Annotated in this window: 57 protein-coding genes and 1 riboswitch (2 of these 58 only partly in view); of the genes, 21 read left to right on the plus strand and 36 right to left on the minus strand. The window is 60.0% G+C overall.

Annotation, left to right across the window (positions count from 1 at the left end; all coding sequences use genetic code 11):
* On the minus strand, window positions 1-1,726 hold the 5' portion of the coding sequence (locus PSJ8397_RS04040) for a PHA/PHB synthase family protein (RefSeq protein ID WP_085863241.1). Its footprint begins 68 nt before the window's first position; only the first 1,726 of its 1,794 coding nucleotides appear in the window; its start codon is at window positions 1,724-1,726; its stop codon lies off the left edge, out of view.
* 159 nt (window positions 1,727-1,885) lie between these two features.
* Here PSJ8397_RS04040 and phaZ point away from each other — a divergent pair, with 159 nt between their 5' ends.
* A complete protein-coding gene (gene phaZ / locus PSJ8397_RS04045; protein WP_085863242.1) occupies window positions 1,886-3,193 on the plus strand; it encodes a polyhydroxyalkanoate depolymerase in 1,308 nt (435 codons plus the stop codon).
* Window positions 3,194-3,318: 125 nt separating this feature from the next.
* Here the strand turns inward: phaZ and PSJ8397_RS04050 are convergent, their stop codons facing one another.
* From PSJ8397_RS04050 to PSJ8397_RS04065, 4 genes are all read right to left on the minus strand, one after another.
* Window positions 3,319-4,029: an alpha/beta fold hydrolase gene (locus tag PSJ8397_RS04050; protein ID WP_085863243.1), complete on the minus strand. Its 711-nt coding sequence runs from the start codon at window positions 4,027-4,029 to the stop codon at window positions 3,319-3,321.
* 101 nt (window positions 4,030-4,130) lie between these two features.
* Entirely contained in the window at window positions 4,131-5,009 is an 879-nt protein-coding gene (locus PSJ8397_RS04055) for an alpha/beta hydrolase (RefSeq protein WP_085863244.1), read from the minus strand.
* Window positions 4,999-6,342 (minus strand): MFS transporter, encoded by a 1,344-nt coding sequence (locus tag PSJ8397_RS04060; RefSeq protein WP_085863245.1) that lies wholly within the window; start codon window positions 6,340-6,342, stop codon window positions 4,999-5,001. Before PSJ8397_RS04060 ends, PSJ8397_RS04055 begins: the two co-directional genes overlap by 11 nt.
* A gap of 154 nt (window positions 6,343-6,496) precedes the next feature.
* Complete coding sequence (locus PSJ8397_RS04065) at window positions 6,497-7,243, minus strand: alpha/beta fold hydrolase (RefSeq protein ID WP_085863246.1); 747 nt, start codon at window positions 7,241-7,243, stop codon at window positions 6,497-6,499.
* 338 nt (window positions 7,244-7,581) lie between these two features.
* Here PSJ8397_RS04065 and thrS point away from each other — a divergent pair, with 338 nt between their 5' ends.
* From thrS to PSJ8397_RS04090, 5 genes are all read left to right on the plus strand, one after another.
* Window positions 7,582-9,531, plus strand: a complete 1,950-nt coding sequence (gene thrS / locus PSJ8397_RS04070) for a threonine--tRNA ligase (protein WP_085863247.1) — start codon at window positions 7,582-7,584, stop codon at window positions 9,529-9,531.
* Window positions 9,532-9,750: 219 nt separating this feature from the next.
* A complete protein-coding gene (locus PSJ8397_RS04075) occupies window positions 9,751-10,053 on the plus strand; it encodes a BufA1 family periplasmic bufferin-type metallophore (protein WP_085863248.1) in 303 nt (100 codons plus the stop codon).
* 73 nt (window positions 10,054-10,126) lie between these two features.
* Window positions 10,127-10,975 (plus strand): MNIO family bufferin maturase, encoded by an 849-nt coding sequence (gene bufB / locus PSJ8397_RS04080; RefSeq protein ID WP_085863249.1) that lies wholly within the window; start codon window positions 10,127-10,129, stop codon window positions 10,973-10,975.
* Entirely contained in the window at window positions 10,972-11,712 is a 741-nt protein-coding gene (locus PSJ8397_RS04085; RefSeq protein WP_085863250.1) for an HvfC/BufC N-terminal domain-containing protein, read from the plus strand. Before bufB ends, PSJ8397_RS04085 begins: the two co-directional genes overlap by 4 nt.
* 10 nt (window positions 11,713-11,722) lie before the next feature.
* The gene (locus PSJ8397_RS04090; RefSeq protein ID WP_085863251.1) at window positions 11,723-12,262 is read left to right on the plus strand and encodes a DoxX family protein; all 540 of its coding nucleotides are present in this window, start codon (window positions 11,723-11,725) and stop codon (window positions 12,260-12,262) included.
* Here PSJ8397_RS04090 and PSJ8397_RS04095 read toward each other — a convergent pair.
* Together PSJ8397_RS04095 and PSJ8397_RS04100 are read right to left on the minus strand one after the other, a co-directional pair.
* A complete protein-coding gene (locus PSJ8397_RS04095) occupies window positions 12,259-12,621 on the minus strand; it encodes a hypothetical protein (protein ID WP_085863252.1) in 363 nt (120 codons plus the stop codon). The genes PSJ8397_RS04090 and PSJ8397_RS04095 overlap by 4 nt on opposite strands.
* On the minus strand, window positions 12,621-12,974 hold the full coding sequence (locus tag PSJ8397_RS04100) for an arsenate reductase family protein (protein WP_407691735.1): 354 nt from the start codon (window positions 12,972-12,974) through the stop codon (window positions 12,621-12,623). Before PSJ8397_RS04100 ends, PSJ8397_RS04095 begins: the two co-directional genes overlap by 1 nt.
* Before the next feature lie 134 nt (window positions 12,975-13,108).
* On the opposite strand from PSJ8397_RS04100, the gene PSJ8397_RS04105 reads away from it, so the two are divergent.
* On the plus strand, window positions 13,109-13,315 hold the full coding sequence (locus PSJ8397_RS04105; protein ID WP_085863253.1) for a cold-shock protein: 207 nt from the start codon (window positions 13,109-13,111) through the stop codon (window positions 13,313-13,315).
* 180 nt (window positions 13,316-13,495) lie between these two features.
* Here the strand turns inward: PSJ8397_RS04105 and PSJ8397_RS04110 are convergent, their stop codons facing one another.
* Together PSJ8397_RS04110 and thyX are read right to left on the minus strand one after the other, a co-directional pair.
* Entirely contained in the window at window positions 13,496-14,614 is a 1,119-nt protein-coding gene (locus PSJ8397_RS04110) for a RelA/SpoT domain-containing protein (protein ID WP_085863254.1), read from the minus strand.
* Window positions 14,611-15,519, minus strand: a complete 909-nt coding sequence (gene thyX / locus PSJ8397_RS04115) for an FAD-dependent thymidylate synthase (RefSeq protein ID WP_085863255.1) — start codon at window positions 15,517-15,519, stop codon at window positions 14,611-14,613. Before thyX ends, PSJ8397_RS04110 begins: the two co-directional genes overlap by 4 nt.
* Window positions 15,520-15,708: 189 nt before the next feature.
* Here thyX and PSJ8397_RS04120 point away from each other — a divergent pair, with 189 nt between their 5' ends.
* From PSJ8397_RS04120 to PSJ8397_RS04140, 5 genes are all read left to right on the plus strand, one after another.
* Window positions 15,709-16,896 (plus strand): hypothetical protein, encoded by a 1,188-nt coding sequence (locus PSJ8397_RS04120; RefSeq protein WP_143515334.1) that lies wholly within the window; start codon window positions 15,709-15,711, stop codon window positions 16,894-16,896.
* Window positions 16,896-18,290, plus strand: a complete 1,395-nt coding sequence (locus tag PSJ8397_RS04125) for a tetratricopeptide repeat protein (protein ID WP_085863257.1) — start codon at window positions 16,896-16,898, stop codon at window positions 18,288-18,290. Before PSJ8397_RS04120 ends, PSJ8397_RS04125 begins: the two co-directional genes overlap by 1 nt.
* Window positions 18,291-18,352: 62 nt before the next feature.
* Window positions 18,353-18,787, plus strand: coding sequence for a VOC family protein (locus PSJ8397_RS04130; RefSeq protein WP_085863258.1), 435 nt, complete (start codon window positions 18,353-18,355; stop codon window positions 18,785-18,787).
* 41 nt (window positions 18,788-18,828) lie between these two features.
* Complete coding sequence (locus PSJ8397_RS04135) at window positions 18,829-19,515, plus strand: DUF1194 domain-containing protein (protein ID WP_235000565.1); 687 nt, start codon at window positions 18,829-18,831, stop codon at window positions 19,513-19,515.
* The gene (locus tag PSJ8397_RS04140) at window positions 19,512-20,258 is read left to right on the plus strand and encodes a DUF1194 domain-containing protein (RefSeq protein WP_235000566.1); all 747 of its coding nucleotides are present in this window, start codon (window positions 19,512-19,514) and stop codon (window positions 20,256-20,258) included. Before PSJ8397_RS04135 ends, PSJ8397_RS04140 begins: the two co-directional genes overlap by 4 nt.
* Here the strand turns inward: PSJ8397_RS04140 and PSJ8397_RS04145 are convergent.
* From PSJ8397_RS04145 to PSJ8397_RS04155, 3 genes are all read right to left on the minus strand, one after another.
* Window positions 20,252-20,767, minus strand: a complete 516-nt coding sequence (locus PSJ8397_RS04145) for a MarR family winged helix-turn-helix transcriptional regulator (protein ID WP_085863496.1) — start codon at window positions 20,765-20,767, stop codon at window positions 20,252-20,254. The two genes, PSJ8397_RS04140 and PSJ8397_RS04145, sit on opposite strands and share 7 nt — an antisense overlap.
* Before the next feature lie 100 nt (window positions 20,768-20,867).
* Window positions 20,868-21,140: a succinate dehydrogenase assembly factor 2 gene (locus tag PSJ8397_RS04150; RefSeq protein WP_085863260.1), complete on the minus strand. Its 273-nt coding sequence runs from the start codon at window positions 21,138-21,140 to the stop codon at window positions 20,868-20,870.
* Window positions 21,137-21,529 carry a helix-turn-helix domain-containing protein gene (locus PSJ8397_RS04155; protein ID WP_085863497.1) on the minus strand — a complete coding sequence of 131 codons (393 nt, stop codon included), beginning with the start codon at window positions 21,527-21,529 and terminating at the stop codon, window positions 21,137-21,139. The genes PSJ8397_RS04150 and PSJ8397_RS04155 overlap by 4 nt, the downstream gene beginning before the upstream one ends.
* A gap of 85 nt (window positions 21,530-21,614) precedes the next feature.
* Between PSJ8397_RS04155 and PSJ8397_RS04160 the strand changes: the two genes are divergently transcribed.
* A complete protein-coding gene (locus tag PSJ8397_RS04160; RefSeq protein ID WP_085863261.1) occupies window positions 21,615-22,817 on the plus strand; it encodes a pyridoxal phosphate-dependent aminotransferase in 1,203 nt (400 codons plus the stop codon).
* Between the two features lie 75 nt (window positions 22,818-22,892).
* On the plus strand, window positions 22,893-23,303 hold the full coding sequence (locus PSJ8397_RS04165; RefSeq protein WP_085863262.1) for a hypothetical protein: 411 nt from the start codon (window positions 22,893-22,895) through the stop codon (window positions 23,301-23,303).
* Window positions 23,304-23,406: 103 nt separating this feature from the next.
* Here PSJ8397_RS04165 and PSJ8397_RS04170 read toward each other — a convergent pair whose 3' ends face one another.
* The 5 genes from PSJ8397_RS04170 to PSJ8397_RS04190 all read right to left on the minus strand — a co-directional run bounded on the left by PSJ8397_RS04170 (window position 23,407) and on the right by PSJ8397_RS04190 (window position 27,740).
* Window positions 23,407-24,750 carry an MATE family efflux transporter gene (locus PSJ8397_RS04170; RefSeq protein WP_085863263.1) on the minus strand — a complete coding sequence of 448 codons (1,344 nt, stop codon included), beginning with the start codon at window positions 24,748-24,750 and terminating at the stop codon, window positions 23,407-23,409.
* Between the two features lie 77 nt (window positions 24,751-24,827).
* Window positions 24,828-25,970, minus strand: coding sequence for an aminotransferase class V-fold PLP-dependent enzyme (locus PSJ8397_RS04175; RefSeq protein WP_085863264.1), 1,143 nt, complete (start codon window positions 25,968-25,970; stop codon window positions 24,828-24,830).
* A 97-nt stretch (window positions 25,971-26,067) separates the two neighbouring features.
* A complete protein-coding gene (locus tag PSJ8397_RS04180) occupies window positions 26,068-26,799 on the minus strand; it encodes a GGDEF domain-containing protein (protein WP_159453087.1) in 732 nt (243 codons plus the stop codon).
* Between the two features lie 36 nt (window positions 26,800-26,835).
* Window positions 26,836-27,273, minus strand: a complete 438-nt coding sequence (locus PSJ8397_RS04185; protein WP_085863498.1) for an Lrp/AsnC family transcriptional regulator — start codon at window positions 27,271-27,273, stop codon at window positions 26,836-26,838.
* Window positions 27,274-27,284: 11 nt separating this feature from the next.
* Entirely contained in the window at window positions 27,285-27,740 is a 456-nt protein-coding gene (locus PSJ8397_RS04190) for an Lrp/AsnC family transcriptional regulator (protein WP_085863266.1), read from the minus strand.
* Window positions 27,741-27,874: 134 nt separating this feature from the next.
* Here PSJ8397_RS04190 and ilvC point away from each other — a divergent pair, with 134 nt between their 5' ends.
* Window positions 27,875-28,897: a ketol-acid reductoisomerase gene (ilvC, locus tag PSJ8397_RS04195; RefSeq protein WP_085863267.1), complete on the plus strand. Its 1,023-nt coding sequence runs from the start codon at window positions 27,875-27,877 to the stop codon at window positions 28,895-28,897.
* Window positions 28,898-28,989: 92 nt separating this feature from the next.
* Here the strand turns inward: ilvC and PSJ8397_RS16790 are convergent, their stop codons facing one another.
* Window positions 28,990-29,163 carry a protein BatD gene (locus PSJ8397_RS16790; RefSeq protein WP_143515335.1) on the minus strand — a complete coding sequence of 58 codons (174 nt, stop codon included), beginning with the start codon at window positions 29,161-29,163 and terminating at the stop codon, window positions 28,990-28,992.
* Window positions 29,164-29,242: 79 nt separating this feature from the next.
* On the opposite strand from PSJ8397_RS16790, the gene PSJ8397_RS04200 reads away from it, so the two are divergent.
* The gene (locus tag PSJ8397_RS04200; protein WP_085863268.1) at window positions 29,243-30,148 is read left to right on the plus strand and encodes a DMT family transporter; all 906 of its coding nucleotides are present in this window, start codon (window positions 29,243-29,245) and stop codon (window positions 30,146-30,148) included.
* On the opposite strand, the gene glmM is transcribed toward PSJ8397_RS04200, so the two are convergent.
* From glmM to PSJ8397_RS04240, 8 genes are all read right to left on the minus strand, one after another.
* Window positions 30,145-31,497, minus strand: a complete 1,353-nt coding sequence (gene glmM, locus PSJ8397_RS04205; protein ID WP_085863269.1) for a phosphoglucosamine mutase — start codon at window positions 31,495-31,497, stop codon at window positions 30,145-30,147. The genes PSJ8397_RS04200 and glmM overlap by 4 nt on opposite strands.
* 10 nt (window positions 31,498-31,507) lie before the next feature.
* Window positions 31,508-32,503, minus strand: a complete 996-nt coding sequence (folP, locus tag PSJ8397_RS04210; RefSeq protein WP_085863270.1) for a dihydropteroate synthase — start codon at window positions 32,501-32,503, stop codon at window positions 31,508-31,510.
* The gene (locus PSJ8397_RS04215; RefSeq protein ID WP_085863271.1) at window positions 32,500-33,420 is read right to left on the minus strand and encodes a dihydroneopterin aldolase; all 921 of its coding nucleotides are present in this window, start codon (window positions 33,418-33,420) and stop codon (window positions 32,500-32,502) included. Before PSJ8397_RS04215 ends, folP begins: the two co-directional genes overlap by 4 nt.
* 96 nt (window positions 33,421-33,516) lie before the next feature.
* A complete protein-coding gene (locus PSJ8397_RS04220) occupies window positions 33,517-34,179 on the minus strand; it encodes a cell wall hydrolase (RefSeq protein ID WP_235000567.1) in 663 nt (220 codons plus the stop codon).
* A 193-nt stretch (window positions 34,180-34,372) separates the two neighbouring features.
* The gene (locus PSJ8397_RS04225) at window positions 34,373-36,922 is read right to left on the minus strand and encodes a putative PEP-binding protein (RefSeq protein WP_085863272.1); all 2,550 of its coding nucleotides are present in this window, start codon (window positions 36,920-36,922) and stop codon (window positions 34,373-34,375) included.
* A gap of 68 nt (window positions 36,923-36,990) precedes the next feature.
* The gene (gene glyS / locus PSJ8397_RS04230; RefSeq protein WP_085863273.1) at window positions 36,991-39,024 is read right to left on the minus strand and encodes a glycine--tRNA ligase subunit beta; all 2,034 of its coding nucleotides are present in this window, start codon (window positions 39,022-39,024) and stop codon (window positions 36,991-36,993) included.
* A 3-nt stretch (window positions 39,025-39,027) separates the two neighbouring features.
* Window positions 39,028-39,594 (minus strand): DUF6446 family protein, encoded by a 567-nt coding sequence (locus PSJ8397_RS04235; RefSeq protein ID WP_085863274.1) that lies wholly within the window; start codon window positions 39,592-39,594, stop codon window positions 39,028-39,030.
* Window positions 39,591-40,508 carry a glycine--tRNA ligase subunit alpha gene (locus PSJ8397_RS04240; RefSeq protein ID WP_085863275.1) on the minus strand — a complete coding sequence of 306 codons (918 nt, stop codon included), beginning with the start codon at window positions 40,506-40,508 and terminating at the stop codon, window positions 39,591-39,593. Before PSJ8397_RS04240 ends, PSJ8397_RS04235 begins: the two co-directional genes overlap by 4 nt.
* Window positions 40,509-40,715: 207 nt before the next feature.
* Between PSJ8397_RS04240 and PSJ8397_RS04245 the strand changes: the two genes are divergently transcribed.
* Entirely contained in the window at window positions 40,716-42,470 is a 1,755-nt protein-coding gene (locus tag PSJ8397_RS04245) for a serine protease (protein WP_085863276.1), read from the plus strand.
* Here PSJ8397_RS04245 and PSJ8397_RS04250 read toward each other — a convergent pair.
* Both PSJ8397_RS04250 and PSJ8397_RS04255 read right to left on the minus strand, forming a co-directional pair.
* Window positions 42,467-44,038, minus strand: coding sequence for a thiamine pyrophosphate-binding protein (locus PSJ8397_RS04250; RefSeq protein WP_235000568.1), 1,572 nt, complete (start codon window positions 44,036-44,038; stop codon window positions 42,467-42,469). The genes PSJ8397_RS04245 and PSJ8397_RS04250 overlap by 4 nt on opposite strands.
* 44 nt (window positions 44,039-44,082) lie before the next feature.
* Window positions 44,083-45,534 carry a TrkH family potassium uptake protein gene (locus tag PSJ8397_RS04255; RefSeq protein ID WP_085863277.1) on the minus strand — a complete coding sequence of 484 codons (1,452 nt, stop codon included), beginning with the start codon at window positions 45,532-45,534 and terminating at the stop codon, window positions 44,083-44,085.
* 142 nt (window positions 45,535-45,676) lie between these two features.
* Between PSJ8397_RS04255 and rpiB the strand changes: the two genes are divergently transcribed.
* Window positions 45,677-46,108 carry a ribose 5-phosphate isomerase B gene (rpiB, locus tag PSJ8397_RS04260; protein ID WP_085863278.1) on the plus strand — a complete coding sequence of 144 codons (432 nt, stop codon included), beginning with the start codon at window positions 45,677-45,679 and terminating at the stop codon, window positions 46,106-46,108.
* Window positions 46,109-46,152: 44 nt separating this feature from the next.
* On the opposite strand, the gene PSJ8397_RS04265 is transcribed toward rpiB, so the two are convergent.
* The 4 genes from PSJ8397_RS04265 to PSJ8397_RS04280 form a co-directional block, all read right to left on the minus strand.
* Window positions 46,153-46,746, minus strand: coding sequence for a DUF4274 domain-containing protein (locus PSJ8397_RS04265; RefSeq protein ID WP_143515336.1), 594 nt, complete (start codon window positions 46,744-46,746; stop codon window positions 46,153-46,155).
* Between the two features lie 66 nt (window positions 46,747-46,812).
* Window positions 46,813-47,916 carry a GTP cyclohydrolase FolE2 gene (gene folE2, locus PSJ8397_RS04270; RefSeq protein WP_200811286.1) on the minus strand — a complete coding sequence of 368 codons (1,104 nt, stop codon included), beginning with the start codon at window positions 47,914-47,916 and terminating at the stop codon, window positions 46,813-46,815.
* A 207-nt stretch (window positions 47,917-48,123) separates the two neighbouring features.
* Complete coding sequence (locus PSJ8397_RS04275) at window positions 48,124-48,591, minus strand: GNAT family N-acetyltransferase (RefSeq protein WP_085863281.1); 468 nt, start codon at window positions 48,589-48,591, stop codon at window positions 48,124-48,126.
* Entirely contained in the window at window positions 48,591-49,799 is a 1,209-nt protein-coding gene (locus tag PSJ8397_RS04280; protein WP_085863282.1) for an aminotransferase class V-fold PLP-dependent enzyme, read from the minus strand. The genes PSJ8397_RS04275 and PSJ8397_RS04280 overlap by 1 nt, the downstream gene beginning before the upstream one ends.
* A 46-nt stretch (window positions 49,800-49,845) precedes the next feature.
* A riboswitch (SAM riboswitch) is annotated at window positions 49,846-49,923 on the minus strand.
* A gap of 84 nt (window positions 49,924-50,007) precedes the next feature.
* Here PSJ8397_RS04280 and PSJ8397_RS04285 point away from each other — a divergent pair.
* Window positions 50,008-50,718, plus strand: a complete 711-nt coding sequence (locus PSJ8397_RS04285) for a glutathione S-transferase N-terminal domain-containing protein (RefSeq protein ID WP_085863283.1) — start codon at window positions 50,008-50,010, stop codon at window positions 50,716-50,718.
* 55 nt (window positions 50,719-50,773) lie between these two features.
* Window positions 50,774-51,058, plus strand: coding sequence for a PilZ domain-containing protein (locus PSJ8397_RS04290; RefSeq protein WP_085863284.1), 285 nt, complete (start codon window positions 50,774-50,776; stop codon window positions 51,056-51,058).
* Here PSJ8397_RS04290 and PSJ8397_RS04295 read toward each other — a convergent pair.
* The 4 genes from PSJ8397_RS04295 to ftsY are packed head-to-tail and all read right to left on the minus strand — an operon-like array spanning window position 51,055 to window position 54,973.
* Window positions 51,055-51,684, minus strand: coding sequence for an inner membrane-spanning protein YciB (locus PSJ8397_RS04295; protein ID WP_085863285.1), 630 nt, complete (start codon window positions 51,682-51,684; stop codon window positions 51,055-51,057). The two genes, PSJ8397_RS04290 and PSJ8397_RS04295, sit on opposite strands and share 4 nt — an antisense overlap.
* Before the next feature lie 9 nt (window positions 51,685-51,693).
* A complete protein-coding gene (locus PSJ8397_RS04300) occupies window positions 51,694-52,596 on the minus strand; it encodes a DMT family transporter (RefSeq protein ID WP_085863286.1) in 903 nt (300 codons plus the stop codon).
* Window positions 52,593-53,507, minus strand: a complete 915-nt coding sequence (locus PSJ8397_RS04305) for a hypothetical protein (protein ID WP_143515337.1) — start codon at window positions 53,505-53,507, stop codon at window positions 52,593-52,595. Before PSJ8397_RS04305 ends, PSJ8397_RS04300 begins: the two co-directional genes overlap by 4 nt.
* Window positions 53,504-54,973, minus strand: a complete 1,470-nt coding sequence (gene ftsY / locus PSJ8397_RS04310) for a signal recognition particle-docking protein FtsY (protein ID WP_085863288.1) — start codon at window positions 54,971-54,973, stop codon at window positions 53,504-53,506. Before ftsY ends, PSJ8397_RS04305 begins: the two co-directional genes overlap by 4 nt.
* 154 nt (window positions 54,974-55,127) lie before the next feature.
* On the opposite strand from ftsY, the gene PSJ8397_RS04315 reads away from it, so the two are divergent.
* Window positions 55,128-56,056: the 5' portion of an alkane 1-monooxygenase gene (locus PSJ8397_RS04315; protein ID WP_085863289.1), read on the plus strand. 109 nt of this gene lie beyond the right edge of the window; only the first 929 of its 1,038 coding nucleotides appear in the window; its start codon is at window positions 55,128-55,130; the stop codon falls past the right edge of the window.

Raw genomic sequence — 56,056 nt, forward strand, 5'->3', positions numbered from 1 at the left:
GCGCGGGCACCATCTTACCGGATTTGCTAGACAGCCATTTGTCCCACATCGGCCACCATGACCCCTCATGCGCCTGCGCGCTGGCCTGCCAGTCCTCTGGGCTCAAGCTCAGATCATCGTTTGTCCAGTGGCCGTACTTGTTCTTGGCAGGCGGGTTCACGATGCCCGCAATATGCCCGGAACCAGACAGAATAAACGTCTTGTCCTTGGACCCCATCTTTTGCACGCCGCGGTAGGATGATTTCCACGCCGCAATGTGATCGGTTTCACAGGCAATGGCGCACAAGGGCACCTCAACATCGCCGATCTGTGCCAGACAACCCGCCACATCAAACCCGTCCCCGCTGGCAAAACGATCGTCCTGACACAGCCCCCGCAGGTATTCGACCGCCATTTTCGCAGGCAGGTTCGTGCCATCCCCGTTCCAATACAGCAAATCAAACGCCGGTGGGGCCTCGCCCATCATGTAGCTGCGAATGGCAGGTTGATAGATCAGGTCGTTGGATCGCAGATAGGAGAACGTCCGGCTCATGTAGAAACTGTCCAGATAGCCGTCGCGGGTGACCTCTGCCTCGATCCCGTCGACAAAATCTTCCTCCAGGAACACGCCAACCTCCCCTCGGTCGGAAAAGTCCGTCAGCGTCGTAAAGAACGTGGCCGAGTTCACATCATCCAGACCGCGCTGTTTCATCACCGACAACGTCAAAGACAGCGTGGTGCCTGCAATACAGTAGCCCACCGCGTTCACTTTCTTGACGTCGCAAATCTCTTTCACGGTGCTGATCGCGGTCAGATACCCATCCTCGACATAATCAGACATGCCGATGTCGCGATACGTCGCATCCGCATTGACCCAAGACACCACGAACAAAGTGTACCCCTGATCGACGAGCCATTTGATCAGCGAATTCTGAGCCTTCAGGTCGAGGATATAGAACTTGTTGATCCAGGGCGGAAAAATGATCAGCGGTGTCGCATGCACCTTTTCAGTGCTCGGCGCATACTGGATCAGCTCAAACATATGGTTGCGAAAAACGACCTCTCCCGGGGTTGTCGCCAAATTCTCCCCCACGGTGAAGGCGTCTTTATCGGCCAGTGAGACGACCAATTCACCGTCGTTCGCCTCAAGATCGGCGATCATGTTTTCCAGCCCTTTGACAAGGCTTTCGCCCTCGGTCTCAACCGCTTTCGTCAAAGCATCGGGGTTTGTGGCCAAAAAATTGCTGGGCGACAGCATGTCGACAATCTGGTGGCTAAAATATTCCAACCGTCGTTTGTCCGCAGGCTCCAGCCCCTCAATGCCACCCAATGCGCGATCCACGGCCTGCGCGTTCAGCATGTACTGCTGTTTAAGGTAGTTGAAATAGGGATGCGTCTGCCACAACGGGTTCTTAAATCGCTTGTCTGTGGGCGTGGGGTCCTGTGGTGCGGACAAATTGCCCTGCGCCAAGGCCTGTTGCGCGTCAACAAAATGTTGCAACGTGGCGCCCCAATAGCCCACCTGCTGCTCAATCAGCTTGGAGGGGTTTTGCATCATATCCTGCCAATAGGCCGCCCCCGCCTTGGCATAAAGATCAGGGCTGGGCCCTTGCAAATCTTGTGGCACAGATCGTTTCGACGACATCACCGTCATCAACCGCTGGGTCAAGTCTTGGATGCGTTCCATGTTCTGTTCCAGCGCAGGCAGGGCCGCCTGTTCAGCATTTGTTGTGGTTTTGTCGGTCATATCTAAGGTTGCCCTGTAAGGATTCGGGTGTATTGTGCAGTTGCAGCATTGCATTCGTGTGTACAACACTACCGCAAAATGATCACTGCGACCAATGCGTGTGGAACGAGGCCGCTATGTGGCCTGCCCATACCGCCCAATAAATGCGAGGCATACCAGATGCGATACATGGCGACATACGACCTGATGGAGACGCTGCGCAACACCAATGAATGGCTGGGCGCCACCGCCCGCGCCATGGCCTCCTACCCCGCGGTGGCCATGTGGCCCAATCCCGCAATGGAAATGATGCGCGCCTGGGGTGAGGTGACCGAACGCAGCTTTGCCCGCATGGTCGCAAAACCCGATTGGCACATCGACAGCCTGACGGCGGAGGACGGCAAGGACCACCTGGTCACCACCCGCAAGGTCATCGAAAAACCGTTCGGCGATCTGATCCACTTCCGCGTGGCCAGCCGCCACGACCGCCCACGCAAGGTGCTGTTGGTCGCACCGATGTCGGGTCATTACGCGACGCTGCTGCGCAAAACTGTGGTCTCTCTGCTGCCCGATTGCGAAGTCTACATCACCGATTGGCACAACGCCCGCGATATCCCCGTCAGCGCCGGTAAATTCGACGTCGAGGATTACACCCTCTATCTCGCGGAATTCATGCGCGAACTGGGCCCAGACACCCACGTGATCGCCGTATGCCAGCCGGTGCCGCTGACCCTCGCGGCGACGGCCTATCTGGCGGACGATGCGCCAGAGGCGCAACCGCGGTCTCTTACCCTCATCGGCGGCCCCGTGGATCCAGACGCCGCCCCGACAGAGGTCACGGATTTCGGCCACTCCGTCACCATGGGCCAACTGGAAGAAACGATGATCCAACGGGTGGGATTCAAATATGACGGCGTGGGCCGCATGGTCTATCCCGGCCTGTTACAGCTCGCCTCCTTTATTTCCATGAATGGCGAAACCCACGCCAAAGCCTTCCAGAACCAGATCATGGCCGTCGCCAAAGGCGAAGCGACCGAGCACAACAAACACAACATCTTCTACGACGAATACCTCGCCGTGATGGACATGACAGCGGAATTCTACCTCTCTACTGTGGAACGGGTGTTCAAAAACCGCGAAATTGCCCGCAACGAATTCACCATTGAAGGTCGCAAAGTCGATTTCGGGAAAATCACCAATGTGGCGGTGAAAATCGTCGAAGGCGAACAGGACGACATCTCAGCCCCCGGTCAATGTCTGGCCGCCCTTGATCTTCTCACCGGATTGGATGACAGCAAAAAGGCGGCTCACCTTGAACCGGGTGCCGGACACTACGGCATCTTCGCTGGCAAAAGCTGGCGCAACAACATCCGTCCGCTGGTTCTGGATTTCATCGACGCCAACGCCTCGGGCCCAGCAACGTCCAAAGGCCCCGCCACGGTCGCAAAAGCCAAAAAACCCGCCAACAAGAACCGCAAAGCCGGCTAGAACCACGGCCGGCCCTCCCGGCGCGCGGCCTTGGTTTCTTTGGGTCAAAAATACCTAAAACACGCCCCTACAAACAAATCCTTCATCTGCGGCGACGTTGATCTAAAATTCCGGAATTTTAGATCCTACCGCAAAACCAAAGGCTGACGCATCCAGTCAAACAGGGCCTCGGTGACACCTTCAGGCTCTTCCAGCATCGTCATGTGTCCCGTGTTTTCCAAGACCGACAGCTTGGCATAGGGGATCAATTCAGCCACGAACTCTTGCCGTTTCAGCGGCACCACCTGATCTTCGGCCCCTGCCAAAATCAACACAGGCTGCGTGATCTTGCGCAGTGTCGCCTGCTGATCGCGACGCCGCTGCATGGCCCGTTCCTGGCGGGCATAGATGTCCGGCCCAAGGGACAATGCCATTTCCTGCAAATCCGTCATCGCCTGCGCACGGCGCGGCCCTTGGCCCACATATCGGGGCAAAAGATCGGCCTCCAACAGCTGCTCAAACCGGCCTGCTTTGGCACCGATCATCCGTGGCTCACGATCGGCGGCCTCTTGCGGGGTGTCCATCAGCGCATTGGTGCCCAACAGCGCCAAGCGGATCACGCGATCGGGCGCCCGCCGGGCCAGCTCCAGCGCGATACAGCCGCCCATCCCGTGCCCGCACAGTGCGAATTTCGACGGCAAGCTCGACAACAGACCAGAGGCGATCTCCTCCAACCGGTCGCCGGTACACACCGGCGCCACCGTCACCGGCCTCTCATAGCTCATCACCGTCAGTTGCGTCGTCCAGACCCGTGCGTCGCACATCAGACCTGGCAATAAAACAAGGGGTTCAACCATGGTGGCCTTTGTCAGAAATTTTAAATTGCCTGCAGGTTGGATTGTTCATGGCTGGCCCGCAGACGCAACCCTCTTTTGCCCTGACCGCGGATCAAAAAAGATCAGTCGAGCGTACGCGCCCAGCGCAAAATCCGCTCCGCCAGCGGGCTGGTCTGTTCGGGGCTGAACACGTCGCCCGCCATCACATGCCCCATTGCATCGTCATTGCGCCCTTTGACGAGGATATCTTGTGTCACCGACCCGCCCCACCTGCGCATCACGGATTTCGTGCGCGCTGCACTCACGACCTCATCTTCTTCGCAAAAGGCGAAATATGCAGGGGCCGTGATCGCATCCACAGGGGCCGCAACCGCCGCGCGCACCGCATCGGCCATCGTATAGACCGCTTGGATGTCGTATTTCACCGTCCACAAGGCCGCATGGTCGGGCGACACCGGCTCGAACGACCGCTCCCGTCCAGCCACCAGAAAGCCCCACCGCCGGATGCCCGGCAGCTGCAACACCCACTGCACAAGCCCATGCGCCAGCCCGAAGTTGGGGGAGATATGGACAACCCCCGCCACGTCCTCCGCCCGACCCTGCGTGGCCAAATACTGCGTGATCAAAGTGCAGCCCGTGGAACAGCCCATGAGGATGATCTGCTGTCCCAGCGCACGGCCAATGGCCACCGCTTCGGCCACGTCTGCCTCCCAGTCAGGCAAGCGCGCGCGCCCCATCGCAGCGCCGTCCTGCCCATGCCCCGTCAGGCGCGCAAAATAGAGGTTCGCGCCCAGCCCTTCGGCCACCAGATCGGGCAAAGGCCGCACCTCTGCCCCCGTGGCCGAAAACCCATGGACATAAACAATGGCCAAAGGCGTCCGCGCGGCCCCATCGGCCCAGACCACTTGTTTTTCGCATCTAGGTCGCACACCACCTTCCGCGTGTTCGCGCGTCTGCAACCAGCCGTCCAGAGCCTCAAGCGGGGGCAGATCAAGCGCCATGCAACACCCTCCGCGCAACAGGCTGATAAACCGCAATCAGCAAAATCGCAGAGACCGCCAGGATGCCCGCGGGCACCAACGTCACCGCCCAATGCAACGCATCAATTGCCTGTGCGGTCTGCTCCACCCGGCCTTGCGTTGTCTCAACCCAGCCATTGGCGTTCAGGATCAAGCCCAGCACCAATGGGGCCACCGCATTGGCCGCCTTCTGACCGAACAGCCAAATCGCGGAAAACGCACCTTCAATCGCCTCACCGGTCTGTGCACGCGTCACATCCATCAGGTCCGGATAGATTGCCCACGGGATCTGCTGATAGGATCCGTTCGTCATCCCCGCCAGCACAAACATGCCTGCAACGATGGTCACATTCACCGATGGCAGCACGGCGTATAGCCCGTACAAAAGCGCGACATATGCCATCAGCCCCACAAACAGCGCCCCCACCTTGCCCAGTCGGGCAGAGGCAAAGACCCAGCCCGCCTGGCTCAAAATTGACCCCACGGTAAAGGCGGCAAACATCAGGCTCAGCACGGTCAAGGCCGCAGCGGCCCCCGACAACGGCGTGTCGCCCGTGTCAGCGACCAGATAGATCGCCGCAAATGGCAAACCGGCCGTGATCAGCGCGATGGCCAAAGTCATCACACCATAAAGCACCGCCAAAAGAACAAACGCGCGGTTTGACACAACCAGCGACAGCATCCGTACCGGGCTTATCGAAGACGGTGTATCAATGCGCGGCGCACGCCGTGTGGCAAAGACCGACAACCAGATCGCCCCTACGATCAGCGGGCTCACGGTCAAGGCCGCCACGCTGTACCCAGACCCCGCCGCGATGCCAGGGATCAACGCGCCGCCCACCAGAATACCGACACTGGCAAACCCCATGCGCCACGCAGTCATGGCGGATCTCTCCTTGGGGTCCTGCGTCACCTCTCCGGCCATGGCCCCATAGGGAATGGCCACCATGGTAAAGCCCAAAGTGGCAATCATGAAAAAGCCCAAGACCCAAGGCAGGGCTGCGACGCCCACCAGACCCTCGGGCGTGGAAAACAGCCCCACCATACCCGCGACAAGCACCACAGCACCGGCCACCATCCACGGAGCACGCCGTCCCCAGCGGGTTTTCGTTCGGTCGCTCAAATACCCCACAAGGGGGTCCGTGATCATGTCGAAAATCAAAACCGCCGTTGTGGCAAATCCCGCCACGTCCACCGGCACGCCCAAAACGGACGTCAGATAGGCAAACACCAACAGCTGTTTGACCACCACAAAGACGACCACACCCATATCGGCCAGGCCCCAGCCCGCCTTTTGTCCCAAAGATAACGCCATCACCCGCTCCTCCCAAAGCTTTGACAGCACTCTAGGCACCTTCGGCCTGTAGGTCATAGCGAAACGTCAGGTCACGCCCAAAACTGCATCGATGTTCAACGCAGACAAAGGCGCGCCGCACTCACAAGCAACGCCCATGTGCCCGCGCCCGACATCACCTGTCCGCCGCGGCCAACACCTCTGCCAAAGCCTGTTCAATCACCGGCAGGCAGTCGGGTGCAGAAAACGAATGATCCGCCCCCTTCACCAACGTCAGCCGCGCGTCCTCACACCTTAGATGCTCCAACAACCGCGTGCCCCAGGCAACCGGCACCGACGTGTCCGCTGTTCCCTGCACAAGGCGCACAGCACATGGCACCTCCAACGGGTCGCGCAGGACCAACCTGTCCCGCCCGTCCTCAATCAGGCGCTTGGTAATAATGTAAGGCTCGCCATAGTCTGACGGCAGTGCAACACGCCCTTCGCGCATCAACTTGGCGCGCATCACCTCGTCAAATCCGGCCCAAAACCCGTCTTCGGTGAAATCAGGCGCCGCCGCAATACCCACCAGCCCTGCGACCTTGTCGGGCATCGCCCGCGCCACCAGCAGCGAAATCCACCCGCCCATGGACGAGCCAACCAAAACAACCGACCCTTTGATCAGCCCGATGATCGCACAGGCGTCTTCAAACCAATCGCCAATGCAACCGTCAGTAAATTCACCGCCACTGACCCCGTGACCGGAATAGTCGAACCGAATGAAAGCGCGCCCCTGCCCGCGCGCCCATTCTTCCAGAAACAGCGCCTTTGTGCCTTCCATGTCGGACTTGAAACCGCCCAGAAACACCACCGTTGGCCCCGTACCATCTGTGTGGTGATAGGCAATCTCGCGCCCCTGCTCGGTCACCATGCGTTGTTCCATGTCATATCTCCTCGCTCAATTCCCCGCACCCTAGCCCGCAGCCGCTTGGGCGTCTAACCCCCTGAGGCCGGTTTGCGGATCTCCACCGATTCATCCGGCATTAAGATTAACGCCCCCAAAAGACAGACACACCGCCCCCGCTTCTTTGGGTCAAAAATACCTAAATCCAACAGCCGCCACACCGCACTGCGAGATCAGGTTCGACACCACAGCCCAAAGCCCTATACAGCCCCGCATTTTACGCCCTTGACGCAGTGCCCCCCCTCGGCCAAAAGACGCCCCACACATACCCGCAACCGGGCGCTTGGTGGGCGCCAAACCGACGAGGAGCCAACACTATGGCCGACCAAATCTCCCTTACATTTCCTGACGGCAACGCGCGCGATTATGACGCCGGCGTCACCCCCGCTGAGGTCGCCGCCTCCATCGCCACCTCGCTGGCCAAAAAGGCCATTTCGGCCACGGTGAATGGCCAACACTGGGATCTGCAATGGCCGATTGAGGCCGACGCCCAGATTGCCATCAACACCATGAAAGATGAGGCGCCAGCGCTTGAACTGATCCGCCACGACCTAGCCCACATCATGGCCCGTGCGGTGCAGGACATATGGCCCGACACCCAGGTCACCATTGGCCCCGTGATCGACAACGGCTGGTACTACGACTTCGACCGCCAGGATCCCTTCACCCCCGAAGACCTCGGTTTGATCGAAAAAAAGATGAAAGAGATCATCAACAAACGCGACGCCGTCCGCACCGAAGTCTGGGATCGTCAGGTCGCTATCGACTACTACAAAGACCGTGGTGAGCCTTATAAGGTCGAATTGATCGACGCCATTCCGGGCAACGAACCCTTGCGCATGTATTGGCACGGGGACTGGCAAGACCTGTGCCGTGGTCCGCACCTGCAAAATACGGGGCAAGTGCCCGGCGACAGCTGGAAACTGATGTCCGTCGCGGGCGCATATTGGCGCGGTGACAGTGACCGCGCCATGCTGCAACGCATCTATGGCGTGGCCTTCCAGAATAAGGAAAAGCTGCGCGAATACCTGAACTTCCTGGAAGAGGCCGAAAAACGCGACCACCGCAAACTGGGCCGCGAGATGGACCTCTACCACATGCAGGAAGAGGCCCCGGGCCAAGTCTTCTGGCACCCCAACGGCTGGATGATCTACACCCAACTGCAAGACTACATGCGCCGCAAGCAACGCGCCGGTGGCTATGTTGAGGTGAACACCCCCCAGGTCGTGGACCGCAAATTGTGGGAGGCCTCGGGCCACTGGGAAAAATACCAGGAAAACATGTTCATCGTCGAAGTGGACGAAGAACACGCCCGTGAAAAGGCTGTGAACGCGCTCAAGCCCATGAACTGCCCCTGTCACGTGCAGGTCTACAATCAAGGCCTGAAATCCTACCGTGACCTGCCGCTGCGCATGGCGGAATTCGGGTCCTGCAACCGCTACGAACCCTCTGGCGCGCTGCATGGCATCATGCGCGTGCGCGGCTTTACCCAAGACGACGGCCACATCTTTTGCACCGAAGAACAAATCGAATCCGAGACGGCGGAATTCATCCGGTTCCTGTCGGAGGTCTACAAAGACCTCGGGTTTGAGAACTTCAGCGTCAAATTCTCCGACCGGCCCGACACCCGCGCCGGATCGGATGAGGTGTGGGACAAAGCCGAGGCCGCCCTGCTGTCCGCCACCCGTGCGGCCGGAATTGAACCCGAACTGAACCCGGGCGAAGGCGCGTTCTATGGCCCCAAACTGGAATTCGTGCTGACCGACGCCATCGGCCGTGACTGGCAATGCGGCACGCATCAGGTGGATTTCGTTCTGCCCGAACGTCTGGACGCAACCTATATTGGCGCGGACGGCGAAAAGCACCGTCCGGTCATGTTACACCGCGCCACCCTTGGCAGTTTTGAGCGTTTCATCGGTATCCTGATCGAAGAACACGCGGGCAAGCTGCCGTTCTGGCTGGCGCCCCGTCAGGTTGTCGTGGCCTCCATCATCTCGGACGCGGATGATTACGTGCATGAGGTCGTTGCCGCCCTTCAGGCTGCAGGCGTGCGCGCCGAGGCCGACATCCGCAACGAAAAGATCAACTACAAGGTCCGCGAACATTCACTGGGCAAAGTTCCCATTATTCTGGCCTGTGGTGGCCGCGAGGTCGAAGAGCGCACCGTGTCCGTGCGCCGTCTTGGCGAAAAGCAAACCTCTGTAACAGGTCTGTCGGCCATCGTGGATGAGCTGTCAAAATCGGCCACGCCACCCGATCTTTTGTAACAAACCAGCCTTTTGAAATGTTACAGGCCCGCGCTGCGCAGAATGATGCCGCCGCGCGGGCCTTGTTTTTATGGGATGTTTACCAGAACCCGCTTAACTGGACCTAACAGCGCCGTGAAACACGACCCCGTGAATGGCTTGTTAAAGAATGATCAGCCTAATGTAGGTCAGTCGCCAAGTACGGCGCGTTTACTGCAACTGAATAACGGGAACTCACCAATGTCCAAGACAACCACCACCCTCGCCCTTGCTGCATCCGTCGCCACAGCCATCGCTGGTCTGAGCACAACAGCACACGCCCAATCCAACGAGAAATGCTACGGCGTCTCGCTTGCTGGCGAAAACGACTGCGCCGCAGGCCCAGGCACAACCTGTGCAGGGACATCCACCGTGGACTATCAGGGCAACGCCTGGACATTCGTTCCAGCCGGCACCTGTGAAACAACGTCCATCACCGACGCCGCCGACGGTGTTGATCGCATGGGTTCCCTGGAAGAGCTGGACCGCGACATCCCGGCATAAGCCACACCCTTCGTGTTTGTGACAAAAAGCGCCCATCCTGATAGGGTGGGCGCACCCCATAAGGACCTGCCCGATGTTTGACGCAACCAGACCCAACCTTCCCCACCGTCCGGGCGTCGGATACAAGGCGCAGCATTTCAACGATATCATGGCCGATGCGGGCCCTGTGGGCTGGCTGGAAATTCACGCCGAGAATTACATGGGAATGGGCGGACGACCCCTGGCCCAGCTACGGCATCTGTCTGAAAAGTTTCCTTTTTCTGTCCATGGCGTCGGCCTCAGCATCGGCGGCGAAGGCCCGCTGGACGCCGACCATTTGGCACGGCTGAAGCATCTGTGCGACTGGCTGAACCCCGCCAGCTTTTCCGAACATCTGGCGTGGTCGACCCATGACAGCGCCTTTTTGAACGATCTTTTGCCCCTGCCCTACACCCAAGCAACCGTCAAACGCGTGGCCGACCACATCGATCAGGTCCAATCCACGTTGGGCCGTCAGATGTTGCTGGAAAATCCGTCCAGCTATCTGGCGTTTGAAGCCTCCGACATGTCCGAAACCGACTTTCTGGCCGAGGTCGTCGCCCGCACCGGCTGTGGCTTGCTTCTCGACGTGAACAACGTCTTCGTATCGGCGACAAACTTGGGCTATTCCCCGCAAGGCTATATCGACGCCTACCCCCTTGATCATGTTGGTGAAATCCATCTTGGCGGCCACGATGAGGACGAGGATGAGACCGGTGCCCCGCTGCTGATCGACAGCCACGGCGCCGAAGTTGTTGATCCTGTCTGGGCGCTGCTTGACTATACCTTGGCCAAGACCGGACCAAAGCCGCTGCTGATCGAATGGGACACGGATGTCCCCGAATGGTCTGTGCTGGCCGATGAAGCCAAACGCGCCGACGCCGCATTGAACGTAGTGGCATGACCAGCCCGCAAACAGACTTTCGCGCGGCCCTGCTTGACCCGCAGGCGCCCCCTCCGCCCGGTGTTGAAAACCCTGACGGCACCCCCGCAACCAAACGTTTTGATGTCTATCGCAACAACGTGGCCGTCAGCCTGACCGATGCGTTGGAGGCCGCCTTTCCGGTCGTCCACAAACTCGTAGGGACAGATTTTTTTCGCGCCATGGCAGGGGTTTACCTGCGCGCGCATCCGCCCACTTCACCGCTGATGATGTTTTACGGCACCCAGATGCCGGAGTTTCTAGCGGCCTTTGGCCCCGCACAATCGGTGCCTTATTTGCCCGATGTCGCTCGGTTGGAACTGGCCCTGCGCCACAGCTATCACGCCGCCGACGCAGCCCCCGTTGCCCCCGATGCGCTCGGTCAGCTGCCGCCCGACACGCTGCCCCATGTCACCTTTGCCTTTGCGCCTGCTGTGCAGATCGTGCCGTCAGACCACCCCCTGCGGGACATCTGGTGGTCCAACACCCACGATCCGATCCCTCAGATCGTTCAAACCTCGCAGCCCACCCTTATCACCCGTCCGGACTTCGACCCCGTGGTCGATGCCCTGACACCCCCCCAAGCCGCCGTAACCCGCGCCCTGATGCAAGCGGAGCCCTTGGGCGATGCCTTGCGCCATGGCGGGGCCGCATTTGACCTTGGCCCCCTTTTGGGGCTGCTGTTGGCGCGCGGGGCCATAACCTCCCTCAAGACCTGAAAGAAGACCCATGATTGCCCTTTATGACCGCACAGCTCACGCCCTTGACCGGTCCGCCGACACGATCCTGCCCACGCTGGGCCGCTTTGTTTTTGCAGCCACCCTGTTGATTTATTTCTGGAACTCCGCAGGCACCAAATGGGGCGGCACGCCGTTCACCCCCGACATTGGCGGCTACGCCCAGATCTTTCCAAAAGTGATGGAGGCCGTGGGCTATGACATCAGCCAGATGTCCATCTTCCACTGGGCCGTCGTCGTGGCAGGCACCTTGGCCGAATACATCCTGCCCCTGTTGATCGTGATTGGCCTGTTTACACGCCTCTCAGCCCTCGGAATGATCGGCTTCGTCGTTGTGCAATCGCTGACGGATCTTTACGGCCACGGCGGGATTGAACATGCCGAAACCGTTGGCGCGTGGTTCGACAACCTGTCGAATGGTGCGATCTTGGATCAACGGGCGTTCTGGGTGTTCTTGCTCGTGGCCCTTGTGCTCAAAGGGGCCGGGCCACTGTCCGTAGACCGTCTGCTGGCCGGGCGCCGCGCCAGCTAGAAATGCGCCTTGTCCTCGTCGGGGCGGCCCGCAGCGACCGCCAACAGCCCCCCGACCCCAGCAAAGCCAATGGGGAACATCGTGGCCACGTTGAACCCAAAGGCCGCATAAAAGGCAGCCGCCCCCAAAAGCATTGCGATCCCGCCCCACAGCGCGCGGGATTTTGCCATGGCGCCGCCCGCTATGCACAACAGCGGCGCGATAAAGCTGGCAAATTGCACAAACGCCGGATTGTCGAACAACGACAGATCTGCCTCAGGCACGCGGTTGGAAAACTCCACCGCGGCAAAGCCAAACAAGCCCACGAAAATGCCGATCAACCCGCCGATCAGCCCCAAAACACCCGCAGCGTTGCGCATTATTTGACCTCCAACGCGGTCTGAACCTCAGCCGTCCAGCCCTGATGCCAGACCCCATTGTCCTCAATCACAGGGCGTTTCAACAATGTGGGGTGCTTTTTCAACAACGTGTCCAGATCCAGAGATTGTTCCACCTCGCTCAGGCCCCGCCACGTGGTGGACCGCTTGTTGATCACCGCCTCTCCAAAGGCCGCGACCATCGCCGCGCGGTCGGCGTCGCTCACGCCATCGGCGCGCACGTCGATGACCTCAACCTCTCGGTCCGCCAATGCTTTCAGCGCTTTGCGACAGGTATCGCATGTTTTTAAACCAAAGAACCGCATGGTTGCCTCCCGATTAATCGTTGCGTGCATGGGGCGGCGATCACCCAAATGTGCGCGCTTTTGTCATTTGCCTTTTGCACAGTTGCCCTAAGGTTAAGGACAGTACCGGCGTCAGATGTCATGTGACCCCCCTGCCGCCAAAGATCAAGTGAAGGAGACGGATCATGCCAAAGGGCACCGTGAAGTGGTTCAACACAACCAAAGGCTACGGCTTTATTGCACCGGAGGACGGCGGGTCGGACATTTTCGTCCATATCTCAGCTGTAGAACAATCGGGCATGACAGGCCTGGCCGATGACCAACCCGTGGAATTTGACCTGATCGAAGGCCGCGACGGGCGCAAAATGGCCGGAAACCTGAAAGCCGTCTAAGGCACGTTCACGCCGCAGCGTGATCCCGAGACCGTCCCAAAATCTCACGCACCTGCTGAGGCGTCAGCGGGTACAAGGGGTTGTGGGCCGGTTTTTGTGTTTGTGGTGTCATGCGGGGAGTATGCGCATGGGAGTGTGGCAGGATTAGGGGAAAGGTTTGGCGGGGTTCCCCTGAGTCAATCAACGGCGTTTGGTTCGATAGTCTCTTAACCAGCTAAAGTCATCCGCTGAAGAACTTTTCTTCACGCCAACTTCGTATCCTTCACCTTGGACACAGCTTTGCAGAATTTCCGCGAATTCATTAACGTCCATGAAATAATTTGGATAGGCGGCACGCAGATTATCCACTTTGTCCACCGCCACCAGAACAGACGTGATTTCCCCGTCTATTTTTCCGCTTTCATGCTCAAACTTAGTTCCAGAAGAAAGACTCCCGAACGTCTTAATACTTACACTGTTTTGCGTAGCATCATATTGCAACAGATAGAACGGACGACTGGTTTTCGGAATAAACTCCTCGGACATTTTAAAAGTTTGATTATACTTCTTGAGAATATCAACTGCATTTAATTTTGAGTTGAGCGATTTTAGCTCCTCCCATCGTTGAGATTGATCTTCCGATGTTCCTCTTACCTTTGGCGATCCCTCAATATGAGCAACTTCCGAACCCATAAGGGAAAAGAGCCGCAACCAATCTGCGCACCCAAAACCGCCCTTCAAATCTTCTCCGCGAATAAGCCCAACCGCCTCAACTGTTGTTGCCCAAGCATGTTGCAACTGGGTTCTGGCTTGAATTTCGACCTTCATTCCAGAATACTCACCTAGTCGATCGTCGTCCGGTTTGAATTTCATGATCAGATGATGGCCGCGATAACCGCTGACTCTAGGGGCCAGTACATAGTCAGTATGTTTAAAGTCGTGTCTAGACTCTTCGTCATGGTACCTTTGGACTAACCGCGATAGCGCACTCATATCGGGCACGATGGCTCTACAGCCGGCGAGATCTTGGATTTGCGTAAGCTTTAAGTCATTTCGCTCGTCGGATAGTTTCTTTCGAATTGATGCCATCCGTTTCAGCCGCGCAGCAGTCACGGCACGGGCACGCGCGCGCCGCGAAAGACCAATGAGTTCGGCACGAACCTGCTTCAAGGGTAAAGAATGTGCATCTCGCCACCGGTATGCGTGATCAAATGCTAGCGTGGCTTCCGCTATTCCGTCAGAAGTGGCAGGAATTTTTGATCCGAGCAGTTTTCCAGCCAAATTGACGTCTCGGCGCTCGACACCAATCAATTGCCTCACCCCTTCAACACTCCCTCAAACTCCCGCCATTCCCCTTTGCTCATCCCTGACGTCTCCTGCGTCACCTCTTCGCCCTTCAGCATCTTGCGGATGCAGTCCAACTGGCGAGCGCTTAAATTCGCGCCGCCCATGCGGTAATCCTCAAATGCCCCAAAAGCAGCGGGGACCCAGTCTTTGACCATTTCGCAGATCGCGTCGGCGTAGACCCTGATTTCGTACTGGGCGTGGCTGTCCGCGCGCAGGCGCAGGAAGTGGAACAGGTTGTGCAGATCCACCTTCCAGTACCACTGAGTATAAATGTTGGCGGGCAGGTTCATGCGGGCCAGTTCACGGGCGAGGCCCTGCTGCCCCTCATCGGAAATCATCTCTTCATAATGATCATAGGCGCGGCCTGCGTCGTCCTTCAAATAGCGCAGTACGCGCTCGGCCTCTTCGCCCGTCAGCGTCTCCCCCCGACCCTGATTGTTCACGACGGACTGCGCGGCCAGATCTTCGGCGCGGGGGATATAGAATTCACGGTCGAGGATCGAATACCGGGCGGAGTATTCGTTGACGTTGGCGGTGCGGTGGCGGATCCACTGGCGGGCCACGAAGACGGGCAGTTTGACGTGCAACTTGATCTCGCACATCTCAAACGGGGTGGAGTGCCAATGGCGCATCAAATACCGGATCAGACCCGCATCGTTTTGCACCGATTTGGTCCCCTTGCCGTAGCTGACGCGCGCGGCCTGACAGATGGCGGCATCATCGCCCATGTAGTCGATGACGCGGACGAACCCGTGGTCCAGCACCTCACGCGCTTTATACAAATGCGCCTCCATCCCCTCGGACACGGCGCGCAGGGTCTGCCGGGGCTGGGCGCGAAGGGCGTCGATTTCGGCCTGTTGGTCGGGGGTAATGGGCATGGGGCTGTCCTCTGGCGGGGTGGGTGATTCTTGAATGTGGATTAGCGACCACTATATCTGCGCCGCCCCTGCGGTAAAACCGCCATATCAGGTGTGGATAAGCCAAAGCTGCGCGTTGACTTGCCGCGTGCAAATGGCGACTATAGCGGCAACGACGTGAAGACACGCATCCACACGGGACACATCACCATGAGCAGAACGTTCGCCATCGTTGCAGCCACCTTTGCCCTTGCCGCATGTGACGGGGCCAACCCGTTTCAGGCCGAACTTCCGGACGGGACAACCGAAGAGCTGGCCGAAGGTGACCCCAATACGGATGTGAACAACCTGTTTGCTTTTGACAGGCAAGCAAGCCTGACGCTGAATTCCGTTGAATATGACGAAGAGAACGACGAACTGGTCCTCAATAACCTTCCGTTCGATGGCCCCGACGGCCGCTATGACTTCTTTGAAACCCTGCCGAATGGCACCCGTGTCTACGCAAGCCGGCAAACGCCGACCACCGGCCAAATCCAGCACTTTGCGGTGTTCATCCGGACCGACTACTTCGAGGCGACGTCCGCCTCCGGCCGCGATTGGATCGATTTTGGCAATGCCGGTGCAAACATCAACCGCAGCGATTTCAACCTGCCGGGGACGACGGGCGAATACATCTACCGCGGCACTTACGCGGCCACACGAACATTCTCCGAACGGTCCGGCATTGAGATTGTGTACGGCGATGTCGAAATCCTTCTCGATGAATTGGATTTTGACCCCTCTGGCGACTTGCAGGGCGATATCGTCGGCACGGTCTTCAACCGCGAACGTGCGGGCGACGCAGGGGCGCGCGGCCTTGGAGATTTGCCCAATATCGTTCTGGCCGAAGTCAGCTTTGACACCGAAACCGGCACGTGGAGCGACGGGACAGCCTCGACCTTCCTGCCAGACGGCAACGTCCGGTCGCAGGGTGTCCATGAGGGCCTGATTGGCGGGCCGAACGGGGAAGAAATCGGGGGCTATTCCATCATCACCGGCACGGCAGATATCCAGACCGTGCAATACCAGGTGGTGCGCTACCAGATTGTCACCGAAACGCCCGTGATTGATTTCACAACCGGCCTGCCTGCTGTTGATCCAATCACAGGCGATCCGCTCGTCACACAGGTGATCACGCAGGGCGTCTCCAGCGGCCTTGATACTGTGGAAATCGAAGTTTTGCAGAACCAGATCAACGCCGGTCTGAATGTGGTGGATTTCCTGCCCGCAACGGGCGTGCCAGCTGGCGTTGACATCATCAGCGATGAAGTACTCGAGTTTGATCTGGCGACAGAATATGACGCCCGTGAGATTGGCGTCTTTGTCGGTGATATTGTTCCGGAACCCGTCCTGCCATAATGCGGATCCCTGCGCTTGGCCTTTTGACCTTGATTGTCGGGCTGTATGACGCAGCCCCGACCATTGCACAGGTCGACACCACCGCGCCCGTCCGCATTGCCGCATCAGACGGCCCCGATTTTGCGAGGCGATTGTTGCGCGCGGGGGAGGCAGAGGCCGCGCGCCAAGTGGTTCTGGCGCTTTTACAGGCCACGCCCGATGCATCTTCCGTTCATCTGCTCCATGCCCAAACTTTGATGGCGCTTGGCCGCACGGGCGATGCCCGCGATGCCGGGCGCACGGCATGGCGGACAGCCGCATCCGGGCGAGACCGGTTTTCGGCAGCGTTTACGATGGCGGATATTCTCGCCGCCGACGAGGCCTACACGCGCTCCCAGCTGTGGTTGCGGCGCGCTTTGCAGGCCGCACCCGATGATCGCCGTCGGTCCCTGGCTGTCTCCGCCTTTCGCCGCGTCCGACAGGAAAATCCCCTTGCGGTGGAATTGACCTTCGGCGCGGCCCCGTCGAACAACGTCAATTCCGGCAATTCAAACGAAGCGATCACCTTCGCCTATTTGCCCGGCTTTCTGGGCGAGATTGAATGGCTGGTCCCGCCAGATCAACGCCCACTGTCAGGCATTGAACTCAGCCTGCAAACGAATATCAGATACCGCATCGCCCAGACCGAAACCTCCCGCACAGCGTTGGAGTTCGGGGCCTACGGGCGCTCCTATTTCATGTCCGATGAAGCCCGCGACACGGCACCAGACGTCACCGGCGAAAGCCTGTCTTATGTCCAAGTGTCTTTCGGCATCCTGCATCAGTGGACACCCGCATCCACGGGTCAGCCCTTCTCCGCCAATCTGACGTATAGCCACGATTGGGCGGGGGGGCATCCGTTGCGTCAGGATTTGGCCGCCACCTTCGGCGCGCAGCATCACTTTTCCCCCGACACACGGTTGTCGGTGTCGACCACAGCGCGCTTTACGGACAGGCTGGGCAGCAGTGATGATGTGTTCACCGCCTCCCTGCGCGGGCTTTGGTCCACTGAATTCGAAAATGACGACAGCCTCGGCCTCACCGCACAATATGCCGTCGCGGCCTCGTCTTCGACGGATCTGTCCTATGACGCGCTGACCCTTGGGATCAGCTATGATTTTGGCGAGATCGGTGCCGGTCTTGACCTGAAATCCAGCTGGACAGAACAATGGCGGACCTATGAAACCTCCGTTTTCGATCCTGCCGGCCGAGACGACAAAATCAGCACCGTCCGTTTGGATATCGGGCTTCAGGATGTGGAATTTTACGGGTTTGAACCCGTCATGAATGTCACTGGGCGTCGCACGGATTCATCCGTGCCGCGGTTTGACACCGAAGGTGTGCAGCTTGGGTTTGATCTGCGTTCCAGCTTTTGATCACTGGTCAGGCCTGCGCCGCGCCCTACCCTTCTTTTCAGCACCAAATAAGGAACCACACCATGCCTCTCGAATATTTGCACACCATGGTCCGCGTCAAAGACCTTGATGCGTCGATCGCGTTTTACAAACTGCTTGGGATGGTCGAACGCCGCCGCAATGAAAGCGAAGGCGGACGCTTCACGCTCGTGTTCATGTGCCCGCCCGATCAGCAGGACGGCCACAACGATGTTGAGTTGACGTACAACTGGGACGGCGATGACGGCCTGCCGTCCGACAGCCGCCATTTTGGCCACCTCGCCTACACTTGCGACAATATTTACGACTTGTGTCAGCACCTTATGGACAATGGCGTCACCATCAACCGCCCCCCCCGCGACGGTCACATGGCGTTTGTACGCAGCCCCGACAACATCTCGATCGAGTTGTTGCAGAAAGGCGATGCCCTGCCCGCACAAGAACCTTGGGCCAGCATGGAGAACACCGGCCATTGGTAAGGGCCACCCGTCTTGCGTTCTGCGTCGCGGTAGGTTTGACGGTGGCAGCGACGCCCGCGCAGGCCTGCCGATTGGCGCTGGTCCTGGCGATGGATGTGTCCAATTCCGTGGATGCGGATGAGGACGCCCTGCAACGCCAGGGCCTGGCGACGGCGCTGATCGCCCCTGCGGTGCGCGATGCGTTTTTGGCATCGGATCAACCGGTTGCCCTGACGGTCTATGAATGGTCCGGGCGGCACCATCAACGTATGATGCTGGATTGGACGATGATCGACAGTGAGGTCGCGCTGCAGGCAGCCGCCCAGAAAGTCGCCACAACCCCTCGTTTTTATTACGAGTTTCCGACAGCGATCGGCTATGCCTTGGGCCATGCGGCGTCCTTATTGGACACCGCCCCCGTCTGTGATGCCCAAACGATCGACGTGTCAGGTGACGGGGTGAACAACGATGGCTTCAGCGCGCATGAGGCCGTTGCCGTGTTCGGATTGGACGATGTGACGATCAACGGCTTGGTGATTGACGTGCCGGAAGACGCGATCTTGCGTCAGGGGCAACTCGATCTGGTGTCCTATTATGCGCAAAACGTGATTTCAGGGCCCGGTGCGTTCATCGAAGTCGCCGCCGGATTTGAGGATTTTGCCCGCGCGATGGAGATGAAGCTGATCCGTGAATTGGGCGTGATTATGGTGGGCCAAGCCGCGCCTGCTGAGGCGGCGGTCAAGCAATGATGCTTCGGCGGTGTGCCCGCGCGATAGGTGCGGCAAGCCTCATTTTCGCTTTGGCCACCCCAAGTGCGGCCCAAGATCTGTGCCGTCAAGCATTAGCACTGGGGCTGGATGTCTCTGGTTCCGTCGATGCGCGGGAATACCGATTGCAGCTCGATGGGCTGGCCGCAGCACTTGGAGACACGGATGTGCGCGCAGCCCTTTTATCGACGCCTGACATCCCCGTGCGTCTTGCCGTTTACGAATGGGCAGAACCCCGCGAAGAACGACTGATCCTCGGCTGGACGGCCATCAAATCCGAAGCAGACCTTGCCCGCGTTCAGACGACATTGCGGGCAACCCTCCGATCGGACATGGGGGCCAGCACCGGGATTGGGTCAGCGCTGCGCACCGGCTTTAATCTTTTGGCGCAACAAGATCGCTGTTTCACCCGCACCCTCGACATTTCCGGCGACGGCAAAGGCAACACCGGTCAACGGCCGCAAGATGTCGCCAACATGCCGCCAGACGTCACCGTTAATGGGCTTGTCATCGGGGTGGACGAATCGGTTTCGGCGGACAATCGCAACCTGCAAATCGGGGAGCTGACGGCCTACTACGCTGCTTTCGTCATCCGCGGACCTGACGCCTTTGTTGAAACCGCCCTTGGCTTTGACGATTTCGAAGACGCCATGCGCCGCAAGCTGTTGCGGGAATTGCGTGTCATGGTCATCGGCAGGGTCCTTGATCCGCAAACCGATCAATAGATGTAGCGGATCTGATCGGTCCAATAGCGTTCCACACGACGCAGCGCAGTGGCAATTTCATCAAGGCCATTCATATCCAACACGCCCTTTTCCTGAAGACCATTGGCATGGCCTAAGAACAAATCCGACACCACGTCGCGCACCGCACGCCCTTTTTCGGTAAGGCGGACGCGCACGGATCGGCGGTCAATTTCACATCGCTGGTGGTGCATATACCCCATCTCAACCAATTTTTTCAGGTTGTACGACACGTTGCTGCCCTGATAATAACCGCGCGTCTTAAGCTCCCCCGCGGTGACCTCATTGTCGCCAATGTTGAACAACAACAGGGCCTGAACCGCGTTGATTTCCAGCACGCCGACCCGTTCAAATTCGTCTTTGATCACATCAAGCAACAACCGATGCAGCCGTTCCACCAGGGTTAGCGCATCGAGGTACACCGACATATATTCATGTTTCGTCGCAGAGGGTGCACCCCCTTGAACATCGGGCAGCGAATGTAGGCTCATATCGATCTCCGTCACAATTCCTTGGGGGCGAAGTGCCACGCAAAGCGCAAACATTCCGTTAAATCATGAGAAAATTCGACGTGAAAACCGCAGGTTAGGGTTAAGGTTTCGTTACCCCGACCGCGCCCGCACGGATTTTGTCCATCACTGTGACATAGATCTCCGGCTCCGCCGTCTGGCCGCTAACCCATTGATATAGATCGTGATCATTCTCCGACAGCAGCGCGTCATACAGGTCAAGTTCCGCCTCGGACATGGTGGCCAGATGGGCGGTCGCAAAATCGGTCAGTATCAGATCCATCTCCTTGATCCCGCGCCGAATAGACCGCATGTGCAGCCGCTTTCGCTTCGTTTCGATCGTCTCGTCGTTCATTTGCCCAGCGCCTTCAGCCGTTTTTCCAACAAGGCCAGCCGTTCGTTGGCCTGCCCAATCTGGGCCCGCACGACCCGCAAATCGGACAGCACCGCCGTGACGTCCGGTGCCTCCTGCCCAGCCTCTTCTGGCGCCTCAAGCCCCTCCCCCTCGCCGCTCAAAAGCCAGCCCAAGGACACGCCGAGGATACCGCCCAGCATGCTCAACCGGTTGGCGCGCGGCTCGCTCAAATCGTCTTCCCAGTTGCGCAACGTGCCTGCTTTGACACCCAACCGCTGCGCGAGCGCCTTCTGGCTCAGCCCTGCCGCAGACCGGGCCGCCGCCAAACGATCCCCAAAGGTGGCCGTGTCCTCGCTGAACCAATCGGCGTCATCAAACGTCTTGTCCATCATCTTTGCCCTTTCGACATAGGTTGCCACAGGTGTGCCCGCCCCATATGACAGGATCAAACGCAGCTTACCACCAGAGGCCCCCATGTCCTTTCTCTCCGCGACACTGAACCGCGTAAAGCCGTCCCCCACCATCGCGATGAGCACAAAGGCAGGTGAGTTGAAGGCCGCAGGCCAGGACGTCATCAGCCTCAGTGCGGGGGAGCCGGATTTCGACACGCCGCAAAACATCAAAGACGCCGCTGTGGCCGCTATCGCCGCCGGCAAAACCAAATACACAGCACCTGATGGGATTATTGAGCTGAAAGAGGCGATTTGCGCAAAATTCAAGCGCGACAATGATCTGGCCTATACCCCCGCCCAGATCAGCGTCGGCACAGGGGGCAAACAGATCCTCTATAACGCGCTGATGGCGACCCTGAACGAAGGCGATGAGGTCGTGATCCCTGCCCCCTATTGGGTCAGCTACCCCGACATGGTCCTGCTCGCCGGCGGCACGCCCGTGGTGGCCGAGGCGTCGATCCAGACGGGGTTCAAACTCACCCCCGATCAGCTCGAAGCCGCGATCACGGACAAAACCAAATGGCTGATCTTCAACTCGCCGTCCAACCCAACCGGGGCGGGCTATTCGTGGGAGGAACTCAAGGCGCTGACCGATGTGCTGATGCGCCACCCCCATGTGTGGATCATGTCGGACGATATGTACGAACATCTGACCTTTGGTGATTTTGAATTCTGTTCACCGGCGCAGGTCGAACCGGCCCTGTATGACCGCACCTTGACCGTCAATGGTGTCTCCAAAGCCTACGCCATGACAGGCTGGCGCATCGGCTACGCGGGCGGCCCGACAGAGCTGATCTCCGCTATGCGCAAGGTGCAAAGTCAGTCCACGTCGAACCCCTGTTCGATCAGCCAGTGGGCCGCAGTTGAGGCGCTGAACGGCACGCAAGACTACATCGAAGACAACAAAGCTCTGTTTCAGCGCCGCCGCGATCTGGTTGTCGGCCTGCTGAATGACGCGCAAGGGATCGCCTGCCCCACGCCGGATGGCGCCTTCTATGTTTACCCCTCCATTGCGGACTGCATCGGCAAAACCTCCGCGCAAGGCACCAAGATCACCGATGATGAAGCCTTCGCCACAGCCCTGCTTGAGGAAACCGGCATCGCCGTTGTCTTCGGCGCCGCCTTCGGCATGTCGCCCAACTTCCGCATCAGCTACGCCACCTCCGACGCGGAATTGACCGATGCCTGCACACGCATTCAGCAGTTTTGCGCCGGCTTGACCTAAACACTGGCTTGGCCCTTCGCGGCCTGCTAGCCTCCCCCCAAACCAACCGACCCGACCAAGGACAAAAGCAAGGCCATGGGCGCTGATCTTCCAGACTATTACTTCCGCGTCCGCGAAAACGGGGCTGCGGTGTTCCGTGTGGACACCGAAAATCGCCAGCGTCGGATTGAAATGGACCAGATCGCGATCATCAACATCAAAAACGGGGAGGTCAAACCCCACGGGGATCGCTCCCTCTCTGATGCCGATCTGGCCGAGATCGAAACCTGGATGTCAAACCGCATGGCGCTGCTGGCCCAACGGGACATCGACGATATCCACCGTGCGGTGGATTATCTCAACATTACAACGCAATGGGTGCAGTCGAAGGCAACCGATGACCAACTTGAAGACGTCACCGATGCGCTTTTGTTGGCCATGCACGATCTGCGGTCTTTGCTGGTGCGCAAAAAGGCCGATCGGCTTTTGAAAGACGCCGCCGAATAGGTGCGCGCATCTGTCTTTGTTTCAAAAATATCCCGGGTGAGGCGCGTTTCGCGCCGAGGGCGGAGCCCTCAAAAAACACCCCGCTGGGCCACCAGCCCCTTTGTCACACGTGATCCCGTCCCCAAAACCGCGCGCTGAGCAGCACAGCCGCAACCCCAAGACCCACGGTCAGGCCCAGCCATAGCCCTTGCGCGCCCCACCCCAGGGGAAACGCCATTACATAGCTGGCAGGGATGCCGATCACCCAATAGCTCAGACAGGCCAGCCACATGGGCACGCGCGTGTCCTGCACCCCGCGCAGAACAGACAAGGCGACGATCTGCGCGGCGTCCACAAACTGGAACAAGGCAGACAGCATCAACAACACCACACCCAGCGCCAAAACCGCGTCGCGGGCCGGGTCCGTTGGGTCAATAAACCACCCCACCAGTGTGGCGGGTACGGCCAAAAACACAGCCACAACCAACACTCCAAATGACAGCGACACGGCATAGGCCGTTTTGGCCCCACGTCGCAATTCGCCCTCATTGCGCGCACCATAGTGGCGACTGGACCGGATTGTCGCGGCCTCCGCCATGCCGACGTGGAACATGAACATGAACGCCGTCAATTGCAGCGCGATCCCGTGGGCCGCCAACTCGACCTCACCGATCCAGCCCATCATGACAGATGATCCCGCAAAAAGACCACCTTCGGCAAAAGACGTCAGGCCAATGGGCAGACCCAAACGAAAGACCTGGCGCATGGCCTCGTTGTCGCTTTTCCAGATGCGACGGAACAGTTCCGCCTCGGGCTTCTTAAGCTGCACATAGATCATCAATGCGATCATCTGCACCAATTGCACGACGATCGACGCAATCGCAGCCCCAGCAATGCCCAGTTCCGGCGCGCCCAAATTTCCGAATATCAGCGCATAGTTCACCACCGCATTCGCCACCAAAGCGGCAAGCGTGATCCAAAGCTGCACCGCTGTCAGTTCCAACGCCCCCAAATATGACCGCATGACCTGCGCTGCCATGGCCGGAAACATGCCCAAAACGGCGATCTGTAAGTAAAGCCCACCTTGTTGGGCGACGACGGCTTCCTGACCCATCAACAGCAAGATCTGTTCGCCAAACATCAAGACAGGGATCAGCAGCGCCGCATAGATCGCCGACAGCCACAGCGCCATGCGGGTCACGCGCCGGGCGCGTGTTTCGTCTCCCAATTCAATGGCTTCGGCGACCATCGGCGTCACCGCCCGGCCAAATCCCGCGCCAATGATAAACAAGATAAACCAAAGGCTTGTGGCAACCGTGGATGCAGCAAGGGACGTCACCGAATACCATCCCAACATGATCGTGTCCGTCATGTGAATGGAAAAGCCCGCAACATTGGCACCCACCAAAGGCAGACCCAATTTCAGCAGTTTGGACGTATGCAATCGAAAGGATGTGATGGCAGCCATCCCCCCTTGCTAGGCGCAAAGACGGCCAACGTCCACCGCACCAGGCCCTCTAAAATTCCGGAATTTTAGAGACCGCCCTACAACACCTGATCGGCAACATCGGTGAAACGCGCAATCGTCGCATCCACATCGCGCAACTTATCAATACCGAACAGGCCAATCCGGAAGGTCTGAAAATCCGCAGGTTCATCCACCGCAAGCGGTACACCCGCTGCAATCTGCATGCCCTGGGCGCCAAATTTCGACCCATTCTGGATTGCTGCATCATCCGTATAACAGACCACCACGCCAGGCGCCCCAAACCCTTCGGCCGCGACCGAGACTTGCCCCTTGGCCGCCATATAGCGTCGCACACCATCACCCAGCGCCCATTGTGCATCCCGCAGCGCCTCAAACCCGAAGTCTTTGCTTTCCACCATCGTGTCGCGGAAATCGCGCAGCGCATCCGTGGGCATCGTCGCATGATAGGCATGACCCCCATTCAAATATGCTTCCATGATCTGGCGCCATTTCTTCAGATCCACCGCAAAGCTGTCAGACGTGCTGTCAGCCAAACAATCAAGGGCGCGCCCGGACATCATGACCAAACCGGCAGAGGGCGACGAAGACCAGCCCTTCTGCGGGGCAGAAATCAAGACATCCACGCCTGTGGCTTTCATATCCACCCATGCACAGCCCGAAGCGATGCAGTCCAGCACCATCAAGGCCCCCACGTCATGCGCGGCCTCGGCAAGGGAGGTGATATAGGCGTCGGGCAGGATGATGCCCGCACTTGTTTCAACATGCGGTGCAAAAACAACGTCGGGTTTGGCCGCGCGAATGGCGTCTGTCACCTCTTCGATCGGGGCAGGTGCAAAGGGTGCACGGCTGTCGTTGCCGGTCTGCCGAGCTTTGTACACAGTGGTTTCGGCGGTGAAGGAGCCCGCGTCGAAGATCTGGCTCCACCGATAGGAGAACCATCCGTTGCGAACGATCAACGCATGGGCACCAGCGCCGAACTGTCGGGCCACGGCCTCCATCGCAAAGGTGCCGCCCCCTGGGACAATGGCAACGCCGTCCGCTTTGTACACATCACACAACAGCCCATGCAGATCCGTCATCACACCTTGAAAGGCCTTGGACATATGATTGAGGGACCGATCCGTGAAGACGACGGAAAATTCCATCAGGCCGTCCGGGTCAACGGACGATGTAGGTGTGCGGTACGTATCTGCTGACATGATGGCTTCTCCCTTGTCGACTAGCAGGGTTGTAGAAGCCTCTGATCGAAGGATCAAAGTCTATTTCGGTATACCGGATGCGGCACCGGTCGACTGTTCATGCAGCCATTTGTTTATCCCAATCCATCACCGTCCGGTTCCGGCCCAAGGATTTTGCCTGATACAACGCTTCGTCTGCGCGCTGAATGGTCTGTTCGATATTTTCCAACTCTTCCTTCAGCGATCCACCGACCGAGACAGTGACCCGAACGGGGCCCACACCTGTCTGCGTCACCCGAGCGGCGACATCCGCGCGAATGCGTTCAGCGATCTTTGCGCCCGCCGCTTTGTCGGCGCGGTCGAGGAAAACAACGAATTCCTCCCCCCCGAACCGACACACAATATCGTTCTCACGGACAGTGTCCCGCATCACATCAGCAACCGCGACGATCACATCGTCCCCCGCGAGATGTCCATAGGTATCATTCACCGACTTGAAATGATCGATGTCGACCATCAAGGAAACACCGTAACTGTCTGGTCTGCTTTTCAATTTAGAGAAAAAGTAGTCACGTGTTGCAACGTCGGTGAGGCGATCACGTTCGACAAGATTGCGCAACTCCAAACCCAGAAGGATATTATACCGCACCTGGGCCCAGACAAAACAACAAAACGGAAAGGCCGTGATGGAGGTGACAAACGGCGTCATCCGCTGGGTTTCGGCCAAAATCTCCCCATCATAGAAAAATGGCAGAACGGAGTTTGCCAGCAAAACAGCGCCAACTGTCGTGATAAACGCGGCGGCAAACACACCACTCCAGGGGATCAGTAAGAAGGACAACTTGCTCATAGGTTTTCGCATACATAGGCAATCCTTAATATCTGATTAAAGTGGCCCCGGCCGGCGCTCTTCGCTCAAAAGGACATTTGCCTCAACATCGCCGACACCGGGCAACGTCATCACCCGACGCCGCAAAACCCGTTCAAAATCAGACAAATCCCGCGCAACAACGCGCAATCTGTAATCATAAAGGCCCAAAACGTGCTCGACCAATTGCACCTCTGGGATCGCCGTCACAGCACGTTCGAAATCGTCAAGGCTCACACGGCCCTTCGTGGCCAGCTTCACCCCCAAAAACACGGTCACGCCAAATCCCAGCGCCTCGCGGTCCAACACCACGCGACGCCCCGACAACACCCGCGCATCCCGCAGCCGCTTGATGCGCCGCCAGGTGGCGGGCTGGCTTAGCCCGATGCGCCCTGACAAGGCAGACGCCGTCTGTGTGGCGTCCCGTTGCAAGGCGGCCAAAATCGCGCGGTCCATGTCGTCCAAAATCACAGCGGCAGGCTTTCGTCGTCGTGCAACGTGGCGACCGTCATCAGCGCCTCGATATCAGCGATATGGGGCAATCCCATGATGCGGTTGCGGTAGATGGTCTGATAATGCGGCATGTCGCGCGCGATCACACTCAACCGCACATCCACCCGCCCCAAAAACGTTTGAATTTCCGTCACTTCGGGAATATCGCGCGCGGCTTCAATGAAATTGTCAAACGCCCGCGCCTGCGTCTTGTCCAATGTGATGCGCAAGGACACCCCGACCGCATAGCCCAACGCGGCCCAATTTATCAGGGCATGCTGGCCCTTCAGGATGCCCTGTTCCTGCAGACGCCCCAACCGCCGGGTGGCCTTCAACGCGGACACCCCCGCGCGCAGGCCCAAATCGGCCGCCGTCATGGTCGGATCTGCCTGCAATTGACGCAGCAACCGTCGATCAATGTCATCAAGCATAAAAATTACCTTATTTATCAAGACAACGAATAACAAATTCATCTGACCAGATAAACTCAAAAGAACATCCCTCGCACCACGTGCAAACCTCAGCCATAAGGGCGCCAATGCAACCGCAACAAAGGAATTGACCCATGCGCGTTTATTACGACCGTGACTGTGACGTGAACCTGATCAAGGACAAGAAAGTCGCCATTCTGGGCTATGGCTCCCAAGGCCACGCCCATGCGCTGAACCTGCGCGACAGCGGCGCCAAGAACCTCGTCGTTGCCCTGCGCGAAGGCTCCCCCTCTCAGGCCAAAGCCGAAGGCGAAGGCCTGCAGGTGATGGGCATCGCCGAAGCCGCCGCTTGGTGCGACGTCATCATGTTCACCATGCCCGATGAGCTTCAGGCGGAGACCTACAAAAAATACGTCCACGACAACATCAAGCCCGGTGCGGCCATCGCGTTCGCCCACGGCCTCAACGTGCACTTCGGCCTGATTGAGCCCAAAGAAGGCGTGGACGTCATCATGATGGCCCCCAAAGGCCCCGGCCACACCGTGCGCGGCGAATACACCAAAGGCGGCGGCGTGCCCTGCCTGATCGCGGTGCACCATGATGCCTCCGGTAAGGCGCAGGAAATCGGCCTGTCCTATTGCTCCGCCATCGGTGGCGGCCGCTCCGGCATCATCGAAACCAACTTCCGTCAGGAATGCGAAACCGACCTCTTTGGCGAACAGGCCGTTCTGTGCGGTGGCATTGTTGAGCTGATCCGCATGGGCTTTGAAACCTTGGTTGAAGCCGGCTACGAGCCTGAAATGGCCTATTTCGAGTGCTTGCACGAAACCAAGCTGATCGTGGACCTGATCTATGAAGGCGGCATCGCCAACATGAACTACTCGATCTCCAACACCGCGGAATACGGCGAATACGTCTCCGGCCCGCGCGTTCTGCCCTACGACGAGACCAAGAAGCGGATGAAAGACATCCTGACCGACATCCAGACGGGCAAATTCGTGCGTGACTTCATGCAGGAAAACGCTGTGGGTCAGCCCTTCTTCAAAGGCACCCGCCGCATCAACGATGAACACCAGATCGAACAGGTCGGTGAAAAGCTGCGCGCCATGATGCCCTGGATTTCCGACGGCAAAATGGTCGACAAAGCCAAGAACTAAGGTTTGCCGCCCCAAGGGGCACAAATCAAAACATCAAAGGGTGCCCCATCACGGGCGCCCTTTTTTTTGCGGTCAAAGCAGACCAATGGCCCTTATTTATCAGGGCCCACGGGGTTGGGGCCGGGGCCATCTTTGGCCAGCGATGATCTTTGTTCATACCGCGTGTGGTCAAGCTCTTTGGTGCGCCTACGGCTCCAAAGGGCGAACACGATGATGAATGCGAATGTGGCCAATGGCAAAAGCCAAACGAGGGGTAGGGTCTCCATAGTGAATCCTCCTTGAAGGATATGTGTTTCCAGTTAGGTATTGCCCTCTTAACGTCCCGCTCAAGTCTGAGGTTCCACCGTGGCCACGCCCCCGACCCTAGCCAACTGGCTGTCTATTCTCGCGCTTGGCCTGATTTGGGGGGCCACGTTTATGGTCGTTGCCATCGCGCTTGAGGGGTACGGCCCCCTCACCGTGGCCTGCGCGCGGACAACTTTGGGCGCGGTGTCCCTTCTGGTGTTGGTGCGCCTGATGGGACGCGAAATGCCACGCGACCGCCGGGTTTGGACCTACCTTTTGGTGATCGGCGTTTTGAACACCGCCCTTCCGTTTGCCCTGCTGTCATGGGGCCAGCAATATGTGCCGTCCGCCTTTGCGGGCATTTCCATGGCCGCGCTGCCCTTGTTTGTGTTCCCGCTGGCCCATCTGTTCACCGATGAAAAGATGTCCCTGCGCAAATCACTGGGCGTCACCATCGGCTTTTGCGGCGCGGCCGTGTTGATCGGCCCGCGTGCGTTTGATTTTGGCGAGGGCAGCGTGGCATTGGCGCAGCTGGCCTGCGTGGCGGCCTCTTTGTCTTATGCGGTGTCCAGCGTGCTGACCCGCCGCTGCCCGCCCGTCGACAGCATCGCCATGGCCGCGCTGACTTTGGTGGTGGGTGCGGTCTGCCTGATCCCCGCCATGCTGGTGTTTGAGGGCGTGCCCGCCTGGACCACAGACCGTGCTGGAACGGCGATCATCTTTCTTGGCCTAGTGCCCACCGCCCTTGCCGCGCTTCTGCGCGTGCAGGTCATCCGGACCGCCGGGTCCGTGTTCATGACGTTGGTGAACTATCAGGTCCCCGTCTGGTCCATGGTTTTCGGCGCGTGGATCCTGTCAGAGGCCCTGCCCATCCGGTTTTTCGTGGCCCTCGCCCTGATCCTGTGCGGCCTTGCTGTCAGCCAATGGGCCAGCCTCCGTGGCGTTTTGCGCGGTCTGCGCGGCTAGGCCGAAACGGAGGCCGCGGCCTCCACCTCGGCCACAATACCGTCAACCACAGTATGCAACAGCCCGTCGTCCACGCATTCGGCCATGACACGGATCAGCGGCTCAGTTCCCGATTTACGGATCAACAACCGCCCCTTGCCTGTCAAATCCGCCTCGGCCTGCGCAATTGCCGCCTTGACCGATGACGCGCCCAGCGGATCGGCATCCGCCGCGTACCGCACATTTTTCAGCATTTGCGGCACGGTTTCAAAGACTTGCGCCAATGCGGACGCCGATTGGTCCGTCTCAATCATCGCAGACAGAAATTGCAGCCCCGCCAGCAGCCCATCACCCGTGGTGGCATAATCGGTCATCACGATGTGGCCCGATTGTTCGCCGCCCAGATTAAACCCGCCCGCGCGCATGGCCTCAACCACATACCGGTCGCCCACAGCGGTGCGTTTCAGATGCAGCCCCTTGTCCGTCAAGAACCTCTCCAGCCCCAGATTTGACATCACAGTCGCCACCAACGTTCCGTTGCGCAGCCGGTCTGTCAGCGCCCAGCGGTGGGCAAAAAGCCCCATGATCTGGTCGCCATCGGCCACTTTGCCAGTCTCATCAAGGATCATCACGCGGTCGGCGTCACCGTCCAGACAGATGCCCACATCCGCTCCATGGGCCACAATCGCCTCTGCCGCCGTCTGCGGCGCAGTCGATCCGCAGCCTTCGTTGATGTTGCAGCCATTGGGCGCATTGCCCACGGGGATCACTGTCGCGCCAAGCTCCCACAAAACCTCGGGGGCGACACGGTGTGCTGCGCCATTGGCGCAATCAATCACAACCTTCAGACCCGCCAGTGATTTGCCCCCGAGCGTCCCCTTCAGGCGTTCGGCATAGCGGAACCGCCCATCATCGATGCGTTTGGCGCGACCGATGTTCTGGGCCTGCGCGGGGGCAATCTCACCCTCAAGCAACGCCTCAATCTCCGCCTCCGCCTCATCGCTCAGCTTGAACCCATCAGGCCCGAAAAACTTGATTCCGTTGTCCTGCGCGGGGTTGTGGCTGGCCGAAATCATGATGCCCAGATCAGCCCGCATGGAGGTCGTCAACATGCCCACCGCAGGGGTCGGCACCGGCCCCAAAAGCAGCACATTCATCCCCGTAGAGGTCAGCCCCGCCGTCAGCGCGCTTTCGAACATATAACCGGACAAACGCGTGTCCTTGCCAATCACCACGCGGTGCCCATTGCTGCCATCGTTGCGGAAATACCGGCCCGCTGCGGCCCCGATTTTCAATGCCATCTCAGCGGTCATCGGATACTGGTTTGCCGTGCCCCGTACGCCGTCGGTGCCAAAAAACTTACGTGCCATGTGGGTCGCCCTAACTTACTGCCATGTGCAGGCTCAGCGCCTGTCTTGTCTCTTTGGTATCATGGACGCGCAAGATTTGCACACCCTGACGCACCCCATGCAGCGCCACCGCGATGGAACCGGGCGCACGGTCGCGGGCCTCGGGCGCGGCCCCCAAGGTTCCGATGAACCGTTTGCGGGATGCCCCCAGCAAAATCGCACAGCCAAGGCTATGAAAGATTGACAGATTTTTGAGAAGGACAAGGTTGTGATCCAACGTCTTACCAAACCCGATACCCGGATCGACGATGATCTGATCACGGCGAATTCCTGCCGCCTCGGCCACGGCCACGCGGGCCTCAAGAAAGTCATAGACGTCCAGCACCACATCTTCATAGGTCGGATCGTCCTGCATCGTGGCAGGATCGCCCTGCGCATGCATCAAACAGCATGGCGCACCGGCGGCTGCCGTGACCTCTGCCATGGCCGGATCAAAGGTGAAGGCCGCCACGTCATTGACCACATCGGCCCCCGCCGTCAGCGCGGCCTGCGCCACAGGCGCTTTGCGCGTGTCGATGGATATGGGCGTGGTGTCTGCGGCCCGGATCGCGGCAATCACGGGGGCTGTGCGGGCAATCTCGTCGGCCTCGTCCACAAAAGCCGCCCCCGGCCGTGTGCTTTCCCCCCCAATGTCGAGGATATCTGCCCCCTCCGCCACCATTGCCCGCGCTTGCGCCAATGCCGCATCAGGCGCGTTGAACAGCCCCCCATCCGAGAAACTGTCGGGCGTGACGTTCAAGATCCCCATCAGCCGTGGCGTGTCCATCGACAGGCCAGACACAGACGCGCGGCATGCCGTCAATCGCTCGATTACCGCGCTCGGGGTCTCGTGCAGCGGCACGAGGGTCCGGGCGCCACCCCGTTCGATCCGCTCCACATGGCTCACCCACGTCCAGCCACCGGCCAGCCGCTCAGCGCCCTTGGGCCGGTGCCCATCCGTCTGCGGGATCGCACGCCAGTAGGTCATAACACCCGCACCGGAACGTCCGCCGCATGGGCTGTATCGGGGGCCGCCCCGCCTGCAATGACCAATTCACAAGCCTGCATATGGTTCGCGAACCATGCCGCCAGCGCCCGTGCATCCGCAGGCTCGGCACTTGGCCCATCGACGGCATCCAGAACCATCTTGGACGGGGCCCAGACACAGATTTGGCCGTTCTTCATGGCCCAATCCAGTTCGGTCATCGTGCCCACGACGACACACCGTTTGTCACGGCCCGCCAGAACCCAGGCGTTTTGCTCAATCGCCAGCAGATCAATGCGACGTTGGGCTTGCTCCACCGCTGCCTGAGGGGCCGCAATTTCCGCCGCGCCGACACAGAAAATAACCGGCGCGTCGCCTGCGGCCATCTCGTCGATCACACCGGCAACCGCGTCCGACGCCATCACCGCATTCGACAAATACACAACCCGCGGATGCGGATCCTCAACCGTTTCCACCGCAGCCTCAGGGTTGCCGCCCTTTTCGCGTACGATCTCAACCCCAAGCGAATACGGCCCGCGGTCGATCTTTTCGATCCGCACGAAGACCCGCAAGGCTTGAGGTTCCAGCAAAATCCGCTCCGCCACGCGGGCGGCCAGCGTTTCCAAAAGGTTCAGACGTTCTGCGCCCAACTCTATATCAATGGCCTCGGTCACACGGTCATAGCTGAGGATACGGTCCACATCGTCGTCGATCGGGCCCGTCAGCGCCGCGACCTCGACCACCACATTGAACTTGATGCGTTGCAAAGCCCCACGTTCTTGCTGAAATGCACCGATCTCAACCTCAAGAATGTAATCACGCAGGGAAATACGGTCGCGCAGGCCGCCACTGCCCTCGGGCGCCGTGGCCTCGGCCCGTTCCGCAGGGTGGGCGAAGGCCAATTTCGTGTCGCTGCTCATGTCGCGTCCTTACATCCGATCTCGCTCGGATACTAAGAGGAGTGCCCACAAACAAGGGGCAAGCAGCGCCGCCTGCCCCTCCAATCGCGACCTGTTTTAGCCTTGGCGGTAGAAGTGGTGTGCGCCGATGGTGGTGGTGCGCGGAAAGATTCGCGCCCAGCGAGGGTTCACCGCGCGGGTGTGATAATAAAGCGCCCCATCGGTCAGTTCACGAGGGGCGCCATCCATCAGAAGGCGGGCCACCTTTCCGACCCGTTCCCATGAGGCCTGTTCGTGGATCTGTTCGGGCCGCCCATCGCAGGTGTATGTGAACTGGCAGGCGTAGATGCGCCCAGTGCCCTGGTTGATCACACCACACAGCGTGCTTGGAAAGCGGGCGCTGTCCACACGGTTCATGATGACTTCGCCCACCGCAAACAAGCCCCGCGCACTTTCGCCGCGCGCTTCGAAATACAGGGCCTCCGCCAGGCAGCGCCATTGTTCGCCGCCAGATGCTGTCGGCTGGGAGGCAAGGAAAGCGTTGTCATAGGTGATGATGTCAGGTGCCGTCGGGATATTGCGCGCCGATGCGGGGGGCAAGGCCGTCAATGCCGCCACACGGGCCGATGGAACCTCTGCAATCGCTGTGCGTTCCTGACCCAGAAGCGCGCTCAGCCGCGCGGCCAGAACCTCATCCGCCTGTGCTGAAGTCACACTGGCCGCAACAGCCAAACCCGCACCTGCAAGGCGCACCCAGCGCCCGAACATCGCTTTGAACATACCCGTTCCCCAATAACGCGCGGCGGTCCGCGCAATCTTGGGCGTCTTTAAAAGGTTCAACCGGCTTCGTCCACCCACCCCAGCTGCGTCAAAGCTGCGTATCACGCAATTGCGATCTGGCCACCTAGGATCAGGGAGCGTCGGGCCTAGCGCCTTGAAACCAAAGATATCTTTATACGCGCGGCCTGCGGCCCTACCGCCCGATTTTGTCTTTGACGGCCAGCTGGGCGGCGGAAAGCCGCGCAACCGGCACGCGAAACGGCGAACATGAAACATAGTCAAAGCCCTGCGCACGACAAAAAGCGATGGCCGCCGTGTCGCCGCCATGTTCGCCACAAATCGACAAAGTCACATCAGGTCTGCCTGCGCGTCCCCGTTCGGCGCCCAGCTTCAACAACTCCCCCACACCGTCCAGATCAAGGGTGTGGAACGGATCCTCTTCATAGACACGCAGCTTGACATAATCGGACATAAAGCGGCCCGCGTCATCCCGTGAAAGGCCGTATGTCATCTGCGTCAGGTCGTTGGTGCCGAACGACAGGAACGTCGCATGTTCCGCAATATCCTGCGACCGCATCGCGGCACGCGGCGTCTCAACCATCACACCCAGTTTGTAATCAAAATCAACGCCGGTTTCTGTGCGCACCGCCGCCGCCACGGATTCGATGCGGCTTTCGATCAATTCCACCTCACGTTTGGCGCTGACCAGCGGCACCATGATCTCAGGGACGACAACATTGCCCTCATCGGACACGGCCACGGTGGCCTGAAAGATCGCACGCGCCTGCATGTCGTAAATCTCGGGCACCGTCAGGCCCAGCCGGACGCCGCGCATGCCCAACATGGGGTTGTATTCGGTCAAATCCTCAACCCGCGCGGTGACCTCGGCCATGGGCACATCCAACAGCTCCGCCAGATCGCGCAGGCCGGATTTACCCGCGGGCAGGAATTCATGGAGCGGCATGTCAAACAGACGAATGCAAACAGGCTGCCCCTGCATGATCTGAAACAGCTCTTTGAAATCAGACCGTTGCAGCGGCATCAGCCGTTCCAGCACCGCAGCGCGGCCCTGCGCGGTGTCCGCGAAAATCATCTCCCGCATCAGATCCACGCGGTCGCCGTCAAAGAACATATGTTCCGTTCGGCACAGCCCGATGCCTTGCGCCTTGAAATTATGGGCCGTCTTGGCATCTGCAGGCGTGTCAGCATTGGCCCGAATGCCAATATCGCGCACATCATCCGCCCAGGACAGCAGCGTCTGGAACGCATCATCAAGCGCGGCCTCCAACATCCGAGGCTCCCCCGCCAACAGCTGACCGGTCGTGCCATCCACCGTCACAATGTCACCGGCGGCAAACACCCGCCCGTCGGGGGCCGTGATGGTGCGGTGGCGCTCATCCACGTCCAGATCACCCGCCCCCACAATGCACGGCAGACCGATGCCCCGCCCGATCACGGCGGCATGGCTTGTGATGCCCCCGCGCAGGGTGACGACAGCGGCGGCGGCATGCATGCCGCGAATGTCCTCGGGCGTGGTTTCGCGGCGCACCAACACGCAGGCCTCAGCACGGGCGGCACTGGCCTGCGCCTCATTGGCGCTAAAGACAAGCTGGCCGCGCGCCGCACCGGGGCTGGCCGGAATGCCGCGCACGATCACATCGCGGGTGGCATCCCGCGCAATCTGACGGTGCAGCAATTCAGACAGGGCCGCAGGCTGCACCCGCATCACCGCCTCTTGTCGCGGGATCACGCCACTTTCGGCCAGATCAACGGCGATCCGCACGGCGGCCTGCGGGCTGCGCTGCACACGCACCGCGTCCAGAATGGTCAACTGGCCGTCGCGCAAAATGAACTTGATCTCCATTTCCTCGCGCAGACGCAATCGCCCCAAAGCGCCGAATTCAATCAATGTGGCAAAGGCCTCGGGCGCTTGATCCTGCAACGATGGCCCGCGCGGATCACGTGTCAGAAACAGCGCGTCCTTGGCATCGCGCAGCGTTTCGGAATGCAGGGCCTGCGGCACGAAACGGCCGTTGATTTGTTCTGCGCCCGTGGCGCTGTCGACGAACTGGATGACACCAGATCCACACACGCCCTCCCCCACGGCCAGCGCCATGCCCTGCACAACCAGCCCCAGCCCCGCATCCGCAGGCGCGCCCTTGGCTTGCCGCAACAGGCGCGCGGTCGTGCCTTCCCAGGTGCGCGCCATGGACCGCAGCACCTCGGCCAACTGCTCTGCGACGTTTTGCGGGAATTCCGCGTCCATCTCGGCCTCATAGGTGTTCAGCATCGCGCGCAAGGCATCCGCAGACGGATGATCGGGCAGATAAAACTCCTCAGGGTCCAGCCGCGCGACCTCAACCGCGAAAGACTGGATATATCGCATGTAGATGCGCGTGGCCGCCTCTGCCCCCAGCGCCTCAGACAATTCCGCATGTTTGGCGTCGTTCATCCCGATGTTGAGCATGGCCCCAGGCCCGCCCCAATCGGGATCCATGCTGGAGGGGCGCACGGACAGCAACGGCGCCTCCTCAAAATGACGCAGGATTTGCGGCGTATCCACGGCCTGACCACCCGCAATCGCGCGCACCGCATCAAACGACAGCGCCACCGTGGTCGGCACCGGCATATCCAGCCGGATCAGCCGCTGCAGACATTTCGCCCGCCCACCATGAATGTCCGCGGCCATCGGCGCGGTCTTGGTGACAAGGCACAAATCCTTGAGTGTAATTACTTTCTGCACCGCAGCACTCCTCCGCCGCGCACCATAATCAGCTGCGCGGACAGGGCAAGTGTAACATCAAGTTGACGTTAGCCCTCAAGTTTTCGAAGGTCTGCGACACTCAGGCAGATCGTGCGGATACGGTGCAACAGATTCAGACGGTTACGCCGCAAAAGCTCTGTGTCCGCGTTGATCTGAACGGCTTCAAAAAAGGCATCAATCGGCGCACGCAGGTCCGCCATCGCGGACATGGCGGCGGCAAAATCCTCAGACGCCATGGCGGGCGCGATCTTTGCATCCGCAGCATCAAGGGCCGCAAACAGCGCCTTTTCCGCATCCTCTTCGGCAAATTTGATGTCCGCGCCAAAGGAATATTCCACGCCGTCTTTCTCTTCGGCCTGTGACAGGATGTTGTTGGCGCGTTTGAAGCCCTGGATCAGGTTTTCACCGTCATCGGTCTTCAAAAACGCCGCCAGCGCGCGGGCGCGGTTGACCAACAATAGCAAATCATCCGACCCCGGCATCGCCAATGACGCGTCAATCACATCATGGCTGATCCCCTCATCGCGCAAGTAGACCTTGAGGCGGTCGTGGAAGAAGGAGAGGAGGTCGGCGTCCTTCACAAAACCCGACAGCTTCAATGTCAGCGTATTTTCCAACACCAATCGGATCACGCCCAGCGCCGCACGCCGCAGCGCAAACGGGTCCTTCGACCCCGTCGGCTTTTCATCAATCGCCCAAAACCCGGTGAGTTTATCGAGCTTTTCCGCCAACGCCACGGCCACAGACACCGGTGCGGTTGGCACGTCATCGGACGGGCCCAGCGGGGAATAATGTTCCTCAGCCGCAGCGGCCACAGCATCGGACAGGCCCGCTTCTTTGGCGTAATACCGCCCCATAAGCCCTTGAAGATCGGGGAATTCATAGATCATCTCAGACGACAGATCCGCCTTGGCAAACCGCGCCGCCGCCTCGGCCTCATCCGCGTCGGCGCCCACCAGCGGCGCCACTTCAGCTGACAGTTTCGCCATCCGGTCCACCAATTCGGCCACCGTGCCCAGTTTGTTGTGGAACGTGACCTTGCGCAGGGCATCTGTCCATTCCGTGCCGCCCTTTTTGGCGACCCGCAAATCGTTTTCCCAAAAGAATTTCGCGTCCGACAAACGGGCAAACAGCACCTTCTGGTTACCGGCCAAAATCGTGGCCCCGTTGTCCGCCGTTTCGCGGTTGGCGACGGTCACGAACCGCACGACTTGGCCGGTTTTGTCCCGCACGGAAAAGAACTTCTGGTGCTCTTTCATCGAGGCGGTCAAAACCTCGGGCGGCAGGCTGCGGAAGTCTTCCGCGATGGTGCCCATCAGAACGACGGGCCATTCCACCAGCCCGGCCACTTCGGCCAACAGGCCCTTGTCTTCGACCAGCTCCAGCCCTGCGGCAAAGGCCTGATTGGACGCCTCAGACCAGATCATATCCGCCCGTTCATCGGCCCGCAGAACGACCTTGGCGCGCTTCAACTTCGCCTCATAATCATCGAAAGAGACAACAGAAAATGCATCCGGCGCCAGAAAGCGGTGGCCCTTGGTCACGTCGCTAGACACGATCCCGTCCACATCGACAGGCACTACCGTTGCACCGGCCTCATCGGTCAGGATGCACAGGATCGAATGCAGCGGGCGCACCCATTTCAGGCTGCCACTGCCCCACCGCATGGATTTGGGCCAGGGGAAGCTGCGCACCGTCGCCTCAAGCACCTCAGCGATGATATCGTCCGCGGGGCGGCCCGTCTTTTCGATGACCGCAAAATAGACCTCACCCTTGCCGGTGTCGCGCACCTGCAAGTCGTCACGGGACACGCCCGCGCCCCGGCAAAAGCCATCAATTGCGGGATCCGGCGCGCCGACCTTGGGGCCCTTGCGCTCTTCGCGGGTGTTGGGGCTTTCGGCCGTCAGGCCTTCGACCGACAGTGTCAGGCGGCGCGGCGTGGAAAAGGCCCCGGCGCTTGCGTAGGTCAGGCCTGCGTCGACCAAACCGTTGGTCACCAATTGCTGCAAATCCTTGGCCGCCTTGGCCTGCATCCGCGCTGGAATTTCCTCTGAGAAGAGTTCAATCAAAAGATCGGGCATGGGTCAGTCCTCCGCCCCTGTTTGTTCAAATTCTGCAATGTCGGGGCATGTCTCTGGCGGGGTATCGCCAGCAAAAAGCGCCTCACCGCACGCATTCAGCTGATGCCAGACAAAGCCGCGCCCGTCCGGGAACACAGCCGCCATCCGGTCCACCCCGTATGAGATGTTTTCCATGCCGCGAAAGGCCACGGCCTCACCCGTTTCAATCGCTTGGCCCACCTCGCGGGCATCATAGCAATCAAACCAGCCCACCGTGGTCAGCGGCTCGGCGTTGTCCGCAATCACGTAGGTTTCCGTAAGCATCGCAAGGCTTTGCGGCGTGGTAAAGCAGGCGCGAAACGACAGATCACCAGACAGGCGCACACCGTCCTGCACCGTGTCGAGACCCTTTACATTTTCCGCGATAATTGCCTCTAATTCCCCACCCTCAAGCGTCTGAAGTTGTACTTCTCCAACCTCAAGCGATGATAATTCTGCCCAGCCTGCGTAGTTTTGCAGATAGATCATTCCAGCGCCGGCCAGCACGCCCGACCCAATGATCGCGGCGATTGCAAATTGCGTTTTGTTCATGCGGCACCCCCTGCGGCGGTCTGCACAAAGGCATCCGCGCACAGCTTGGCCAGCGCACGCACCCGCCCGATGTAGGCCTGCCGTTCGGTGACAGAAATCACCCCCCGTGCATCCAGCAGATTAAACAGATGCGAGGCCTTGATGCATTGGTCATAGGCAGGTTGAGCCATGACGATTTTCAGGCCCGTCTTGGGGTCAATCTGTTCATTCGCCAAAATCGCCGCACATTCACGCTCCGCATCCTCGAAATGCTTCAGCAGGATGTCCGTGTCGGCAATGTCGAAATTCCAGCGCGAGTATTCCTGTTCGTTCTGCAAAAACACATCGCCATAGGTCAGCGCGATAGGCGCGTCTGGGTCATTGTAGGGCATATCCATCACGTGATCCACGCCCAGAACATACATCGCCAGACGTTCCAGCCCGTAGGTCAGCTCACCGGACACAGGGTGACAGTCGTGTCCACCAACCTGTTGAAAATACGTGAATTGCGACACTTCCATGCCGTCACACCAGACTTCCCAGCCCAGGCCCCAGGCGCCCAGCGTCGGACTTTCCCAATCGTCCTCGACAAAGCGGATGTCGTGCATGTCCATGTCGATGCCGATGGCCTGCAAGGATCCCAGATACAGGTCCTGCAAATCCGGCGGGCTGGGTTTAATCAACACCTGATACTGGTAGTAGTGCTGCAACCGGTTGGGGTTGGCCCCGTAGCGCCCATCAGTGGGACGCCGCGACGGCTGCACATAGGCCGCAGCCCACGGCACAGACCCAAGCGACCGCAGGGTTGTGGCGGGGTGAAAGGTGCCTGCGCCAACCTCCAGGTCATAGGGCTGCATGATCGCGCAGCCCTTCGCGGCCCAGTAGTCCTGAAGCCTAAGGATAATCTCCTGAAAACTGCGCGGTGTGTTGGTCATGGCATGCCTCTTGCGGTTCTGCGCTCCGTTTAGGGGCCTGCGCCCACAGGGTCAATGCGCCCAGAGTGCCGCAAATGCCACGAAACCCGCCCAAATCCTTGTGATCTCTGTCTTTTCGGCGTGCCATTTCGCCTGCCTTTGCGTAAAAACTGGTCTGTCCGCCCTTTATGCGGACGGATCATGTGATCGAAGGACAGTTTTGACGTTATGGCACGCCTTTTTTACGCTCTGATTTTCAGCATTTTTGCCGCTTTTCCGGCGGCTGCCCAACAATCCGTCTGGGTCCAGATCGAAGCCCAGCGCACCCTGACCGGCGCACAAGACGCAGCCCGCGGGTATTCCGCCGCAGGGGTTGAGGACGTCACGGGCTTTGCCTTGCCCGGCGGGTGGTATGGCATCGCCCTTGGCCCCTATTCCGCGGCCAAGGCAAACACCGAACTGCGTCGCTTGCGCGCGGCCCGTTTGATCCCATCCGACAGCTACATTGTGGATGGCGGCCGATTCCGTACGCAATTCTGGCCCGTGGGCGGCGCAACAGCGGCCCCCGAACAGCCCAACAACGCTGAGGCCGCAACACCCCCCCCACAAACCGACGCCGACACACCCGTCGAACCTGACCCCATCCAGATCCCTGATGAAACCCGCGCACAGGCTCAGGCCAGCGAACAGCTGCTGGACCGTGACCAGAAACGTGCGCTTCAGGTCGCTCTGCAATGGGCGGGCGTTTACAACGGCGCGATTGACGGGCTCTATGGGCGCGGGACGCGGGCCTCCATGTCCGCCTGGCAAGAGGCCAACAACCATGAGGTCACGGGCGTTCTGACCACCGCCCAGCGCGCGGAACTTCTGGGCGCTTACAACGCCATTCTGGACGGCATGGGCCTGCAACTGGTGCGCGACGACGCCACCGGGATTGAGATGCAAATCCCCACCGGTGTGGTTGAGTTCATGGAATACGAGCCCCCGTTCGCGCGCTTTGACCCCTCTGGTGAGCTTGACGCACAGGTCCTTCTGATTTCCCAGCCCGGCGACCAGACCCGTCTGTTTGGCCTGTATGAGATCCTTCAAACGCTTGAGATCATCCCCACCGAAGGCCCCCGCAGCCGCCGCGACCGCAGCTTTGAAATCGAAGGCACCGACAGCACGCGTCACACCTACGTCACGGCACGGCTTGAGGGCGGACAGATCAAGGGCTTCATCCTTGTCTGGCCTGCGGGCGATGACGACCGCCGCCGCCGTGTGTTGGCCGAAATGCAAGCCAGCTTTGCCACCGTTGACGGTGTGCTTGATCCTGCCATTGCGCGCCCGGATGAGGCCCAGGCGATCGATCTGATCGCGGGGCTTGAGGTCCGCAAACCCATCCGTGACCGCTCCGGCTTTTTCATCAACGCCGCAGGTGACGTTTTGACCACGACAGAGGCCGTGGGCGACTGCACGCAAATCACCCTCGGCTTGCAGCATGACGCCACCATCGCCCACACCGACGAAAATCGCGGCCTTGTGGTCTTGCGCCCCACCGCCGCGCTGGCGCCCCCTGCCGTTGCGGAATTCCAGACCGGCGTGCCGCGTCTTCAGGCCGAAGTTGCTGTGGCGGGCTTTCCCTATGGCAACGTGCTGACGACCCCTGCCCTGACCTTCGGCACGCTGGCCGACATCCGTGGCCTGAACGGCGAAGAACAGGTCAAACGTCTGTCGATTTTCGCCCAAGCCGGTGACGCGGGCGGCCCTGTCTATGACAACGGCGGAGCTGTGTTGGGCATGCTGCTGCCCAAAATACCTCAAAACGGCCAGACCCTGCCGCCTGAGGTGTCCTTCTCCCTCGATGCGACAGAAATCGTGGCCATGGCGCAGGACGCAGGCATTGAGGTGACAACAACGTCCTCCGTCGCCTACATGACACCGGAGGCCCTGACCGACATGGCCGCAGACATGACCGTTCTGGTCAGCTGCTGGGCGGATTAATCCGCCCCGCCCGTCCCCGATCCGACACACTCAGGCGTCAGGCGGATCACCGTGGGCCGATCCGCCGCAAAGGCGGCCTGCAGCGCGGGTGCAATGTCGTTTAACGTGGCGGGCTGCGTCGCATAAGCGCCGTAAGCTTCCGCCAGCTTGAGGAAATCGGGATTGCGCTGGATCACGGCATTGGGTGCGATCTGGGCGCGGACCATGCTGTCCTCGATCTCCCCCAGTTTGCCATTGTCCCATAGCAAAATGACCAACGGCAGGCCCAGTTCCACGGCCGTGCCAAGTTCAGCAATCGTATATTGCAGCCCGTAATCCCCGATCAGGCAGACAGTGGGCTGGCCCTGTCGTGCCACAGCGCCCCCGATGGCCGCAGGCAGCGCGTAGCCCAGCGTGCCAAAGCCCGAAGGATGGTGCCAATGATGGGGGCGGGGCATGTCCCAAACCTCTTTGGCGCCGTAAGCCAGTTGGCACATGTCCGAATAGATCATCGCGTCGTCAGGCATCCCCGCGCGCAATGCATCGCTCAGCGGCACAATCCCAGGGCGCTCCGCGGCCAGCTCCGCCCGCCAGGTGGCCCGCCGTTTGGCGATCATGTCAGCCGACCAGCGCGACGGTTTGGCCCCCTGCGGCAGGGCCGCCGCCCAGCGCTGCAAAACTGCACCAGCGTCGCCGACAATGCCGTGATCCTCAGGCCCCAACCCTGCGGTGACGGCGGGGTCGATATCCACACGGATCATGGGACAGGTATGCCCCAACGCATCGCGCCAGATGTCGACTTCGGCCAGTTCCGTGCCCAACGCCACCACCACATCGGCCTCAGCCGCGACATCCGCAAAATCAGGCCGCGATATCGCACTGCCCAAAAACAGCGGATCGGCGCTGTCGACCATTCCGCGCCCCGCAAAGGTGACGGCACTGGCCGCCCCTGTCTTGTCCAGAACCGCGCGGATCGCATCAAACCCGGATCGCACCCCGCCTCCAAAGATAAACAGCGGTTTGTCGGCGGCGGCAATCGCCTGTGCTGCCGCCTCAACCGATGCGGCGGGGGCCTGTGGCAGCTGCCCCAAAACAGGTGCTGCGGGTGCATCCACGGCCCGTGCCTCAAGCTGGGCGATGGGCACATGGATGGCCTTGGGGCGGGGACGAGCTGTCGCAAACTCCCCCATGGCGCGGTCGACAAGCGCATAGGCCGCCCTTGTCGTATGGGCCGTCGCTGACCAGTCACACACGGTGCGCCCCGCCTCTTCTTGATTGCGCATCTGGTGCAACTGCCCCTTGCGCGCCGCGACCTCATCCAGACAGGACGCCACGGCCAGCACCGATACGCTATCCGAATACGCCTGCCCCAGCGCCGTCATCGCGTTTACAAACCCTGGCCCCGTGATCAGGTAACACACCCCCGGTTTGCCCGAAGCGCGCGCATAGCCATCGGCCATGAACCCCGCCCCCTGTTCGTGGCGTGCCAGAACGTGGGTAATGCCCGCCTCTTCGATGCCGCGATACATTTCTTGGTTGTGCACCCCGGGGATGCCGAAAATGACATCGACGCCGCGCGCCTTTAACATGTGCGAAATTTGCGCCCCCAAGGGTCGCATGCCTTGCCCTGCCATCAGGCCCTCCAGAATTGCCAGCTGAGGATCGTCAGGACGGCCATAATCTCAAGCCGGCCCACCAACATTGCGATGGCCAAAATCCATTTGGCCGTGTCCGACAGGCCGGCAAAATTGCCCGCAGGCCCGATTTCGGGCCCCAACCCCGGCCCCACATTGGCCAGCGCCGTCGCGGCCCCTGAAATGGCCGTGATAAAATCGAGCCCGGTCAGTGCCAAAGCCACGCCCACCACGCCCACAGACACCATAAAGGCCACAAAGAACGCCATGACCGAGTTCAGGACATCCTCACTCACCGGGCGGCCCTCATAACGGGGGGTGAACATGCCATGCGGGCTGTGGATGCGCCGGATCTGCGCCTTGATCGACGCAAACAGCAACTGATAGCGGAACACCTTGACGCTGCACGCCGTCGATCCCGCGCAGCCGCCAATCAGGCCGATGAAAAAGAACATCACAACCGCGAACGGGCCCCACTGCATGTAGTCGGCGTTGGCGTAGCCCGTGCCCGTCATGATTGAGGTCACGTTGAACAGCGCCTCGCGAAACCCCGCCTCGGAAAAGCCATGGAACGTCCGCCAGACCCACAGCGTCATCAACAGAGTCACCGTGAAGATCAGCACAAAGAACACCCGGATCTGGCTGTCGCGCAACAAGGGCACAGCCCCCCCGCCCGAAATCAGCTGCACATACCGCACAAACGGCAGCGCGGCGAGAAGCATGAACACCACCGCCACGTAATGCGGCCCCGCCCCAAAGGCCCCGAACGAGGCGTCGTAATTGGCCATCCCGCCCGTTGCCACCGTCGTCATCGCATGGGTGATCGCATCGAATGAATTCATGCCAACAATCGAATAACACACCGCACAGGCCAGTGTGATCGCCACATAGACCACTGAAATACGGCTGGCGATCTCGGCGGCGCGGGGCAGGATTTTGCCCATGGTATCAAAGGCCTCAGACCGGAAAATCTGCATGCCCCCTACCTTCAACTCCGGCAGAAACACCATCGCCACAACGATGATACCAATGCCGCCCAACCACTGCATGATTGCCCGCCACAGCTTCAGCCCCTCAGGCAGCCCTTCGATCCCTGTCAGAACCGTGGCTCCTGTCGTGGTCAGCCCCGACATGGCCTCAAAAAATCCGTCCGTGAAGGTCAGGTTCGTCCCGCCCAGCACAAACGGCAGCGACCCAAACAAGGGCAGCGCCAGCCAGACAAGCGTGGTCAGCAAAAACGTCTGCCGAATGCTCAGCCCCGCTGAAACACCATTCTGACAGGCCAAGGCCACAAGGCCCCCCACCAGAATGGTCAGAATTGCACTTTCCAGAAACACCGGCCAATGCCCGTTGCCCGCCATCAGGTCGGCCAGCAAAGGCGCGAACATCGTGACCCCAAGGGCCGCGACCAAAAGGCCGATCACATATCCTACAGGGCGGGCGTCGATCATGGTGAAGGGTTGGCCCTCCGTGCTGCGATAGTCAAGCGGTCACAGATGCAAAAAAAGACGCCGAGGCCCGCCCAACAAGACGCTGGATTTGGCCCACGAATCCGGTAAACCGCCCCCAACGCCTCATCTGAAGGAACATCCCATGCCCCGCGTCGTCCTGTCCTCCGATCATGCCGCCATCGACCTGCGCCGCACCATCGCCGCCCATATCGAAGCCAAAGGGTACGACGTCACCGACATCGGCCCCCAAACGACAGAAAGCACCCATTACCCCAAGCACGGCCAAGCCGCGGCTGAGGCCGTAGTGAACGGTGAGGCCGATCTGGGCATCATCCTGTGTGGCACGGGCCAAGGCATCATGATGGCGGCCAACAAGGTCAAAGGCATCCGCTGCGGTGTCTGTTCCGACACGTTTTCTGCTGCCATGATCCGCGCGCACAACAACGCCAACATGCTGTCCCTTGGGGCGCGCGTAATCGGCGAAGGCCTCGCACTTGAGATTGTCGATGCGTTTCTCGGAACTGAGTTCGAAGGCGGCCGCCACGCCACGCGCGTCGACATGATTGAGGGCTAGCCTCCGCCCGGCCCCCTGCATATGCCGCCAAACGGCCTTTGAGGTTAGATCTCGTCGGTGGGGGTGATGCCCTTGCCGTCCAGCCAGCGATCGAAAGACTGGACGATCTTTCCGTCCATCGCCTCATATTTTGATACAGCCTGCCCCTCCCCCTGGTAGTCCAAAATCTGGGCCAAGGGCGTGTCGGCAAGCGGCGGCGCATCCTGCATCGCTTTTGCGTCGCGATACTGATTTTCGTGAACAGGCACAGTGGGTCGGAACGCTGACCCGCCATAGCTGTCCCACCGGTCCAAGATCAGGCGGCACAGATGGGTGTCGTCGTCAAAGACCCTGGCGTTCGCCCTCACATCCCACAGCCAGTGCCCCATACCCTCGACCAAAAACACCTGCGCCGCAGTGCCCCGATCACAGGCCTGCTGTGTCAATATCCAACGCAGCGGATCGACCCCATAGCCGTAATTCCAACCCGTCGCGACCACATGCCAGGTCTCCGGCCCTTGCTGAGAGAGCCACGGGATAACATCGGACCCTTGCGCGACAACGATATCCGGATCGCCCGAATACATCATCTCTGCCTCCCAACGCGGCATCTCGGTCTTTCGTTTGCCGAATATGCTGGTCCAGACTCCGCTCGCCATGGCTGCCTCTCACTCCTCTACGCGGTCAAGATTGACCGTGCAGACGTTTATAAAGCCCAATTCGGTTTAACCAACATGAAACAGCGACTGGAACAAACGCGGATCAAGGCTTTCGGCGTCAAACGTGGCCCCTTCCGTCAACACGGACACCGCATCATGGGAATGCAGGCTTTCCTGATGGGACGCGATCACACGGTAATCAGCCACACGGGCATCTGCCTGCAACTGCTCTGCGAACAGCCGCGCCGCGTCTTCCACGAAAATCGGGTTCGCTGCGTTCAATTCCGCAAAGGCCTGTTCGTCCTCGCGTTTGACCATCACTTGCGTTTCCGTGGGCACCGCCGCGCGGCACATGTCGATCAGGTCCTCAAACCAAAGCACATCCGCCGTGGGGTCCAACTCCACCGACACCCGCGCCACACTGCGCTGGGAATGGGGCGTGGCCAACTGGCCGCGATACTGGCGGGCGTGTTCTGACAATTCCAAGGAACACGGGCAGGTGCTGGAATACACATAATCCAGATGCACGATCTTCTTGCGCACCCCGTCCGCCTCAATCAGCTCCAGCGCGATGTCGTAATACTGATAGCCCGCAAGACCGGACCGCAGGCTGTCCACCTTCATGGGAAACGACATGCGCATCATGATCCGCGCATCAAAGCTTTCCAGATCGGATTTATAAGCATCCAGCGCCCGCGCGATCACCTCAAACGAAAACACCTCTTCGGCGTGTTTGTAAAAGGTCCGCATGATGCGGGACATGTTGATGCCCTTCTTTTCCGCCTCCAGCGACACGGTGCCCGTCACCGACGTCTCCAACGTCAAATCGCCGTTGTCACGCGTATGAAAACCGATGGGCAGACGGAAATTGGAAATCCCCACGTGCTGGATCGCGCGCTTTGCGCCCCGGATCAGGCTGCTGGGCCCGTTCTGCAAATCCGGCATCGAGGCTTTGTAATCCTCATCAACCGCAAAATCCTCAGGATAAGCCCGCGCCAAGGCCGGATAATTGGACACCTCTTTGCCAGGCACCAGCCGCGACACCAATGGATCAAGGCTCGCCACCTCTTCATCCGTCTTGTCCGCCGCCCATTGGCGCAAAAGGGCCAAGGCCGCCTCTGCCTCCTCCCGGCTCAAATCCCGATCAAGATCTTTGGAATGGATGTTCATACCGGCCCCCTCGGTCGCCCCGCGTGAGACGGCCACAACCGCCGTCTCATTGTCAGTCTCGCGTTTACACATAGGTTGTTACGCCCTTATGACACCCTTGGATCAGTAAAATGACGGTGATTATGACAGAAAACCAGCCCCTTCTTTGGGTCAAAAATACCTGAAAAACGACAGTGGCCTCACCGCGCGACCGTTTTTTTTGGCCCCTCAGACCAGCTGTTTTTCCATCACCCAATTGTCCAGAACGACGCCCCGACGCGCGACCGGATTGGGCCGCACGACAGTCCAGCCCGCGCGTTCAAAAAACCGCCGCGCCATCGGGCTGGCGTGGCACTGCAACCGCCGCAGCCCTGCAGAACGCGCACGCCCTTCGATCACGGCATAAAGGGCCGCGGCCACACCCGTGCCGCGCTCTTCGGGCGCGACAAAGGCCAGATCCAGATCCCCGTCGTCCAGATTGACAGACATAAACCCGATGGGTCCCGTCGCACCGTGGGCCACGACGGTCTCAAGCCGGTCCAATCGTTTGGCCCAGTCTTCTGCGGTGGGTGGGCGCGGCGCCCAGGCGTCGCGCTGCGCTTTCGTGAACACCTCGGCGGCGCCAATTTGCACAGCCGCATAAAACACCTGCGCCAAGGCCCCAGCATCCGCCGCCTCATAGCTGCGAATGTCCATCAAACGGCGTCCAGCGCAGCCTTCAGGTCGTCAATCAAATCGTCCGCATCTTCCAATCCGGCCGACAGCCGCACCATCCCGCCAGAGATGCCCAGAATGTCTTTTTGATCCTGCGGCAACCGCTGATGGGTCGTTGTCGCGGGGTGCGTGATGATCGACTTGGCGTCGGCAAAATTATTCGAAATTGTAAACAATTCCAGCGCGTTGAGGAATTTGAAACAGGCGTCTTTGCCCCCCTTCACCTCCAACGCCAGTACGGTGCCGCCTGTCTCGCCCTGTGCGCGGGCAAGGACGTGTTGCGGGTGCGCGGCATGGGTCGGATAGCGCACATGAACCAGCTTTGGGTGCCCGTCGAGCGCCACTGCAATCGCCTCAGCCGTGGCCGCCTGTTGATTGACGCGCAGCACAAGTGTCTCCAGCGCCTTCAGGTGGGTCCATGCGGTAAACGGGTTCATCGCGCCGCCCGTGTGTTTCATATAGGCCTCAACAGGGCCACGGATCAGGTCGCGCGATCCTGCGATAATGCCGCCCAACATGCGCCCCTGTCCGTCCACATGTTTCGTCGTCGACACAATCGCAATATCCGCGCCGCACTCGGCCGCATAGGAATAGACCGGCGTGGCCATGGCATCATCCACCAGCACCAAGGCCCCCACGCCATGCGCCGCTTTCACCACATGGCGCAGGTCAACGACCTCCAACGTGGGGTTCGAAATACTCTCAAGGAACACCAGCCGCGTGTCGTCGCGGATGGCCGCATCCCATGCGGCGTTGTCCGTGCCATCGACCAAAGTCACCTCAACCCCGAACCGGGCCAGAATGTCCTCCAGCACATACAAACACGACCCAAACAACGCGCGGCTCGACACCACATGATCGCCGGCCTTCAACATCGCCGTCAGCGCGCCTGAGACGGCGGCCATGCCCGATGTGCAGGCGAACGCGTCCTCATAGCCCAAAAGCATCGCCATTCGGTCTTCGAACATGCGCACCGTGGGGTTGCCGTAGCGGGCGTAGATAAACTCGTCCTCGCCCAAGGCCTCAAACCGCGCCTCGGCGGCCTCGGCTGTGGGGTAGACGAAGCCTTGCGTCACGTAGATGGCCTCGCTCACCTCACCATATTGGCTACGGCGGGTGCCTGCGTGCACGGCCTTGGTCCGCTTTGTCCAAGTGCTCTTGTTTGATGTGTCTTTGTTTGATCTGTCCACGATCCGTCCCCTTAGAACAACAAAACCCCGACACCGGCAAAGGCATCGGGGCTGCGCCCGTTCCTCTTTAGCGGCATGTTTAAAGTGGCCCGCAATCCGGTAACAAATCGCCACTGCAGACGGGATACGCCGCGGCGCAGCAGCCGTCAACACCTCTTGGCGGGCGGTCACGCGCCTGTCATGGTGGCTCTACACAGCGGAGGCACACATGACACAAGACCCGATTGATCTCTATTTCTGGCCCACCCCAAACGGCTGGAAAGCCTCTATCGCGCTTGAGGAATTCGGCCTGCCCTACCGCACACATCTTGTGAACATCGGCGCGGGCGATCAGTTCAAACCGGAATTTCTGGCGATCTCCCCCAACAACCGGATGCCCGCGATTGTGGACCCCAACGGCCCGGACGGTGCGCCGATCTCCGTTTTTGAATCCGGCGCGATCCTGCAATACCTCGCGCGCAAGACCGGTCAGTTCGGAGGCCCCACAGAACGGGACAGGATTGCCGTGGATCAATGGCTGATGTGGCAGATGGGCGGGCTTGGCCCCATGGCCGGACAGGCGCATCATTTCCTCAAATACGCCCCCGCGATGGATCCGCCCAATGATCTGCCCTATGCCAAAGACCGCTACCGGTCCGAGGTCGCGCGGCTTTACGGTGTCCTCGATAAGCAATTGGAAAAACACGATTATGTCGCCGGTGATTTCTATTCCATCGCGGATATGGCGATCTGGGGCTGGGCGTCACTGTGGGAAGGCCAGCAGCAAACCCTTGATGACAAACCCAATCTGGCCCGCTGGCTTGCTCAGGTCGGCGCACGTCCGGCGGTCATCGCCGGTCGGGCCCTGCACGCGGAAAAACGCGGGGATTTCCGCAAAGACAAAGACGCGCAAAACACGCTTTTTTCCAAGCGCGACTAACCATTGATTAAGGAATAGGGTGTTATCTGGTGCCGTTCGTATCAGGAGCCACCTCATGTCCGGCCGCGCCCCGCGTTTCCCCGCCAATTTCGATGTCGTCTTGCGCAAGGGGCCTGAAATGTACCCCAGCACCATCTGCAACATCTCTGTCGGGGGGGCCTGTCTGATCGGTGTTGATGACTTCTCTAAAGGGGAAACCATGACAGTCGACTATGCTTTTGGTCAGACCCGGGCGACCGTCACATGGAAGACAGGCAAAATGGCCGGCGTGAAATTCGACGACAAATTGTCAGACAGCGGCCTGCAATTCATCCGCGCCTCACAAAGCTACGCGTCCTAGCCGTCGTTGCCGCCCGAAGCCGCCTTATCCTCTTCGGGATCAATGACGTACCGCTGCAGCATCACAATCTGCGCCCACAGAAACACAAACAGCGCCAGCGGGAAGGCGAAGGTTTCAATCTTCACCCAGGCATCCGTTGACATGGTGCGCCAGACGATTTCGTTGGCAATGGCCAGTGCCGCAAAGGCCAAGGCCAGACGTTTGGTCAGGATCATCCACCCCTCTTGCTGCATGGGGATCATATCCCCCATCACCCATTGCAACAGGCTTTTGCCCCGCAAAAGACCAAGGCCCAAGATCACCGCAAACAGCCCGTTCACGATGCTGGTCTTCATCTTGAAGAACCTCTCATCGTTGAACCAGGCGGTCAGCCCGCCAAAGAATATCACCATAAAGGCCGTGAACACCTGTATCCGGCTGAGTTTGCCTGTCAGCGCCCAAAGGATCCCCATGCACACCAAAAGGATGGGCACAAAGACAATCGTGGCCACAATAAATCCCGTGTACTCTGTCCCGCCAATCGTAAAGACATCATCGCGGATGCGCAGGTACAGCAGGAAAAAAGCAATCGTAGGCCCCAGTTCAAGGACCTGTTTCAAGACGGGATTGACGGTGCGTTCACTCATGCCCCTCACTTAACCCCCCCGTTCCACGATTACAGCCCCCAAAGCGATGCCCGTCATCAAGATCAGGCGGCGCGGGCCCACGGTTTCGCCCATGATGAACCACCCGATCAGGGCCGCAAACACGGTTGAGGTTTCGCGCAGCACCGCTGCCTCGCCCACTTTGTCCAGCCGCGTGGCCATCATCACACCGCCAAAACTGATCCACGCAATCAACGCCCCCGCAAGGCCCCGCCACGCGAGGGACGCAGCCCCACCCGGCACGCCAGATCGCCTGATGCGCCACGCCGCCAGCAGCGGAAAATCAAGCGCGGTTAGAAAGAAGAACCACGCCAAAAACGTAAAAGGATCAGGGCTTTGGCGGATTCCGTACGCGTCCCACACGGTGTAGATCGCAACCAACATGCCCCCCGCACAGGCCCAGATCAGCCCGATCTTCAGCCCGCGTAAATCAATGCGTTCGGCGGCCATATTGCGCCCCGCCAACAGCAACATGGACCCCGACAAAATCGCGACGCCCAGCCATTGCACGGCCGTGAAATGTTCGTTGAAAAACAGGCTCGCCCCCAGCACGGTCACCAACGGCCCCGTGCCGCGGATGACCGGATAGACCACCGTATAGGCCGCCCGTTCATAGGCCAGCGCGACGGTCACTTTATAGGCAAAATGCACCACCATTGCGCCCAGCAGGATCAAAAAGGTCGTCTGGTCCGGCCACGGCACCAAAAACAGCGCCACCGGCGCCGAAATGACGACCAACCACACGTCTATCGACCCGCGCATCAGCCACGGATCATGTCGCCCTTTTTGAAGCGCCCCGAACACCGCATGGGCCAACGCCGACATCAGCGCCAGTGCCGTGGCCAGCCGCGCGCCCTCAGGCGTGCCCGCGATGCCGACCAGCCAGTCGGTCAATCGGCAACCTGTGCGGCAGGCGTCCAGTCGGCGCGCAGGGTGATGCCGTCCAGCAGCACCGCAAGACCCGCACGTTCCTCCGCTTCGGTGACCTCGCCCAGCTGGCCAAGGGTCATGGCCGCACTGGCGCCCAGCTGCATCATCCCCAGTCCTCGGTCGGAGGTCACGATGGCTTCAAACGTGCCGACAGGCCGCGGCAAATCGCCCGCAAAGGCCATCATCTCAGCACGGCTTGCATCATCCACAACGCCGACCGGCAACAGGGAGATTAACCGAAACGCAGCCTCCCGTTGGGCCTGCGCATCCCCCGCCACGGAGACATCGACACCAAACCCGAACGGGTTTTCCACCGTGCCGCCAAAGGTCACCCCGATCAGCCCGCTTTTGAACGCCGCCGATCCAGCAGAGACCTGCATCATCGACGGGGACGACAAAAACAGCCGTTCAAACACCCCCGACACCGTCAAAACATCGCCCGCGTCGTTGTATAAGGCCGCCCGTTCCACGATCACTTGGCCCGCCTCCGGCTGTTGGCGCAGCAGGGCCTCTAGGGTCAGAAAGGGCCTGTCCGGCCCGCCGCCTTGCATCTCACGAGGGTCCAATCCGATGGCGCGAACCTCAAGCCCAAGGGGCGGAATGCCATCCGCCGTCCAGCGCGCCGTGTCGTCCATCCGCCACATAAAGGTGTCAAAATCCACGTCCTCAAACCCCAGATCAGCGCCGTTGATCAGGCACCAGCCGTCGGGCGTGACCGTCACAGATTGCACCATCACAGACGTCAGATCATCGCCCGGCGCGATCATATCTGCGAAGCTCTGATAGACATCCTTGCACATTGGTTTGGTCATCAGATCAAAGGCCGACACCGGCGCGGCCACCATACAGGCAAAGGCAAAAAGTGCGCCCCTCAACGATCAGTCCCCATCAGTGCGGCGGCGAAATCCTCAGGGTCGAACGGGGCCAAATCGTCGATCTGTTCGCCCACCCCGATGGCATGGATCGGCAGGCCGAACTTATCCGCCAGCGCCACCAGCACACCGCCCTTGGCGGTGCCATCAAGTTTGGTCATCACCAAACCCGTCACATCCGCCAACTCCTGAAACGTCTTGACCTGGCTCAGCGCGTTTTGCCCTGTCGTGGCATCCAGCACCAACAACGTATTGTGCGGCGCGTCCGCGTCTTTCTTGCGGATAACACGGACGATCTTTGACAGCTCTTCCATCAAATCAGCACGGTTTTGCAGCCGCCCCGCCGTATCAATCATCAAAAGATCAGCCCCGTCGCGCGCCGCCTGCTCCATCGCATCAAACGCCAGCGACGCAGGGTCGGACCCTTCGGGGGCTGTCAAAACCGGCACGCCCGCGCGCGCGCCCCAGACCTGCAGCTGTTCCACAGCCGCCGCGCGGAACGTATCCCCCGCCGCGATCACAACCTTTTTGCCCGCCGCCTGAAACTGGCTGGCCAATTTGCCGATCGTCGTGGTTTTGCCCGATCCGTTGACCCCCACCACCAAGACCACTTGCGGCTTGGTCGGGTAAAGGGGCATGGGCCGCGCCACGGGTTCCATGATGCGGGTGACTTCGTCGGCCAGTAGCCCCTTGATCTCAGCCGTGGACAGCCGTTTGCCGAACCGTCCTTCGGCCATGTTTGCCGTCACGCGCAGGGCTGTGTCGACGCCCATATCGGCGCTGATCAACAACTCCTCCAGCTGTTCCAGCATGTCGTCGTCCAATTCACGCCGGACAACCGTTTTCTTGTCACCACGTCCAAGAAGGCGGCCCAACAGACCAGGCTTTGCGGCCTCTTGCGCGGCGGCGGCCTCAACCCGCTCAGCCTCTCGCTGGGCGGCGGCGTCTTCGGCGGCTTTGCGGGCGGCCTCTTGTTCGGCGGCCTGTCTGTCGGCTTCGGCGCGGGCCGCGACCTCGGCTTGGCGGGCCGCTTCGGCCGCTTCGGCCTCGGCTGCGGCCCGTTCTGCGGCCACACGTGCGGCTTCGGCGGCGGCCAATGCGTCGGCATCGGCTTGCGCTTGGGCGGCCGCCGCGGCGCGGGCCGCTTCGTCCTCGGCGACTTGACGGGCCGCTTCGGCGCGATCCACCTCCTCTTGGCGGCGCAGGGCGGCGGCTGCGGCCTCCGCCTGACGGGCCGCTTCGGCTTGCGCCGCGGCCTCAGCCGCTGCAGCCGCGTCTGCCTCCAGTTTGTCCCGTTTTGCCTGTTCGGCTGCGGCCTTCTGCGCAGCCTCCGCCGCATCCGTCCCGGCCTGCGCGTCAAACTGGGCCTCTTCCTCAACCCCGCCATCTTCCACAATGGCATCCAACCCCTCCTCAATCTTTGAGGACGATTTGAACAAGCGATCTTTAAGCTTTTTGAAAAAGGCCATTTCGGGCTCCGTACAGTCTTTGGTAACACCTAATCGCGCATTGTGGTGGAAGGAACCCGCAACCACCAAATTTCCCCAATCTGGCCCCAAACACCCGCTAGGTTGAGACCTCGTGCCGCGCGACATGGCGCATATTCTGCTGTAAACGGATCCAATGACACGCATTTTGACCATTGTTCCCTTCGCCATCGTGACCCTCATGGCCCCCACCCTGATCGCCGCAGGTGCGATTTGGGGCGGCGGATGGGCTGTGGCCGGGGTCATCTGGATGACGGCGCTGACGGCGTCCTTGGACGAATTGGTGAGCGTCACCCTGCCCCACACAGACGGGGATGAGTTTCCGTCCGCAGACGGGCTGTCGGTGCTGCTGGCCTTGGCCCATCTTGCGCTGTGGGTGACGGTGATCGCGGCCTTGGGCGGGGCAACAGGGCTGGAAACATGGGAAAAGCTTGTGGTCTTTACGGGGGCCGGGCTGTTCATGGGCCAGGTCAGCAATTCCAACGCCCATGAGCTGATCCACCGGCCCGGGCGGGGGCTGCGTCGTGCGGGCCGCTGGGTCTATATTTCGCTGCTGTTCGGGCACCACACCTCCGCACATCCGCTGGTGCATCATGTGCACGTCGGCACGCCCGCCGATCCCAGCACCGCCCGCCGGGGCGAGAGTTTTTACCGCTTTTTCAAGCGCGCCTGGGTCGGTGGGTTTCGCGAGGGCCTGCGCGCCGAGAACAAGCGGTTCCCGCGTTTGGGACGCCATGCGGTGTTTCATCCATATGTGACTTACGTCGGGGGTGCTGTTCTGGTGTTGATCGCCGCGGCAACCCTTGGCGGATGGAAAGGCCTGTTGGGGGCCGTGTGTCTGGCCGGTTTTGCCCAAACACAGCTGATGATGTCCGACTACGTGCAACATTACGGCCTGTCGCGCAGGCAAGATGCGTCGGGCAAACCGGAACCCGTGGGGGTGCAGCATTCATGGAACGCGCCCCATCTGATGTCTTCGGCGCTGATGCTGAACGCGCCGCGCCATTCCGATCATCACGCCCATCCGGCACGTCCGTTTCCGTCGCTGCGTCTTGAGGGGAGCAT

The sequence above is a fragment of the Pseudooctadecabacter jejudonensis genome (assembly GCF_900172275.1).
Lineage (GTDB): Bacteria > Pseudomonadota > Alphaproteobacteria > Rhodobacterales > Rhodobacteraceae > Octadecabacter > Octadecabacter jejudonensis.

Excerpts from the sequence above, each read along its gene's own strand:
- phaZ (WP_085863242.1), top strand. The coding sequence starts at position 1,886 with ATGCGATACATGGCGACATACGACCTGATGGAGACGCTGCGCAACACC.
- PSJ8397_RS04050 (WP_085863243.1), bottom strand. The coding sequence starts at position 4,029 with ATGGTTGAACCCCTTGTTTTATTGCCAGGTCTGATGTGCGACGCACGG.
- PSJ8397_RS04055 (WP_085863244.1), bottom strand. The coding sequence starts at position 5,009 with ATGGCGCTTGATCTGCCCCCGCTTGAGGCTCTGGACGGCTGGTTGCAG.
- PSJ8397_RS04060 (WP_085863245.1), bottom strand. The coding sequence starts at position 6,342 with ATGGCGTTATCTTTGGGACAAAAGGCGGGCTGGGGCCTGGCCGATATG.
- PSJ8397_RS04065 (WP_085863246.1), bottom strand. The coding sequence starts at position 7,243 with ATGGAACAACGCATGGTGACCGAGCAGGGGCGCGAGATTGCCTATCAC.
- thrS (WP_085863247.1), top strand. The coding sequence starts at position 7,582 with ATGGCCGACCAAATCTCCCTTACATTTCCTGACGGCAACGCGCGCGAT.
- PSJ8397_RS04075 (WP_085863248.1), top strand. The coding sequence starts at position 9,751 with ATGTCCAAGACAACCACCACCCTCGCCCTTGCTGCATCCGTCGCCACA.
- bufB (WP_085863249.1), top strand. The coding sequence starts at position 10,127 with ATGTTTGACGCAACCAGACCCAACCTTCCCCACCGTCCGGGCGTCGGA.
- PSJ8397_RS04085 (WP_085863250.1), top strand. The coding sequence starts at position 10,972 with ATGACCAGCCCGCAAACAGACTTTCGCGCGGCCCTGCTTGACCCGCAG.
- PSJ8397_RS04090 (WP_085863251.1), top strand. The coding sequence starts at position 11,723 with ATGATTGCCCTTTATGACCGCACAGCTCACGCCCTTGACCGGTCCGCC.
- PSJ8397_RS04095 (WP_085863252.1), bottom strand. The coding sequence starts at position 12,621 with ATGCGCAACGCTGCGGGTGTTTTGGGGCTGATCGGCGGGTTGATCGGC.
- PSJ8397_RS04100 (WP_407691735.1), bottom strand. The coding sequence starts at position 12,974 with ATGCACGCAACGATTAATCGGGAGGCAACCATGCGGTTCTTTGGTTTA.
- PSJ8397_RS04105 (WP_085863253.1), top strand. The coding sequence starts at position 13,109 with ATGCCAAAGGGCACCGTGAAGTGGTTCAACACAACCAAAGGCTACGGC.
- thyX (WP_085863255.1), bottom strand. The coding sequence starts at position 15,519 with ATGCCCATTACCCCCGACCAACAGGCCGAAATCGACGCCCTTCGCGCC.
- PSJ8397_RS04120 (WP_143515334.1), top strand. The coding sequence starts at position 15,709 with ATGAGCAGAACGTTCGCCATCGTTGCAGCCACCTTTGCCCTTGCCGCA.
- PSJ8397_RS04125 (WP_085863257.1), top strand. The coding sequence starts at position 16,896 with ATGCGGATCCCTGCGCTTGGCCTTTTGACCTTGATTGTCGGGCTGTAT.
- PSJ8397_RS04130 (WP_085863258.1), top strand. The coding sequence starts at position 18,353 with ATGCCTCTCGAATATTTGCACACCATGGTCCGCGTCAAAGACCTTGAT.
- PSJ8397_RS04140 (WP_235000566.1), top strand. The coding sequence starts at position 19,512 with ATGATGCTTCGGCGGTGTGCCCGCGCGATAGGTGCGGCAAGCCTCATT.
- PSJ8397_RS04145 (WP_085863496.1), bottom strand. The coding sequence starts at position 20,767 with ATGAGCCTACATTCGCTGCCCGATGTTCAAGGGGGTGCACCCTCTGCG.
- PSJ8397_RS04150 (WP_085863260.1), bottom strand. The coding sequence starts at position 21,140 with ATGAACGACGAGACGATCGAAACGAAGCGAAAGCGGCTGCACATGCGG.
- PSJ8397_RS04155 (WP_085863497.1), bottom strand. The coding sequence starts at position 21,529 with ATGGACAAGACGTTTGATGACGCCGATTGGTTCAGCGAGGACACGGCC.
- PSJ8397_RS04160 (WP_085863261.1), top strand. The coding sequence starts at position 21,615 with ATGTCCTTTCTCTCCGCGACACTGAACCGCGTAAAGCCGTCCCCCACC.
- PSJ8397_RS04165 (WP_085863262.1), top strand. The coding sequence starts at position 22,893 with ATGGGCGCTGATCTTCCAGACTATTACTTCCGCGTCCGCGAAAACGGG.
- PSJ8397_RS04170 (WP_085863263.1), bottom strand. The coding sequence starts at position 24,750 with ATGGCTGCCATCACATCCTTTCGATTGCATACGTCCAAACTGCTGAAA.
- PSJ8397_RS04175 (WP_085863264.1), bottom strand. The coding sequence starts at position 25,970 with ATGTCAGCAGATACGTACCGCACACCTACATCGTCCGTTGACCCGGAC.
- PSJ8397_RS04180 (WP_159453087.1), bottom strand. The coding sequence starts at position 26,799 with ATGAGCAAGTTGTCCTTCTTACTGATCCCCTGGAGTGGTGTGTTTGCC.
- PSJ8397_RS04185 (WP_085863498.1), bottom strand. The coding sequence starts at position 27,273 with ATGGACCGCGCGATTTTGGCCGCCTTGCAACGGGACGCCACACAGACG.
- PSJ8397_RS04190 (WP_085863266.1), bottom strand. The coding sequence starts at position 27,740 with ATGCTTGATGACATTGATCGACGGTTGCTGCGTCAATTGCAGGCAGAT.
- ilvC (WP_085863267.1), top strand. The coding sequence starts at position 27,875 with ATGCGCGTTTATTACGACCGTGACTGTGACGTGAACCTGATCAAGGAC.
- PSJ8397_RS16790 (WP_143515335.1), bottom strand. The coding sequence starts at position 29,163 with ATGGAGACCCTACCCCTCGTTTGGCTTTTGCCATTGGCCACATTCGCA.
- glmM (WP_085863269.1), bottom strand. The coding sequence starts at position 31,497 with ATGGCACGTAAGTTTTTTGGCACCGACGGCGTACGGGGCACGGCAAAC.
- folP (WP_085863270.1), bottom strand. The coding sequence starts at position 32,503 with ATGACCTACTGGCGTGCGATCCCGCAGACGGATGGGCACCGGCCCAAG.
- PSJ8397_RS04215 (WP_085863271.1), bottom strand. The coding sequence starts at position 33,420 with ATGAGCAGCGACACGAAATTGGCCTTCGCCCACCCTGCGGAACGGGCC.
- PSJ8397_RS04220 (WP_235000567.1), bottom strand. The coding sequence starts at position 34,179 with ATGTTCAAAGCGATGTTCGGGCGCTGGGTGCGCCTTGCAGGTGCGGGT.
- glyS (WP_085863273.1), bottom strand. The coding sequence starts at position 39,024 with ATGCCCGATCTTTTGATTGAACTCTTCTCAGAGGAAATTCCAGCGCGG.
- PSJ8397_RS04235 (WP_085863274.1), bottom strand. The coding sequence starts at position 39,594 with ATGAACAAAACGCAATTTGCAATCGCCGCGATCATTGGGTCGGGCGTG.
- PSJ8397_RS04240 (WP_085863275.1), bottom strand. The coding sequence starts at position 40,508 with ATGACCAACACACCGCGCAGTTTTCAGGAGATTATCCTTAGGCTTCAG.
- PSJ8397_RS04245 (WP_085863276.1), top strand. The coding sequence starts at position 40,716 with ATGGCACGCCTTTTTTACGCTCTGATTTTCAGCATTTTTGCCGCTTTT.
- PSJ8397_RS04250 (WP_235000568.1), bottom strand. The coding sequence starts at position 44,038 with ATGTTAAAGGCGCGCGGCGTCGATGTCATTTTCGGCATCCCCGGGGTG.
- PSJ8397_RS04255 (WP_085863277.1), bottom strand. The coding sequence starts at position 45,534 with ATGATCGACGCCCGCCCTGTAGGATATGTGATCGGCCTTTTGGTCGCG.
- rpiB (WP_085863278.1), top strand. The coding sequence starts at position 45,677 with ATGCCCCGCGTCGTCCTGTCCTCCGATCATGCCGCCATCGACCTGCGC.
- PSJ8397_RS04265 (WP_143515336.1), bottom strand. The coding sequence starts at position 46,746 with ATGGCGAGCGGAGTCTGGACCAGCATATTCGGCAAACGAAAGACCGAG.
- folE2 (WP_200811286.1), bottom strand. The coding sequence starts at position 47,916 with ATGAACATCCATTCCAAAGATCTTGATCGGGATTTGAGCCGGGAGGAG.
- PSJ8397_RS04275 (WP_085863281.1), bottom strand. The coding sequence starts at position 48,591 with ATGGACATTCGCAGCTATGAGGCGGCGGATGCTGGGGCCTTGGCGCAG.
- PSJ8397_RS04285 (WP_085863283.1), top strand. The coding sequence starts at position 50,008 with ATGACACAAGACCCGATTGATCTCTATTTCTGGCCCACCCCAAACGGC.
- PSJ8397_RS04290 (WP_085863284.1), top strand. The coding sequence starts at position 50,774 with ATGTCCGGCCGCGCCCCGCGTTTCCCCGCCAATTTCGATGTCGTCTTG.
- PSJ8397_RS04295 (WP_085863285.1), bottom strand. The coding sequence starts at position 51,684 with ATGAGTGAACGCACCGTCAATCCCGTCTTGAAACAGGTCCTTGAACTG.
- ftsY (WP_085863288.1), bottom strand. The coding sequence starts at position 54,973 with ATGGCCTTTTTCAAAAAGCTTAAAGATCGCTTGTTCAAATCGTCCTCA.